67 protein-coding genes and 1 pseudogene (2 of these 68 only partly in view) are annotated in these 56836 nt (G+C 30.2%); 41 read left to right on the top strand and 27 right to left on the bottom strand.

The features are described from left to right. Both SM9_RS02975 and SM9_RS02980 read left to right on the top strand, forming a co-directional pair. Window positions 1-1609 carry the 3' end of a DUF11 domain-containing protein gene (locus tag SM9_RS02975; RefSeq protein WP_058738723.1) on the top strand. 4049 nt of this gene lie to the left of the window's left edge, so only the last 1609 of its 5658 coding nucleotides appear in the window; its start codon lies off the left edge, out of view; it ends in the stop codon at window positions 1607-1609. A 435-nt stretch (window positions 1610-2044) separates the two neighbouring features. Beyond that, window positions 2045-2479, top strand: coding sequence for a hypothetical protein (locus SM9_RS02980; RefSeq protein ID WP_058738724.1), 435 nt, complete (start codon window positions 2045-2047; stop codon window positions 2477-2479). A 22-nt stretch (window positions 2480-2501) separates the two neighbouring features. Here SM9_RS02980 and SM9_RS02985 read toward each other — a convergent pair whose 3' ends face one another. After that, window positions 2502-3092: a ZPR1 zinc finger domain-containing protein gene (locus tag SM9_RS02985; RefSeq protein WP_058738725.1), complete on the bottom strand. Its 591-nt coding sequence runs from the start codon at window positions 3090-3092 to the stop codon at window positions 2502-2504. Further along, a complete protein-coding gene (locus SM9_RS02990) occupies window positions 3085-4029 on the bottom strand; it encodes a 3H domain-containing protein (RefSeq protein ID WP_058738726.1) in 945 nt (314 codons plus the stop codon). Before SM9_RS02990 ends, SM9_RS02985 begins: the two co-directional genes overlap by 8 nt. A 202-nt stretch (window positions 4030-4231) precedes the next feature. Between SM9_RS02990 and SM9_RS02995 the strand changes: the two genes are divergently transcribed. Both SM9_RS02995 and SM9_RS03000 read left to right on the top strand, forming a co-directional pair. Further along, window positions 4232-5281: a DUF1611 domain-containing protein gene (locus SM9_RS02995; protein WP_058740297.1), complete on the top strand. Its 1050-nt coding sequence runs from the start codon at window positions 4232-4234 to the stop codon at window positions 5279-5281. Window positions 5282-5287: 6 nt separating this feature from the next. Then, window positions 5288-5743: a cell division protein SepF gene (locus tag SM9_RS03000; protein WP_058738727.1), complete on the top strand. Its 456-nt coding sequence runs from the start codon at window positions 5288-5290 to the stop codon at window positions 5741-5743. Window positions 5744-6055: 312 nt separating this feature from the next. On the opposite strand, the gene SM9_RS03005 is transcribed toward SM9_RS03000, so the two are convergent. Then, window positions 6056-6811: a TatD family hydrolase gene (locus SM9_RS03005; RefSeq protein WP_058738728.1), complete on the bottom strand. Its 756-nt coding sequence runs from the start codon at window positions 6809-6811 to the stop codon at window positions 6056-6058. Window positions 6812-7000: 189 nt separating this feature from the next. On the opposite strand from SM9_RS03005, the gene SM9_RS03010 reads away from it, so the two are divergent. Further along, complete coding sequence (locus SM9_RS03010; RefSeq protein WP_058738729.1) at window positions 7001-7807, top strand: helix-turn-helix transcriptional regulator; 807 nt, start codon at window positions 7001-7003, stop codon at window positions 7805-7807. 4 nt (window positions 7808-7811) lie between these two features. Here SM9_RS03010 and glyS read toward each other — a convergent pair whose 3' ends face one another. From glyS to tfrB, 5 genes are read right to left on the bottom strand one after another with little or no spacing between them, the layout of a single operon-like run. After that, window positions 7812-9506: a glycine--tRNA ligase gene (glyS, locus tag SM9_RS03015; protein WP_058738730.1), complete on the bottom strand. Its 1695-nt coding sequence runs from the start codon at window positions 9504-9506 to the stop codon at window positions 7812-7814. Between the two features lie 16 nt (window positions 9507-9522). Next, complete coding sequence (gene dcd, locus SM9_RS03020) at window positions 9523-10107, bottom strand: dCTP deaminase (RefSeq protein ID WP_058738731.1); 585 nt, start codon at window positions 10105-10107, stop codon at window positions 9523-9525. A gap of 18 nt (window positions 10108-10125) precedes the next feature. After that, a complete protein-coding gene (locus SM9_RS03025; protein WP_058738732.1) occupies window positions 10126-10950 on the bottom strand; it encodes a 4Fe-4S binding protein in 825 nt (274 codons plus the stop codon). Beyond that, a complete protein-coding gene (locus SM9_RS03030; protein WP_058738733.1) occupies window positions 10947-11849 on the bottom strand; it encodes a TrmJ/YjtD family RNA methyltransferase in 903 nt (300 codons plus the stop codon). The genes SM9_RS03025 and SM9_RS03030 overlap by 4 nt, the downstream gene beginning before the upstream one ends. Window positions 11850-11861: 12 nt before the next feature. Beyond that, complete coding sequence (gene tfrB, locus SM9_RS03035; RefSeq protein WP_058738734.1) at window positions 11862-13334, bottom strand: fumarate reductase (CoM/CoB) subunit TfrB; 1473 nt, start codon at window positions 13332-13334, stop codon at window positions 11862-11864. 128 nt (window positions 13335-13462) lie between these two features. Between tfrB and iorA the strand changes: the two genes are divergently transcribed. From iorA to SM9_RS03050, 3 genes are read left to right on the top strand one after another with little or no spacing between them, the layout of a single operon-like run. Beyond that, the gene (gene iorA, locus SM9_RS03040) at window positions 13463-15355 is read left to right on the top strand and encodes an indolepyruvate ferredoxin oxidoreductase subunit alpha (RefSeq protein ID WP_058738735.1); all 1893 of its coding nucleotides are present in this window, start codon (window positions 13463-13465) and stop codon (window positions 15353-15355) included. Then, the gene (locus tag SM9_RS03045; protein WP_058738736.1) at window positions 15352-15930 is read left to right on the top strand and encodes an indolepyruvate oxidoreductase subunit beta; all 579 of its coding nucleotides are present in this window, start codon (window positions 15352-15354) and stop codon (window positions 15928-15930) included. The genes iorA and SM9_RS03045 overlap by 4 nt, the downstream gene beginning before the upstream one ends. Window positions 15931-15984: 54 nt before the next feature. Next, window positions 15985-16263, top strand: coding sequence for a hypothetical protein (locus SM9_RS03050; RefSeq protein WP_058738737.1), 279 nt, complete (start codon window positions 15985-15987; stop codon window positions 16261-16263). 298 nt (window positions 16264-16561) lie between these two features. Here the strand turns inward: SM9_RS03050 and SM9_RS03055 are convergent, their stop codons facing one another. Together SM9_RS03055 and SM9_RS03060 are read right to left on the bottom strand one after the other, a co-directional pair. Beyond that, a complete protein-coding gene (locus SM9_RS03055; protein ID WP_058738738.1) occupies window positions 16562-16990 on the bottom strand; it encodes a hypothetical protein in 429 nt (142 codons plus the stop codon). A 12-nt stretch (window positions 16991-17002) separates the two neighbouring features. Beyond that, window positions 17003-18301 (bottom strand): phenylacetate--CoA ligase family protein, encoded by a 1299-nt coding sequence (locus SM9_RS03060; protein ID WP_058738739.1) that lies wholly within the window; start codon window positions 18299-18301, stop codon window positions 17003-17005. Between the two features lie 266 nt (window positions 18302-18567). Here SM9_RS03060 and SM9_RS03065 point away from each other — a divergent pair, with 266 nt between their 5' ends. The 3 genes from SM9_RS03065 (at window position 18568) to SM9_RS03070 (ending at window position 21639) form a co-directional block, all read left to right on the top strand. After that, window positions 18568-20178 (top strand): sodium:solute symporter family protein, encoded by a 1611-nt coding sequence (locus tag SM9_RS03065; protein ID WP_058738740.1) that lies wholly within the window; start codon window positions 18568-18570, stop codon window positions 20176-20178. Continuing rightward, entirely contained in the window at window positions 20178-20291 is a 114-nt protein-coding gene (locus SM9_RS12540) for a symporter small accessory protein (protein ID WP_332308766.1), read from the top strand. The genes SM9_RS03065 and SM9_RS12540 overlap by 1 nt, the downstream gene beginning before the upstream one ends. Window positions 20292-20952: 661 nt before the next feature. Beyond that, complete coding sequence (locus SM9_RS03070) at window positions 20953-21639, top strand: carboxymuconolactone decarboxylase family protein (RefSeq protein WP_198144422.1); 687 nt, start codon at window positions 20953-20955, stop codon at window positions 21637-21639. A gap of 11 nt (window positions 21640-21650) precedes the next feature. Here SM9_RS03070 and SM9_RS03075 read toward each other — a convergent pair whose 3' ends face one another. After that, complete coding sequence (locus tag SM9_RS03075) at window positions 21651-22064, bottom strand: pyridoxamine 5'-phosphate oxidase family protein (RefSeq protein ID WP_058738742.1); 414 nt, start codon at window positions 22062-22064, stop codon at window positions 21651-21653. 96 nt (window positions 22065-22160) lie between these two features. Beyond that, window positions 22161-22700, bottom strand: coding sequence for a DNA-3-methyladenine glycosylase I (locus SM9_RS03080; RefSeq protein WP_058738743.1), 540 nt, complete (start codon window positions 22698-22700; stop codon window positions 22161-22163). A gap of 56 nt (window positions 22701-22756) precedes the next feature. Between SM9_RS03080 and SM9_RS03085 the strand changes: the two genes are divergently transcribed. The 11 genes from SM9_RS03085 to SM9_RS03135 all read left to right on the top strand — a co-directional run bounded on the left by SM9_RS03085 (window position 22757) and on the right by SM9_RS03135 (window position 32984). After that, on the top strand, window positions 22757-23899 hold the full coding sequence (locus SM9_RS03085; protein WP_058738744.1) for an aldo/keto reductase: 1143 nt from the start codon (window positions 22757-22759) through the stop codon (window positions 23897-23899). 134 nt (window positions 23900-24033) lie between these two features. Beyond that, complete coding sequence (locus tag SM9_RS03090) at window positions 24034-25176, top strand: aldo/keto reductase (RefSeq protein WP_058738745.1); 1143 nt, start codon at window positions 24034-24036, stop codon at window positions 25174-25176. Window positions 25177-25277: 101 nt separating this feature from the next. Further along, window positions 25278-25628, top strand: a complete 351-nt coding sequence (locus tag SM9_RS03095; protein WP_058738746.1) for a nascent polypeptide-associated complex protein — start codon at window positions 25278-25280, stop codon at window positions 25626-25628. 5 nt (window positions 25629-25633) lie between these two features. Then, window positions 25634-26374: a metallophosphoesterase family protein gene (locus SM9_RS03100; protein ID WP_058738747.1), complete on the top strand. Its 741-nt coding sequence runs from the start codon at window positions 25634-25636 to the stop codon at window positions 26372-26374. A gap of 57 nt (window positions 26375-26431) precedes the next feature. Then, window positions 26432-27457, top strand: coding sequence for an NYN domain-containing protein (locus SM9_RS03105; RefSeq protein ID WP_058738748.1), 1026 nt, complete (start codon window positions 26432-26434; stop codon window positions 27455-27457). Beyond that, window positions 27450-28652, top strand: a complete 1203-nt coding sequence (locus SM9_RS03110; protein ID WP_058738749.1) for a hypothetical protein — start codon at window positions 27450-27452, stop codon at window positions 28650-28652. Before SM9_RS03105 ends, SM9_RS03110 begins: the two co-directional genes overlap by 8 nt. 28 nt (window positions 28653-28680) lie before the next feature. Next, entirely contained in the window at window positions 28681-28947 is a 267-nt protein-coding gene (locus SM9_RS03115; RefSeq protein ID WP_058738750.1) for a hypothetical protein, read from the top strand. Between the two features lie 12 nt (window positions 28948-28959). After that, window positions 28960-30183: a bifunctional ornithine acetyltransferase/N-acetylglutamate synthase gene (gene argJ, locus SM9_RS03120; RefSeq protein ID WP_083495819.1), complete on the top strand. Its 1224-nt coding sequence runs from the start codon at window positions 28960-28962 to the stop codon at window positions 30181-30183. Between the two features lie 470 nt (window positions 30184-30653). Then, window positions 30654-31256: a class I SAM-dependent methyltransferase gene (locus SM9_RS03125; RefSeq protein ID WP_058738751.1), complete on the top strand. Its 603-nt coding sequence runs from the start codon at window positions 30654-30656 to the stop codon at window positions 31254-31256. Between the two features lie 5 nt (window positions 31257-31261). Then, window positions 31262-31966: an IspD/TarI family cytidylyltransferase gene (locus SM9_RS03130; protein WP_058738752.1), complete on the top strand. Its 705-nt coding sequence runs from the start codon at window positions 31262-31264 to the stop codon at window positions 31964-31966. Window position 31967: 1 nt separating this feature from the next. Further along, the gene (locus SM9_RS03135; RefSeq protein ID WP_058738753.1) at window positions 31968-32984 is read left to right on the top strand and encodes an alcohol dehydrogenase catalytic domain-containing protein; all 1017 of its coding nucleotides are present in this window, start codon (window positions 31968-31970) and stop codon (window positions 32982-32984) included. Window position 32985: 1 nt separating this feature from the next. Here the strand turns inward: SM9_RS03135 and SM9_RS03140 are convergent, their stop codons facing one another. The 3 genes from SM9_RS03140 to SM9_RS03150 all read right to left on the bottom strand — a co-directional run bounded on the left by SM9_RS03140 (window position 32986) and on the right by SM9_RS03150 (window position 34935). Further along, window positions 32986-33513: a hypothetical protein gene (locus SM9_RS03140; RefSeq protein WP_058738754.1), complete on the bottom strand. Its 528-nt coding sequence runs from the start codon at window positions 33511-33513 to the stop codon at window positions 32986-32988. Between the two features lie 496 nt (window positions 33514-34009). Continuing rightward, window positions 34010-34396, bottom strand: coding sequence for a hypothetical protein (locus tag SM9_RS03145; RefSeq protein ID WP_058738755.1), 387 nt, complete (start codon window positions 34394-34396; stop codon window positions 34010-34012). After that, window positions 34393-34935, bottom strand: a complete 543-nt coding sequence (locus SM9_RS03150) for a hypothetical protein (protein WP_058738756.1) — start codon at window positions 34933-34935, stop codon at window positions 34393-34395. The genes SM9_RS03145 and SM9_RS03150 overlap by 4 nt, the downstream gene beginning before the upstream one ends. 310 nt (window positions 34936-35245) lie before the next feature. Here SM9_RS03150 and SM9_RS03155 point away from each other — a divergent pair, with 310 nt between their 5' ends. The 3 genes from SM9_RS03155 (at window position 35246) to SM9_RS03165 (ending at window position 37045) form a co-directional block, all read left to right on the top strand. Beyond that, complete coding sequence (locus SM9_RS03155; protein ID WP_058738757.1) at window positions 35246-36124, top strand: SAP domain-containing protein; 879 nt, start codon at window positions 35246-35248, stop codon at window positions 36122-36124. A gap of 3 nt (window positions 36125-36127) precedes the next feature. Further along, complete coding sequence (locus SM9_RS03160) at window positions 36128-36718, top strand: DUF998 domain-containing protein (protein ID WP_058738758.1); 591 nt, start codon at window positions 36128-36130, stop codon at window positions 36716-36718. A 78-nt stretch (window positions 36719-36796) separates the two neighbouring features. Next, the gene (locus SM9_RS03165; RefSeq protein WP_058738759.1) at window positions 36797-37045 is read left to right on the top strand and encodes a hypothetical protein; all 249 of its coding nucleotides are present in this window, start codon (window positions 36797-36799) and stop codon (window positions 37043-37045) included. Window positions 37046-37058: 13 nt separating this feature from the next. Here the strand turns inward: SM9_RS03165 and SM9_RS03170 are convergent, their stop codons facing one another. After that, entirely contained in the window at window positions 37059-37736 is a 678-nt protein-coding gene (locus tag SM9_RS03170) for a reductive dehalogenase domain-containing protein (RefSeq protein WP_058738760.1), read from the bottom strand. A gap of 165 nt (window positions 37737-37901) precedes the next feature. Between SM9_RS03170 and argB the strand changes: the two genes are divergently transcribed. Further along, entirely contained in the window at window positions 37902-38771 is an 870-nt protein-coding gene (gene argB, locus SM9_RS03175; protein WP_058738761.1) for an acetylglutamate kinase, read from the top strand. A 295-nt stretch (window positions 38772-39066) separates the two neighbouring features. Here the strand turns inward: argB and SM9_RS03180 are convergent, their stop codons facing one another. Together SM9_RS03180 and aksF are read right to left on the bottom strand one after the other, a co-directional pair. Beyond that, on the bottom strand, window positions 39067-40536 hold the full coding sequence (locus SM9_RS03180; protein WP_058738762.1) for a class I adenylate-forming enzyme family protein: 1470 nt from the start codon (window positions 40534-40536) through the stop codon (window positions 39067-39069). Beyond that, a complete protein-coding gene (gene aksF / locus SM9_RS03185) occupies window positions 40537-41529 on the bottom strand; it encodes a homoisocitrate dehydrogenase (RefSeq protein ID WP_058738763.1) in 993 nt (330 codons plus the stop codon). A 95-nt stretch (window positions 41530-41624) separates the two neighbouring features. On the opposite strand from aksF, the gene SM9_RS03190 reads away from it, so the two are divergent. Together SM9_RS03190 and SM9_RS03195 are read left to right on the top strand one after the other, a co-directional pair. Continuing rightward, the gene (locus tag SM9_RS03190) at window positions 41625-42092 is read left to right on the top strand and encodes a HEAT repeat domain-containing protein (protein WP_058738764.1); all 468 of its coding nucleotides are present in this window, start codon (window positions 41625-41627) and stop codon (window positions 42090-42092) included. Window positions 42093-42535: 443 nt separating this feature from the next. Continuing rightward, complete coding sequence (locus tag SM9_RS03195) at window positions 42536-42979, top strand: winged helix-turn-helix transcriptional regulator (protein WP_058738765.1); 444 nt, start codon at window positions 42536-42538, stop codon at window positions 42977-42979. 159 nt (window positions 42980-43138) lie between these two features. Here the strand turns inward: SM9_RS03195 and SM9_RS03200 are convergent, their stop codons facing one another. From SM9_RS03200 to SM9_RS03210, 3 genes are read right to left on the bottom strand one after another with little or no spacing between them, the layout of a single operon-like run. Further along, window positions 43139-43801 (bottom strand): radical SAM protein, encoded by a 663-nt coding sequence (locus tag SM9_RS03200; protein ID WP_058738766.1) that lies wholly within the window; start codon window positions 43799-43801, stop codon window positions 43139-43141. Then, window positions 43765-44277: a radical SAM protein gene (locus SM9_RS03205; protein ID WP_058738767.1), complete on the bottom strand. Its 513-nt coding sequence runs from the start codon at window positions 44275-44277 to the stop codon at window positions 43765-43767. Before SM9_RS03205 ends, SM9_RS03200 begins: the two co-directional genes overlap by 37 nt. A gap of 49 nt (window positions 44278-44326) precedes the next feature. Further along, on the bottom strand, window positions 44327-44521 hold the full coding sequence (locus SM9_RS03210) for a radical SAM protein (protein ID WP_058738768.1): 195 nt from the start codon (window positions 44519-44521) through the stop codon (window positions 44327-44329). A 335-nt stretch (window positions 44522-44856) separates the two neighbouring features. On the opposite strand from SM9_RS03210, the gene SM9_RS03215 reads away from it, so the two are divergent. Further along, window positions 44857-45822 carry an alpha/beta hydrolase family protein gene (locus SM9_RS03215; protein WP_058738769.1) on the top strand — a complete coding sequence of 322 codons (966 nt, stop codon included), beginning with the start codon at window positions 44857-44859 and terminating at the stop codon, window positions 45820-45822. A gap of 12 nt (window positions 45823-45834) precedes the next feature. Here the strand turns inward: SM9_RS03215 and SM9_RS03220 are convergent, their stop codons facing one another. Further along, window positions 45835-46302, bottom strand: a complete 468-nt coding sequence (locus SM9_RS03220; RefSeq protein WP_058738770.1) for a MarR family winged helix-turn-helix transcriptional regulator — start codon at window positions 46300-46302, stop codon at window positions 45835-45837. A 57-nt stretch (window positions 46303-46359) separates the two neighbouring features. Here SM9_RS03220 and SM9_RS03225 point away from each other — a divergent pair, with 57 nt between their 5' ends. After that, on the top strand, window positions 46360-46782 hold the full coding sequence (locus SM9_RS03225) for a YczE/YyaS/YitT family protein (protein WP_058738771.1): 423 nt from the start codon (window positions 46360-46362) through the stop codon (window positions 46780-46782). A gap of 14 nt (window positions 46783-46796) precedes the next feature. Then, a complete protein-coding gene (locus tag SM9_RS12470; RefSeq protein WP_058738772.1) occupies window positions 46797-46991 on the top strand; it encodes a hypothetical protein in 195 nt (64 codons plus the stop codon). Here SM9_RS12470 and SM9_RS03235 read toward each other — a convergent pair. Further along, window positions 46988-47365 carry a winged helix-turn-helix transcriptional regulator gene (locus SM9_RS03235; RefSeq protein ID WP_058738773.1) on the bottom strand — a complete coding sequence of 126 codons (378 nt, stop codon included), beginning with the start codon at window positions 47363-47365 and terminating at the stop codon, window positions 46988-46990. The genes SM9_RS12470 and SM9_RS03235 overlap by 4 nt on opposite strands. 90 nt (window positions 47366-47455) lie before the next feature. Here SM9_RS03235 and SM9_RS03240 point away from each other — a divergent pair, with 90 nt between their 5' ends. The 5 genes from SM9_RS03240 to SM9_RS03255 all read left to right on the top strand — a co-directional run bounded on the left by SM9_RS03240 (window position 47456) and on the right by SM9_RS03255 (window position 49917). After that, the gene (locus SM9_RS03240) at window positions 47456-47836 is read left to right on the top strand and encodes a nuclear transport factor 2 family protein (protein ID WP_058738774.1); all 381 of its coding nucleotides are present in this window, start codon (window positions 47456-47458) and stop codon (window positions 47834-47836) included. 216 nt (window positions 47837-48052) lie between these two features. After that, window positions 48053-48187, top strand: coding sequence for a winged helix-turn-helix transcriptional regulator (locus tag SM9_RS12570; protein WP_083495820.1), 135 nt, complete (start codon window positions 48053-48055; stop codon window positions 48185-48187). 95 nt (window positions 48188-48282) lie between these two features. Next, window positions 48283-49161, top strand: a complete 879-nt coding sequence (locus tag SM9_RS03245) for a radical SAM protein (RefSeq protein WP_058738775.1) — start codon at window positions 48283-48285, stop codon at window positions 49159-49161. Further along, window positions 49162-49695: a flavodoxin family protein gene (locus tag SM9_RS03250; protein ID WP_058738776.1), complete on the top strand. Its 534-nt coding sequence runs from the start codon at window positions 49162-49164 to the stop codon at window positions 49693-49695. A 9-nt stretch (window positions 49696-49704) separates the two neighbouring features. Next, window positions 49705-49917: a TMEM175 family protein gene (locus SM9_RS03255; RefSeq protein ID WP_058738777.1), complete on the top strand. Its 213-nt coding sequence runs from the start codon at window positions 49705-49707 to the stop codon at window positions 49915-49917. Window positions 49918-50390: 473 nt separating this feature from the next. Here SM9_RS03255 and mtrA read toward each other — a convergent pair. The 4 genes and pseudogenes from mtrA to SM9_RS03275 form a co-directional block, all read right to left on the bottom strand. Further along, window positions 50391-50894: pseudogene (gene mtrA, locus SM9_RS03260) on the bottom strand (tetrahydromethanopterin S-methyltransferase subunit A); the annotation flags it as partial. A 65-nt stretch (window positions 50895-50959) separates the two neighbouring features. After that, complete coding sequence (locus tag SM9_RS03265) at window positions 50960-52345, bottom strand: MATE family efflux transporter (protein ID WP_058738779.1); 1386 nt, start codon at window positions 52343-52345, stop codon at window positions 50960-50962. 404 nt (window positions 52346-52749) lie between these two features. Further along, entirely contained in the window at window positions 52750-53493 is a 744-nt protein-coding gene (locus SM9_RS11635) for a thermonuclease family protein (protein WP_157064650.1), read from the bottom strand. A 26-nt stretch (window positions 53494-53519) separates the two neighbouring features. Next, entirely contained in the window at window positions 53520-54071 is a 552-nt protein-coding gene (locus SM9_RS03275; RefSeq protein ID WP_058738780.1) for a DUF2115 domain-containing protein, read from the bottom strand. 77 nt (window positions 54072-54148) lie between these two features. Here SM9_RS03275 and SM9_RS03280 point away from each other — a divergent pair, with 77 nt between their 5' ends. The 5 genes from SM9_RS03280 to SM9_RS03300 all read left to right on the top strand — a co-directional run. Further along, window positions 54149-54625 (top strand): hypothetical protein, encoded by a 477-nt coding sequence (locus SM9_RS03280; RefSeq protein ID WP_058738781.1) that lies wholly within the window; start codon window positions 54149-54151, stop codon window positions 54623-54625. 118 nt (window positions 54626-54743) lie between these two features. Further along, window positions 54744-55193: a nickel-responsive transcriptional regulator NikR gene (gene nikR, locus SM9_RS03285; RefSeq protein WP_058738782.1), complete on the top strand. Its 450-nt coding sequence runs from the start codon at window positions 54744-54746 to the stop codon at window positions 55191-55193. Between the two features lie 16 nt (window positions 55194-55209). Continuing rightward, complete coding sequence (locus tag SM9_RS03290) at window positions 55210-55977, top strand: methyltransferase domain-containing protein (RefSeq protein WP_058740299.1); 768 nt, start codon at window positions 55210-55212, stop codon at window positions 55975-55977. 65 nt (window positions 55978-56042) lie between these two features. Then, window positions 56043-56501 (top strand): hydrogenase maturation peptidase HycI, encoded by a 459-nt coding sequence (hycI, locus tag SM9_RS03295; protein ID WP_083495821.1) that lies wholly within the window; start codon window positions 56043-56045, stop codon window positions 56499-56501. Beyond that, window positions 56498-56836, top strand: the beginning of a protein-coding gene (locus tag SM9_RS03300) for an ATP-grasp domain-containing protein (RefSeq protein WP_058738784.1). It continues 759 nt past the right edge of the window; the window shows 339 of its 1098 coding nt (coding positions 1-339); it begins with the start codon at window positions 56498-56500; its stop codon lies beyond the right edge, outside the window. Before hycI ends, SM9_RS03300 begins: the two co-directional genes overlap by 4 nt.

Consider the following 56836-nt stretch of genomic DNA (forward strand, 5'->3'; position numbering starts at 1 on the left):
AATTCAAAAAATTGTCAGCAATGAAAATCCATTATATAATGATACCGTTAAATGGATAATTATTGTAAAAAATAATGGTCCAGACAAAGCTACTGGTGTTAAAGTCAATGAAACATTGGATGATTCTTTTGAATTGGTAAAATCAAAATTGAGTAAAGGATTTTACATAAATGGAATTTGGACTATCGGCGATTTAAATGCTGGTGAGAATGTTTACCTTGAAATAATAACAAAAATTCTCAAAACAGGTAATTTCACAAATGTTGTTAATGTCATAGGTAATGAATATGATCATAATACTTCCAATAATTTGGCAAATAAATCCATAAACGTTTATCCTGCTATAGATTTACAAATTACTAAAAATGTAAATAATTCCTCTCCAAATTACAATGATTTGGTTAAATGGACTGTGACTGTTAGGAATAATGGTCCTGATAAAGCAAATGTAATTGAAATTGCAGATATTTTACCTAAAGGATTAGAATTTGTTGGATATAATTCAACTAAAGGATATTATGCTGATGGATTTTGGAAATTCTGCTGTCTTGAAGTTGGTGAAACTCAAAGTTTAGATATTGTTACTAGGGTAAAATCCATAGGAAATATTAAAAATATTGTTTCAGCAAATGCAAAAGAATATGACTATAATCCAGATAACAATAAAGATGAATCTGAAATAACAGTACCTCCTGCTGCTGATTTAGAAATAACCAAATTGGTTAATCAAAGTGTAGTCAATTATACAAATTTAGTTAAATGGACATTGATTGTTAAGAATAACGGTCCAAATGAAGCGACACGTGTTGTAGTAATGGATAAATTGCCTGAAGGTTTAACCTTCGTTAGTGCACAGGGTGATGGTACATATTCAACTACTGGAACATGGTATGTTGGAAACATTGCTTCTGGCCAATCAAAAGAATTAACAATCATTACACGTTGTGATAAAGTTGGTGAATTAACTAATGTTGCAGTTGTCAAAGGTGATCAATATGATTATAACTCAACAAATGATAAGGGAGAAAAAACTGTTGTAGTCCCTCCTGCTGCTGATTTGGCTATTACAAAAACAGTATCAAAAGCACAATATTTTGTCAATGATTTGATTAATTATACAATTGAAATTCTTAATAATGGTCCAAGTGTTGCCGAAAATATTTCAGTCAAAGAATTTATGGATGATTCATTAATACTAAAATCAGTTTTCGCTGCTTCAGGATATTATGATGATGTTAATCAAATTTGGCATATTAACTCATTGGCTAATGGAGAAAAAACATATCTGAATATTAATGCAATTGCTACTGGAGATGGTTTGGTCAATAATAAAGTTTCAGTAATTTCAGATACTTTTGACAATAATTTAAAAAATAATTATGCTGAATGTATTGTTGAAATTATTAAAAAGATTATTGATCCAAATTCTGTCTTTAATCCAGGTCTTTATTCAAGATTCAGTAATCATAATTCTTTAGAAAAAGATTTAAGTATGATTGCAAAAGCAGGAATTGAAATGAAAAGCACTGGTATGCCAATCGGTTTATTGTTTGCTATTGCATTGATTTCTATTGGAATTTGTACATCCAATATTTCAAGAAAAAGGTAATGAAGTAGCTTTTTATGCTACTTCTTTTATTTTTTATTTTATTTTTTAAAATTTATTATTTTTAATTGATTATTTCTAAAAATATGGATGTATACTAATTAAATTTTATTTTGGATACTTTTTTTGATTTTTCTTTGCCCCTTGTGATATTTCAAAGAAAAGGTAATTTAAAATAACTTTCATGTGTGTATTTTTAATTTTTGTTAATCGATTTTTACAAATTTTCAAAGTACTAAAATTATTGATTTTCCAATTAATTATTTTAATGGATGCATCGATTTCTATTATAATAATTATTCATGAATGTAAAATTATGCATATGTTTATATAAGAGTTTGAATAAAAATAATAATTGATATTGATGTAATGGTAAGTTTTTTGTAAACTTGATTATTTGCACAATATTTTTTTATAAAAAATATGAAGTGAATTATTATGTCAGAAGAAGAAATTCAACAACAAACTGAAGACTACATTGAAGAAGACGAAGAAAAATTACCTTTTGCTAAAGCTGAAGTTGTTCGTTTAATGAAAGAAAATCTTGATGACGACAAAATGATTAGGGAAAGAGTAAAAGTTGAAATGAATAAATTCTTAGGCGAAGTTTTAAAAAATGTATGTAAACAATTAAACGATTATCCATATACCACAATTGAATATGAAATGCTTAAGGAATCAACTTACCCATATACTAATATTGAAAGAATCAACCAAGAAAAAGAAAGAATTTTATTACACTTGGAAGCTATTAAAGCTGATTGTAATGCATTAGCAATGGATGTTCAAAAAACATTAAAATTAAAAGATGTTGTCGAAGAAGACACTTTCGCTACTTTTTCAGCTGATGTTGAAGAAGAGGAAGAAGAATAATTTTCTTCCATTACTTATTTTTTTACCTATCTTCAATATGGGAAAACCCTGTTTTTAATTCTTTTAGTTCATCTTCAGGAATTTCAGATATTACAACATCATCACTGACAATATTGCTTTGACCAAAAGGATCATCAATAATCAAAGTTGCAGTTCCATTACCTTTTATTAACTCCTGTATTTCAGCAAGTGTTTTTTTGGCATTTGCCTGTGATTGTTCATCTTCAAATAATTGCAATGCTTTTTTTACAGCACCTTCGAATCTTGTAAGCATCCCTTCAACATTTGTTACATATCCTTCGGATTTTGGGCCAGGTTCCACTTTAACCCCGATTTCAGGAATTGTAACGGTGGCAGATTGAGAACGTACAACTCTGATGGATAATGTTTCTTTAGAAATTTTTAATGTATATTTTGCAGGGTCATTGTGTTCCAGTGCTATGACATCGCTATGTTTAAATCCGCATTTTTTACATTGTATTGTTGTTTCAAGAACTTTTCCAAAATGAGGAATTTCAATTTCTTTCATTATTGATTTTGCTATTCCATCAACATTACATGCGGGGCATTTAATAACCATTTCATTAATTTCTGTTGTTTCTTCTTCACTCATTATAAACAAATCCTTTATCTGTCAATTCTTTTTTAATCTTTTCTATTATTTCATTATTGGCTGCACAAATTGTGAATTCCCTATATTTTGAAATATTATATAAATTGTTCAAATCATCTTTCACATTTGGATTCTTTTTGATATTGTCAATAAATCTTTTTGCGGAATCATAGTCTGAAACTTTAACGTCTCTTACAAGAGGATCTTTAAACCCTTTTAAACTATAGATGATTTTTTCTATGCTTCCGTTATTGTTGTTTATAATAATATCAATAACTTCCGGAAGTTCTTCAACATTATTTGTTAGTTTGATGTTGGTACATGACTTATTGATAATCGTTAAAATCTGTTCTACACTTTTATCAATGCTTTCCGTTTTTATTATTGAAACATTATTCTTTTCTGCTTCACTCAATAAGTGATTATGGATAATCCTATTTTCAGTAAAGAAATCAAGTTGCTTTCCGCCTCTGTGTATTTGAATTGCTCTTTTAACAAATCGCTCTTTATGAGATTCCTCATCAGAACTTAAAACAAAGAAATATATTTCAGCAAAGTCCTTAAACTGTTCAATGTCAATTAAGCCAGGAACCAAATGAACACCCTCAATAATTATGTCATCAAAATCAGTAATAGCACGTTGAATTATTTTTTCAAGCCCTGGAATTACATACGATGCATGCTCATCAAAGCCTGCTGAAACCAAATCATCATAACTTTTAAAATTAGCCTTGTTTCTTAAATTTTTATATGCATCATATGATGAGCTGTGTAATGCTGGTGCATATTCCTTTCCTATAATTCCTCTTACGACAGCTCTTATAAAATCACTTTCAATTAAATGTTTTATATTTAACTGTTTAGCTAGTTGTGAAGCAATTGTTGATTTTCCAATCCCTGATGCACTTCCAATTAATATAACATAAGGTTTTCTCATGTTCCATTCTCCATATTGTCTTTTTGTATAATTTATATATATTATATTAAAAAGTTTTTTCTATTCAAAACATATATTTTAATATTAGAAACTATAATAATTATAATTAATATATAATTTTTTTGAAACAATTTTTTGTAAAAAAATTTTCAAGATTATTTTTATTATTATGAGATATTATAAGTTATAAGGAGAGATGGTTTTGTATTCAGTAGATTCAGTTAAAGAAATTCAAGATTTAAATCCTTTCATCGTTGTTGGATGCGGTGGTGGAGGAGAAAAATTCTCTAATCTTGAGGGAATTGAAACAGTTGGATTCATTGATGATGATGAAAGAAAACAGGGTAAACAGTATTGCGGACATATTATTTCGAACAGTTTAGAAGGATGTTTGGAAGAAAATGATGCAAAATCTATTGTTATAATGTTGCCTATTGGTGCGGAAGGAACCGCTCTTAAATATGCTGTTCAAGCTATTGATGCTGGATTGAATGTGGTAACTTCATTCAGGTCATTGTCAATAGAAGATAATCCGTCATTAGCTAAATTTGCAGAATCAAAAAATGTTATTTTAAAAGAAATCAGTCCTAGATTGGATGTAGTTGAAAAATTTGCAGGTGTTGCTCCCGAAAAATCCTGTGAAGTTTTACCTAAAATTTCTTACACTCCAAAAGCACATGTTGTTTTTGTTGGAGGTACTTCCCAGGAATGTGGTAAAAGAACTACTTCAAAACAGTTAGGTATTGCTGCAACTGAACGTGGTTTAACTTCAGCTATAATTTCCACTGATGAAATGGGACTTGAAGAACCGACTGATTTTAATTTTAGAGCAGGTAGTTTATCTGCAATGGATGTTCCTGCAGCTATTTTATCTGCAATAAAATATGTTGAAGAAAAGAAAAACCCTGATATTATTTTTATTGAAGGTCAATCTAGTTTAACTGAAAAAGGAAACCCTCATCCAAGAGGTTTATCTGCAGCTATTTTAATCGGTGCTGCTCCTGATGCAGTTATTGTTGGACACAGACCTAATCATCCATACAGAGAACCTAGAGGAATTGAAGAAGAAATTAAAGCTATTGAATCTATTGAACCAACTAAAGTTGTTGGAATATCCATTAATTTAAAAAATGCAGAATTGGATATGGATGTCGACTTCTTCGAATCTAAATATGATTTACCTGTTGAGGATGTTTATAATAATGGAGCTTCAAAATTATTGGATGCTATTTTAGATTATTTGGAGGAGTAATTTTTTATGAATTTAATGGATACAATTAAAAAAAGTTTAGGTTTTGAAATCACTGAAGAATCTAGACAGCAATATAGAAGTAATCCAGGATATGGTTCTCCTAATCGTGGTCCAAGACAAAATCCTAATTATAATAATACCCGTACTAGTCCTAGACCGGATTTTGATGATATAGAACCTATTATTCCTGAACAGCCTTATTATGAAATTGTTCTAATCAGACCAAGAACAATAGATGATATTAACTATGTTGTTGATCAGGTAATAGAAGAGAAAAATCCTGTTATTTTAGATTTGTCTTTTCTTGAAAGTGAAAGTCCTGCTAATTTTAAACTTGCTGGAGATAAAATTAAGCAGATGAGAACTCGTTATGGTGCTCAGGCATTATTGCTTTCCCGTACCAGTGAAAAAAACTTGATTATTCTTTCTCCTAAGAAAGTTAAATTAGTTAAAAAAAGTTAATCGGATAATGCAGACGCATTATTCATAATCCTATTTTTTTAAAATTTAGTCATACCTAAAAAATACCAAAACATTTATATGCTACTTCTTACAACATTATAATTAGGTGATGTAAATTTAGGCAAACCTAAAACACATTGCTTTTAATTATCAGTCGATGATAATACAATCTCCAAAATTAAATTTCGTTTGAATTAGTTTTCTCACAATTTTCTAATTCAAAATTTAGAAAAAATTTATCTGTCAGGTTTTTTCTAAAAAATATGTCTGGTGTTTAAAAGCGGTATTAAACACCAATTATTATCTCTTTTTTTAAAAATTAAAAAACTTTTCTGCATTTTTAAAAGCTATTTTATTAATTTCCTTTTTATTAAATCCTAATCTTGTCAGTTCTCGAATAGTTTTTGGAACGGATAATGGATCTGAAGGTTTGTTGCTTATGTCGCTATTCAATAAAAATCTATCAAAGCCATAGTTATCTAAAATATCAATGGCTTCATATTTATCCATTTTTTGGGGCTGTACAGTCAGGCCTAAAGTGTAATCTGTATCAATTGCCTTTTCAATGACATTTTGGTTAATGTGATCGATTACCACATATTCTGGTGAAATATGTTGGGGCAGAATTTCCAATATTTCATCCAAAACAGCAGATTTATTTTTACGTGGTGTATGGATGATGACATTTGTTTTTGTTTCTTGTGCAATATCAAGTTGTTTTTTAAAAATTTCATATTCCTTTTCGGTCAGATTTTCAAGTCCTATTTCGCCGATGGCAACAATGTCTTTATTTTCAATCCATTTATATAAATTTTCATATATTAACCCACCATCAACATTTGTATTTGTCGGATGTATTCCTAATGCAACTTTTAGTTCAATACCATGTTCACCTGCTCTTTTTGTATCATAGTTTAAAATTCTCATTAAATGATTTAAAAGAATCGTATCATTATCTATCTTGTATGGGTAATATGCACATGTTACTGCAACATCTATTCCAGATAAATACATTTCATTAAAATCTTCACCAGTTCTTGCATCGGCATGTATATGTGTGTCTATCATTTCAATCACTTCAATAATTTCGATAACTTTATTTAATTAGTATATTGTTTTTCAATTAAAAGATTATCCTGAATAAATATATGCTTTATATATTTTTTGGAAGTGCAAAAATGTGTCCGGTCGCACTTACTTAGATTTTATATTCAAATTATTATAAACAATAAAATAAGTATTACTGGTGGTGATATAATGAAAAAAATTTCAAATACTATAGAAAACTATGAACCTATTTCAAGGGATATAAAATTTTTACCAAAGTCCCTAATCAGGTTAACAATTCTAAAAAAGTTATATGAATCTCCAATGAACATGAAAGAAATTAATCAGAAAACAAATATTAATTATAGTGCTATATCTAATACGATTCATATGTTGGAACTTTCAGGACATGTTTATAGAAATAAGAATAATTATATGTTATCTAATTCTATGAGGATTTATGTTGGTAATATCCTGAAATTGGCTGAATTAACTATATTACTGGATGAAATATCTGAAATTACACAAAACCATATTGTTAATTCATTACCTTTGGAATCTGTTTATGAGTTATATAAGTTAAATAGTATTGATTTGGTTGAATCAGATGGTTTAAGTGTATATAAGACATATGATATAATTGAAAAAGCTATTATGAAATCCAATCATGTTAATGCAATATTGCCGTTTTCATATGGTGAAATTAATGATAGTTTTAATAAGATATTAAAAAAGGATAAAAAAATTCATATTATATCTCCTTTGGAGATTAAAGACATTTTATTCAGAAGTTTAAATATCTCTGATGATAACCTGGAAATTAATTTTTTTGATTTTAAAGAAGATGATTATTTATTATTGATAAGTACCGATAAAAAAATGATGCTGGGTTTTTTTAAAGATGATGGGGCTTATGATCAAAATAGGTTGTTAACTTCGACTGATGATAACTGTATAAAATGGGCTAATGAGTTATTTGAAAATTTTAAAAAAGAGAATATTAAAATGAGTATTTGATTACTCATTTATAATAATTTTCTATATATTCTTTTAAATCACTTATTGGGATTCTTTCTTGAGCTTCGGTATCTCTGTCCCTTACAGTAACCATATTATCATCTTTTGATTCATAGTCTACAGTTACAGCAAGAGGGATACCTATTTCATCAGCTCTGGCATATCTTTTTCCGATAGTGTTACCTTCATCATATTCTACAGTAAATCCTGCTTCTCTTAAAGTATTTTTTAGTTCTGTAGCTATTTCTGGAAGTCCGTCTTTTTTAACAAGAGGATATACTCCAACTTGAACTGGTGCTACAGCTTTTGCAAATTTGAAGTAGTCTTTATCTTCACTTTCTTTGAATGAATGTAATAAAACAGAATAAACAATACGGTCAATACCGAAAGATGGTTCGATAACGTGAGGTATGATTTTTTCACCGGTCACATCCTCTTCCACTTCTTCAATAATAAGCAAATCTTTTGTTACTTCATAGGTATTATCTAATTCAATAACATATTTGTCTTCTTTTTCCAGTGCAGAAATGATTTCTTGAGGATCTGCTTCTTCAATAGCTTGTTTTACTTTAGGTGAATCTCCTTTAAATACAGGCCCAAATTTGGATAAATTAGGTTTTACTACAGTTTTTTGGACTTTTTTAGGTTCATCATATTCTTTAAATACGTATAATTCATCGTTACTGAATTTGGAGTGTGATGATAAATCATAGTCTCCTCTGTCAGCTATTCCGATTATTTCAACCCATCCATATTTGTCGGTTTTAACTTCAACATCCCAGCAGTCAAGTGCATAATGAGCCATTTCTCCTTTTAAGTGTTGGCGGAATCTTAAGGCATCATTTGGTATTCCAATTTCATTTAAAAATTTACGAGCCAAGTATAATTGATAAATTAGCATTTCATTAGCAACAATGCCTTTGTCAAGTGCTTCACGTGCAGTAATTTCTATCGGTTCTAAATCATTTTCCTGGACTTCCTGGGAGTTTAATCTTAATATTTCATTTTCAATTTGAGAAAAGTTTGGTGTTGTTTTGTCTTCCGGGTCTAAAAAGATTTCCGCTTCTGCTTGGGTGAATTCTCTAAGTCTTATGACACCTTGTCTTGGTGAAATCTCATTTCTATAAGCTTTTCCTAATTGTACAGCCCCAAATGGAAGTTTTCCTCTAAAAAATCTTTCAAGACGTTTAAATAAAATGAAAATTCCTTGTGCGGTTTCTGGCCTCATGTAACCTACTTTATTTCCTTTTGCACCGATTTCAGTTTTAAACATTAAATTGTAATCCCAGATGTTTGCCAAATCTCCACCACATTCAGGACATTTGATATTGTTTTCAGCTACAATCTTATCCATTTCGCTGTTTTCAAGGCTTTCCACATCTTGTCCGATTGCTTCTTCGATGATATGGTCTGCCCTGTAAACTTCTCCACAGCTTTCACATTTTGTCATAGGGTCTGTAAAATTATCAACATGACCTGATGCCTTGAGAACTTCTTTTGGCATTACTGTTGGACCTTCTATTTCATAGAATCCCTCACCGGAAACATATTGTTTCCTCCATTTTTGCATAATGTTATTTTTTAAACTTGCTCCTAGTGGCCCATAGTCAGTAAATCCTGAAACTCCAGAATATATTTCAAATGATGGCCATAAAAATCCTCTTTTTGCACTTATATTTGTCATTTTGTCATGATTCATAAATATTAACTTCCATTTATTTTTTTAATTCATAATCTAATTTAACTCTACTGCTTTCAGGACTAACTTGTCCCATGTATTTACTTTTCCTTGAAGGATGTCCATAAGGTATCTCTGACGGTGTTGTCATTGTTTCAAATACAATCTGACATACTCTTTGGCCAGGATATAAAGCAACAGGCATTGCTCCTATATTTGATATTTCTAAGGTTATTCTACCTTCAAATCCCGGATCAATAAAACCTGCGGTAACATGCATCGTCACACCAAGTCTTCCCATGCTGGAACGACCTTCAACACGGGCTACAAGGTTATCAGGAACTTTAACGTACTCTAATGTTGTTGCCAATGCGAATTCATTGGGGTGAATTATAAATGCTTCACCTTCCTTAACGGTGGTTGATTCCATATATGATGCAATGTCTTCCTCATCTTTTGGGTCAATATATGCTTTTCTAATCACTTTAAATACTTTAAATTCATCACCCAGCCTCATATCGACAGAAGATGGTTGTATCTGTTTTTCATCTAAAAGAGGGTCAATAACGATTTTTTCCTCCTTTAAATATTCTTTTATAGTTTTATCACTTAAAATAGCCATTTTATCACACAGTAAGTATTATCTAATTTCTAATAAGTCATCTATCCTATTAACTACATTATCAATAGCTTCATTTGTATATTCTATTGTAAGAGCTCCAAATTTGCATGAATTAACACAAAGACCGCAGCCTTTACAGATATCATAATCAATGGATATTTCATCGTCTTTTAAGCTTAGAGCATTAAACATGCACCTTTCTTTTAAACATTTTTTGCACATTTTGCATTTACTTTCATCAAATTTCAAACTGACTCCGTCAAGTTTTTCTAATTTGTCGGTTATGCTGTTATCTAAATTAGGATATACTTTCCATAAACAACAGCATGGGCAGCAGTGACATATTGTTAATAATCCTTTTCCTGGACGTATGTTCATCCAAACGGTATCAATTTTGTTCCTGCCTATGATATGGCTTAAACCAGCAGCATCTGCCCGGTCAACCTGTGCTAAAGCTTCTTCGACTGTTGCTTTTTTTCCAATATGCTCTGGAATTTTTTTGGATGTGGGACCTATAAAGATGCATCCTATATCTCGTGGGTAATCTTGACATTTGTTTGATGTTCTGCAAAGGCAGGAATTCATAATAACAATATCTTTGTTGCGTTTGATTACTTCTTTAATAACTTCCGTAGGTAAGAATTCTGAACCTTCTGATTCAATCTTTTTATTAACATTTATGGTATTTGGGACAACAACTATTTCATCATCTTCAAATAACATCTTATCTACTACTTTTTTATAAGTATTTGATTTTTTTGTAATCTCTGCAATCCAAAATCTCCAGTTAAATATGTATTTGAGAGTAAATCTGCTCAAATCAACGAATCTAGGACGTCTCATGTTTCCTCCAGTTTATTTTTTAATCTTCTTAAAATGCCTTTTAATGTATGTGCTTCTCGACCAGTTATGAATGCTCTATTTACAATATTTTTAAATGTTTTTAGTCCATTTTTTTTCTTATGCTCAGGTATGTCTAATTTTTCAATAAGTTCCGACATGTCTTTAATTAAATATTCTTTTTCAAGGGCAGTACTTTCTTCAAGCCCTTCAACTGCATATTCATGTTTATTTTTAAATAATTCATATAATATTATTGCAGCTGCATGTGAAATGTTTAAAATAGGATATGTCGGGTCTGTTGGGATAGAAACGCATATATCACAATCTTCTATCTCTTTATTTGTAAGACCATCACCTTCTCTTCCAAACAATATTGCTATTTTATTATTGATATTAATATTTTCAGCCAATTGTTCAGGTTTTAAAGGAATTCTTGATAAATTATAGCTTCCTCCCGCAACTCCTGTAGATGCAATCTTAAAGTCAATTCTTTTGGACTGGTAAAATTCATCCAATGTCGGATAAACTAAAGCATTTTCAACAATGTATTTTCCATGTGTTGCCTGATAATAAGCTTCAGGTGTCAATGTGGGCGGATTTATCAGAACTAAATTTTTCAATCCGAAGTTTGCCATGGTTCTTGCAAGAAATCCGATGTTTCCTGGAGTTTCACATTCAACAAAAACAATGTATATGTTGCTTTTAAATGAATCCAGTTCATTTTCTTCATCTTTGGGCTGCTGCTGTAGGTCTTTTATTGCTAAAGACTGACCTCTTGATTGGGCCTTTTTTGTAGAAGTTGATTTTTTCTCAGCTTTTTTTTCTTCTTCAGGTGAGTTTATAGGTGTTGTTTCAACAACTTTTTGTTCGCTTACAGCTGTATCTCCTATTTTAATCAACTCCCTTGTTAGTTATTCATAAGATTTTTCTAATAATTCTAAAATGTGCATTGTCTTTACATTTTCTTCATTAATATCATTTAATCCATCTTGAAGGTTGCGTTGGCAGAATGGACATATGGTTATTACAGCATCTGCACCAGTGTCCTTAATCATATCTGCTTTTGCCTTTGAAAGTTCCATTGCAATTTCAGGCCTTCCGGATTTTATTCCACCGCCTGCACCACAGCATTGGCATGGATAAAGCATCTCTTCAAATTCCACTCCGGGGATTTGCTCTATGATTTCCCTAGGTTGGTCTTTAATCCCTTGGCCTCTGCCTAGGTGACATGGGTCATGGTATGTAACCTTCATATTCACTTCTTTCATTTTGTCTGTATCAAGCTTATCTACTAAAAATTCACTTATATCCATCACATTGAGTTTGGATCCGAATTGAGGATGATTATTTTTTAATGTAGATCCGCAACCTGAACATAACGTAATGACAGTATCATAATCCTTGAATACTTCTTTATTCTTATCTACCAGGCTTTGAACTAACTCTGTCTGACCGGTTCTTAATAATGGAGAACCGCAACAGACCTGACCTTCAGGAATATCAATTTTAATGTTATTGGCTTCAAGAACTTTAAGCAGGCTGTGTCCTATTTTTTGCATTTTATTGTCCAGCATACATCCTGTAAATAATGCTACTTTTGAATCATTGTAGTTATCAACTTGACTAATAAAGCTTTCGCCGTCTAAACTGACTGATCTGCCGGTATCTTTTACATTGTTATTAAATGCAACATGCTGTGGCAATGGACCTAAGTTTTCAGAGCATGCGATGGCTCTCATTTTTTCTATCGCATCACCAAATGTATTGATGTTTTTAGGACAAACTGCTAAGCATTTTCCACAGCTGGTACAGTTATATAATCCTTCATCTAATCCTTCTTTCAACCTATTAAAATCTTCACGAGGGTCTGATTCAAATTTTGATATGTATCTCATTATGTATGGTCCGCCAAACTCTGCAGTTGCAAAATTAACTACAGGGCATGATGAAAGGCATGAATAACATTCAATACAGCTTCTAACCTTTCTGGTTTCAGCGGTATTTTCCTTTGTTAAATTATTGTCTAATTTATCATGATTTTGTGAATGCAAATTCAATTGTAAATCTTTTACCTTATTTTCTATTCCACTTTTATCAACAATCAAGTCCTTGATAACTGGAAAACGTAACGGTTCAATTCTTGCATTGTCTTTTATTTCTCTTTGGCATGCAAGTGCACCATTACCATTAAATAATATTCCACATGATCCGCATTGTCCTGCCCTACAGGAACTTCTGAAACTAATGTCTGCGCCATACTTATCGTTTATTTCCTGAAGAGCGTCCAAAACTTTCATATGTGGAGTCTTTTCAATTTCATAACACTCCATGTGCGGTTCACTATCTTTTTCTTTATTGAACCTGGAGACATATACTTTAATCATCATTTCTCCCTCATTATAAAATCTAGTCAAAATAACTATAAATTTATATTATATTTTGAACTTATTATTATAATATATTATCTATTATAATTATTTAATTTATAATTTATTTTTTGAGGAAAAATATAATGAATTTAAAAGAATTAGTTACTGGAAAATCTGGTGAAAAACAGTTTTTGCTTGGAAACGAAGCTGCTGTAAGAGGTGTAATTGAGGCAGGATTATCAATTGCAGCAACTTATCCTGGAACTCCTTCATCAGAAATAGGAAATATACTATCAGTGCTTGCAAAAGATGCAAATATTTATTTTGAATTTTCAACTAATGAAAAGGTCGCAATGGAAGTTGCAGCGACTGCAGCAGCATCCGGGCTTCGTTCATTTACTTTCATGAAACATGTAGGTATGAATGTGGCAAGTGATTCATTCATGACTACTGCATACACTGGTGTTAACGGCGGTATGGTTATTTTAACGGCTGATGATCCTTCATTGTTTTCATCCCAAAATGAACAAGATACTCGTAATTATGCTCGTTTATCCAATGTTCCTGTGTTGGAGCCTTCCAATTGTCAGGAAGTTAAGGATATGGTTAAGTATGCATTTGATTTATCTGAAGAATATAAATTGCCTGTAATTGTAAGAACCACTACTCGTGTATCTCATATGAGGGGTGTTGTCGAATTTGGTGACGTGAAAGATAATTCATCCAATAATGATGACCATTGGATGAGAGGCCATTTTGATAAGGATCCATCAAAATATGTACCGGTTCCAGCTTTTGCAGGAAAAATGCATGAAGTATTGTGTGATAAAATAAGCAAAATTAACAATGAAACTAACAAATCCAAATTCAATAAAGATACTTCATTTTCTGAAAATAAAAAATATGGTGTAATATCTTCAGGAAGCGCATTTAATTATGCATTTGATGTAATTAAATACAATAATTTGGACATGGATATATTAAAGATTGGATTTTCTTATCCATTTCCTGATAAAAAAGTTTCTGAATTTATCAAAGATTTGGATGAAATATTCATAGTTGAAGAGGTAGATCCTATAATGGAAAAAGAAGTTTTAGCTATTATTGGTCGTGAAAATCTTGATATTACTGTTCATGGTAAACTGGATGGTACTTTCCCTGAATGCTATGAATTCAATTCAGATATTGTAAGTGAAGGATTTGACAAAGTTTTAAGTTTCTTAAATAAAGAAAATATTTCTTTTTCAAGCAGTTTAACTGATTTGAGTGAAAATATTCCTTCAAGAGCTCCTGTTTTATGTGCAGGTTGTCCTCACAGAGCAATGTATTATGGTATTAACATTGCAATTGAAGAATTGGGATTAAAAACTTCCGATGTTATTTTCGCATCAGATATTGGATGTTATACATTGGGAATAAATCCTCCGTATAATGCTGCCGATTACTTGCTGTCTATGGGTTCAAGTGTCGGTGACGGTTGCGGATTTTCAGTTTCAACAGACCAGAAAGTAGCAAGTTTCATTGGAGATTCTACATTCTTCCATAGCGGTATTTCTCCATTAATCAATGCTGTTCACAATAAACATAATTTTGTGTTGACTGTTCTGGACAATAGGATTACTGCAATGACTGGAGGTCAACCAAATCCAGGTATTCCTGTCGATGGGATGGGTGATGAAGCACCTGAAATATCAATCCGTAAACTTGCTGTTGCTTGTGGTGTTGATTATGTGCGTGTAATTAATCCATTTAATTTGGATCAAGTTGTTAAAACATATAAGGAAGCATTTGAAAGAGATGATACTGCAGTAATCATTTCAAAAGCACCATGTACCTTAATCAAAGGATTAACTAAAAAACCTCCTGTTAAATTGATAGAATCAAATTGTAATCACTGTGATAAATGTGTAAATGAACTAGCATGTCCTGCAATTTCTAAATTGGATGGAAAAATAGAAATAGACAAATCATCTTGTGATGGATGTGGAGTTTGTATTCAGGTTTGTAAATATGGTGCATTGGAGGTGGAAAAATGAGTTACAATATTTACATTTGTGGTGTTGGGGGTCAAGGAATTATTAAAACCTCAGTTATCATAGGTGAAGCGGCAATGAATCAAGGATTGAATGTTGTAATGAGTGAAATTCATGGAATGTCACAAAGAGGTGGATCAGTATCTACTGAACTCAAAATAGGTGATTTTAATAGTTCAATTATTCCTGAAGGAAATGCGGATATGTTACTTTCTTTTGAACCTATTGAAACAATAAGGGGACTTCATAAAGTAAATAAGGACAGTAAAATTGTATATAATACTCATCCAATAGTTCCGTCCTCAACTAATGTTGCTTATCCTAGTGTGGATAGCATCACAAATTCTTTAAAAGAGAATTTTAATCATGTACTTCCTATTGACGCTACTAAGTTGGCAATGGAAGCAGGAAATATATTGTCTTTAAATATGGTTCTTTTAGGTGCGGTTACTGCAGACGATAAATTTCCATTGTCCAAGGACACTGTTATTGATGCAATGAAAAATAATTTGCATAAAAAGTTCCACGATTTAAATTTAAAAGCAATTGAAAGTGGATATAAATCCATTAAAGGTTAATATTTATATATTATTATAATTAAATCTTTAATTAGATAAAACTGTGGGGATATTATGGCTTACAAAATAGATAATGCTATCGTTAAAAAAGATAGAACAGGAAAATTAACATTAATCGACCCTGAAGGTCATTTTCAAGATGAAGATGCTTTTATTGCTATTAAAAGTGATGATTTGATTACAATTCAACTTTTAATCAATAGTATTTTAAATAATGATTTCAAAAGCTGGAGGGAACTTGGTGTCATTCCAGATTCAGAACCAGTAAAAACTTTACTTCCTCGTTTAGGATATTCGCGGGAAGATATTGCTAAATTATTAAAAGGATTTTAATTCTTTTACTATTTTTTTTATTGATAGATGTCCGCCAAAATTAGTTTTTGGCAGACTTGTTGATTTTTTTTTAATTAGTGTTACATCAAGTTTTAATTGGTGTATTACTGATTCCCATTCATAGAAATTTTTTAAATCTTCTTGTATATTTTCTATTTCTTGTTTGATATAAAATATTATTATGTATAAAAGAATCTATAGAAATTAAAAAGAATTAGAAAAAACTAATAAAAAATAAGTCAAGAAATTAAATTTGGCAGACACAGGATGATGATAAAAAATAATAAAGAAAAGAGTTTTAAATCTTTTCTAAATCTTCTTCGCTAAGAATTTTTGCGTTGCTTTTTTCAAATACGCCTATAGCTTTTTTCGTGTCTTCTACTTTCATAGCTACAATTGCTTCATCAGGGTTGCTACTTACAAAAGCATAAATGTATTCTAAATTAATGTTTGCATCGTCTAATATTGCTAATGTTGAGTTTAATCCGTTTGGTTTGTCTGGAACTGCAATTACAATAACTTCACTTTCTTTTACAATAAATCCATCATCTTCAAGTGATTTTATTGCTTTCTCGTTGTCGGATACAATTAATCTTAAAATACCATATTTTGTTGTATCTCCAACAGATAATGCTCGAATATTGACTCCAGCATTTGCTAATGTATCAATAGCTTTTTTTATTCTCCCTTCTTTGTTTTCAATAAAAACTGAAATTTGAATTGCCATTTTATCACCTTTTTATAAGTTCCTTTCATCGATTACACGAATAGCTTTACCTTCACTTCTAGGAAGTGATTCTGGTTCACATAATGTTACATCTACTCTCAAACCAGTTTCTGATCTAATAGATGCTTGTATTTGTTTTTCTAATTTTTCCATTGCTCGGATTTCATCTGAGAATAATTCTTTTGAAGCTTCTACTTTAACTTCAACTTCATCTAATATGTCTGGTCTTGTCACATGGATTAAGTAGTTTGGACTGGCGCCTTCAATTTTAAGCAATGCTTTTTCAATTTGTGATGGGAATACCATAACACCTTTGATTTTTAACATGTCGTCACTTCTTCCAGTAATTCTTGTCATTCTAATGGTGGTTCTGCCACATTCACATTTGTCGGCATTTAATGAAGTCAAATCTTTAGTTCTAAATCTTAAAATAGGCATTCCAGTTTTTGTAAGGGATGTTAATACTAATTCTCCACTTTCGCCGTAATCTAGGGTTTCTCCAGTATCTGGATTAATAATTTCTGGATAGAAATGATCATCTTGAATGTGCATACCGTTTTGCTCATCACATTCCTGTGCAACTCCAGGACCCATTACTTCGGTCAATCCGTAAATATTATGGGTTTTTATTCCAAGAGATTCTTCAATTCTTTTTCTCATTTCATTTGTCCACATTTCAGCTCCATGAATTCCTATTTTTAAGTTAATGTCTTCTAATGGGATTCCTGCTTTTTGACGGGATTCTCCTAAATACATTGCATATGATGGTGTACAGGTTAAAATCTCACTTTGAAAATCAATCATTGTGTCTAATTGTCTTTGTGTGTTTCCTGCGGAAATTGGGATGGTTATTGCACCCATTTTATTTCCACCATGGTGTATTCCAAATCCTCCGGTAAATAATCCATATCCGTATGCATTTTGGATAATGTAATCTTTTTCAGCTCCAGCCATTTTTAAACCACGGGCAATACATTCTCCCCAAATTTCTAAATCATTTTGGGTATATGCAGTTACTGTTGGTTTTCCTGTTGTTCCTGATGATGCATGGATTTCTACGATTTCATCACGTGGAACTGCAAGTAAACCTAGAGGATATGCCTGTCTCAAATCACTTTTTGTTGTGAATGGAATTTTTTCAATATCCTTTAATGTTTTTATGTCTTCTGGTTTTAATCCTATTTCATCAAATCTTTTTTTATAAAATTCTACATTCTCATATGCAAGTTGCACTGTCTTCTGCAGTCTTTCAAGCTGAATTTTTTCTTTATCTTCTTTATTCATGCATTCTGCTTTTTCATCCCAAAACATTTTATCCCTATTTAAAATTATTTTTTATACGTTTTATTATTGGTTTTTTATAGAATATAAAGATTTTTTTTAATTGTGTATTTGTTTAGTAAACTTTACCTATCCTTTTAGTCATTTTAAATATTTTTTTAATTATTTAGGTATTTTATATACTTTAATATATTGTACAAAAATGTACTTTAATGTATATTTGAAGGTAATATTTAAATAAATTTAATTATATATAATACGTGTGTCTAATAGTTATATGTAAATGAGGTTAAATTATGGACGTAATGATTTTAGCTATTGTTTTTATAATCTATATTTTTGCATTAGTTTTTGTAGGTTATTATGCATACAAAAAAACTAATTCCTCAGAAGATTTTATGATAGCTGGTAAGGATACTCATCCATTTATTATGGCGATGAGTTATGGAGCTACTTTTATATCGACGGCAGCTATTGTAGGTTTTGGGGGTGTTGCTGGTGAATATGGGATGAGTGTTTTATGGTTGGCATTCTTAAATATTGTTGTCGGCGTGCTCATAGCATTTATATTTTTAGGAAAAAGAACTCGTAGAATGGGTCATGCATTAGGCTCTTTAACATTTCCTGAATTTTTGGGAAAACGTTTTGATTCAAAGTTTATTCATTACTTTTCAGGATTAATTATTTTTTGTGCAATGCCTCTTTATGCGGCTGTAGTTTTAATTGGAGCTGCAAGGTTTTTAGAATCTTCTCTTTTAATTGATTTCAGTATTGCACTTCTTATTCTATCAATAATTATCACATTCTATGTATTATTTGGTGGAATTAAGGGTGTAATGTATACTGATGCATTGCAGGGTTCTATCATGGTAGTTGCAATGATATTTTTGCTTGTGTTTATATATTGGCTTCTTGGAGGGGTCACCCATGCAAACACCGCCCTTACAAATATGGTAAACTTGTATCCTGCTGATGCCATAGCAACCGGTGGTACGGGATGGACGAGTTTTCCAACGTTGGGAACTCCATTCTGGTGGTCATTGGTATCATCCACTCTTATTGGTGTAGGTATTGGTGTACTTGCTCAGCCATCCTTAATCGTAAGATTCATGACTGTTAAATCAGATAAGGAATTGAACAGATCTGTTTTAATTGGAGGAATATTCATTGCAATCATGCCAACAACTGCATATATCGTAGGAGCATTGTCTAATGTTTATTTCCATCAGAATTTAGGTAAAATTGCTGTTGATGTGGTGGGAGGAAATATTGATAAAATTATACCAACATTCATTACTTCAGCATTACCTGAATGGTTTGTATATGTCTTCTTATTGTCATTAATTGCGGCGGCTATGTCAACAATATCTTCTCAATTACATACTCAGGGAACTGCATTTGGTGTGGATATTTATGGTACAATAAGAGATAAATCCAAACAGAAATTGGATCAGGTTAGCATTTCAAGGGTAGGTATTTTAATAGCTATTATTTTGGCTTTAGTAATGGCATTTTCACTTCCAGGAAGTGTAGTTGCTTTAGGTACAAGTTTGTTCTTTGAAATTTGTGCTGCAGCATTCTTGCCAGTATTTTTAGGTGCACTTTACTGGAAAGGAATTACAAGACTCGGAGCTATTGCAGGTATTGTTTCAGGAACAATTGTAAGTTTATTCTGGTTGATATTTGTATTTGCAAAAACCGCAAAAGGTCTTGGAATTTGTATGGCGTTATTTGGTGTAGAAACATTACTGCCTACAGCACCATGGCCATTCATTGATGTGATGTTGATTGCTGTACCTGTCTCAGCAATATTTACTATTGTTGTAAGTTTGCTTACAAAGCCTCCTGCTCAGGAAGTTATTGATGGAGCATTTAAAAACATAGATGATAAAGGAAGTGAAGCATAATGATGATTTTAGGAATTGAAGACCCATGGATTTGGGGAGTATATGTTGGAATTATATTATCTACACTTTTATGTATTATTTATGGTATAGTAAACTGGAATAAGGGTGATTAAAACCTTTTTCCATTCTTTTTTTAATTAATGTTTTTGGATTCTTCATTCACATAAACTTATAATTTTCAGTTTTAAAAACTTTTTTTAGATATAATTAAATATTATTGGTATTTTTAGATAAATTAAATTATTTTTACTTAATTTTAAATATTACTTTTTTAATTAGCCCTATTTGTTAAATAAATATTTTTGGTTATTTTAACTAATGAAAAAGAAATTGGTGTTAAAAACAGTAATAATTAATGGTGATGGAATGCATGTTAAACAAAATGAGATATTTGGCTAATGGTGTGGAATCAATCGGTATGAATGTATGAAAAGTATTATTTGTGAATTTATGATGGGGATTTTTATATGTTAATGATAAAAAAGATGGTTGAAAATAGTATTGTTTTCCATATTTTTAGGTTAAACTAAATATAAATTATTATTTTTTCTTTATTTAAGTTTAACTAAATTAAAAATAGTTAATTTTAAATATAACTTATTATTAATTATTAATTAAGTTATGTGGGTGATAAATGAGGTTTTATATTTTATCATCAAATTGGAAAAAGAAAATATAACTTTTCTTTTTCACCATTTTTGGTTACTTTTTTCTAAAAATATAATATTCATGTTAAATATATTTATTATTAAATTTTTGTTAGGAGGAATTATTTTGAAGTTAAAGAAAAATGATCCTGATTTTTTTGAAATATTCAATAACTTTAATAACAATGAAATTCTAGAATATGTCTCTATATCTAAAAGAACCCGATTTATAGTTACTTTGGCTACTTTAATTACTAATACTTCAAAAGAAAAATATTCAATTGCTGTTCGTGATGCTTTGGAAGTATTGGGTCCTATTGAAATAAAAGAAGTATTATATCAGTCTGTTGCATATGTTGGCCTTGGAAAAATATTTGAGTTGTTTGAAATAACGAATAATGTTTTAACTGAAAATGGAATTGATCTTCCATTAAAATCAATTTCAACAGTTAATTCTGAAAATAGGCATGAAAAAGGTTTGGAAATTCAAAAAAGATATTTTGGTTCTGAAATGATTGAATCAATGATTGAAAATGCTCCTGAAGGTCAAGAAAGATTCAATGACTTTTTAGCAGGATTTTGTTTCGGCGACTTTTATACAAGAGATGCATTATCTGACCAAGACCGTGAATTAATTACTTTTTCCATACTTGCAACTTTAGGTGGTTGTGAAAATCAGCTCAGGGGTCATGTATTGGGTAATTTGAATGTTGGTAATGATAAAGATATTTTAATCGATGCATTAACTATTCTTTTACCATATATCGGATTTCCAAGAACATTGAATGCATTGGCCATAATAAATGAATATTAATGCATTAAGCATTAATATTTAAATTCATATTTCTCTTCAATGGCCATCATGTTTCTGAATTCCGCAGTTGCATCATCCAAATAGAACATTGCCATTTCCCATCCGTTTTCTTTGTAGATTTCACCAATTTCAGGCATGAGTTCAAATGTTTTTTCAACAAGTTCTGGATTTGGGTCTGCTTTTGCAGTACCGTAATATCTTAAGAATTTGTCTTTTGTTTCATTCAATGCAACAATTTCTATTTTAGGGTTTTCTTCGATTTGTTTCCATACTTCTTTGAAACTTCCAACTCCAAAGTAGATTTTATCGTCTTCGAGCATTTGAAAACCTAATGGTCTGCATTTGGCTTGATCACCATCTATAGTTGCAAGGAAGAATACTCCAGCTTCAGCTAAAAAATCACTTACTTTTTTTATATCTGACATTTTATCACCAATACAAAGTGTTTATATTTTTATATTATTTAATATTTCTTTAATTTAAGGTAAGATTATAACAGTTTAAGTTAATTAACTAGTTTTTTAGTATTTGTAGCAATCTTTTGTATGATTGTCTATAATGCCAATTGATTCTAAATAAGAATATATTGTAGTTGACCCTACAAACTTCATGCCCCTTTTCTTCAAATCTTTAGCTATTTTATCGGATAATTCTGATTTTGTCTTGTATTCGGCTTTTATAATTTTACCATCAGTAAATCCCCAGATATAATTTGAAAAACTGCCATATTCTTTTTGTATTTTTTTAAATACTCCAGCATTCGCTATTGTAGCATTGATTTTCCCTTTATGGCGAATTATTTTTTCGTTTTCAAGCAATTCATTCACTTTGTTTTCATCATAATCAATAATTTTTTCAATATCAAAATCATCAAAGGCTTCTCTAAATGCATCTCGCTTTTTTAATATGGTAATCCATGACAGTCCTGCCTGAAATGATTCTAAAATTAACATTTCGAATAGAATATTGTCATCATATTTTGGTACGCACCATTCTTCATCATGATATTTTAGATAAATCTTTTCCTTTCCCTCAACCCAAGAGCATCGTTTTTTTATCATAATTATTAATATTAATTAAATCCATAAATAGTATTAACATTTTTTTTGGAGATAATATGAAATATAGAACGTTAGGTAATACGGGGATTAAAGTTAGTGAAATAGCTTTTGGTGCAGAATGGTATGTTGAAAGACCGTATGAAGAAGTTGAAGAGATAGTAAGGCATTGTGAGAATAATGGAATAAATTTTCTGGATTGTTGGATGAGTGAACCAACTGTCAGAACAAATTTGGGTAAGGCAATAAAAGATACTCGAGATAAATGGGTTATCCAAGGTCATATCGGTGCAACCTGGCAAAACAATCAATATGTAAGAACACGTGAAATGGATAAGGTAAAAGAAGCTTTTGAAGATTTCATGGAAAGATTTCAAATGGATACACTTGATTTTGGTATGGTTCACTATGTTGATGAGCTAAAAGACTATGATGAAATAATGTCTGGAGAATTTATTGAGTATGTTCGCCAATTAAAAGAAAAAGGCATCATCAAGCATATTGGTTTAAGTACACATAACACCGACATTGCTCTTTTGGCAGCTGAAAATCCTGAAATTGAGTTGTTAATGTTCAGTATCAATCCTGCTTATGATATGTTTCCTCCAACGGAAGTAATTGAAGATTATTCTGATGATGATAAATACACAGATTTGGCGGGTCTGGATCCAAGACGGGCTGAACTTTATCAGTTGTGTGAAGATAATGGAATGCCTATTACAGTAATGAAAGGATATGCAAGCGGAAGATTGTTTAATGACAATGATTCTCCATTTGGAGTAGCTTTAACTCCAATTCAATGTATTCATTATGCATTAGAACAAAAGGGTGTAGCCAGTATTTTTGTCGGGGTGAATAATGTAGAAGAATTGGATGCCGCAATTGAATATGAAACTGCAGAGGAGAGTCAAAAAGAGTATAAGGATATTTTAGCTAATGCACCAAAGCATTCATTTGAAGGAAAATGTATGTACTGTGGGCATTGTGCACCATGTACCGCAGGAATTGATATTGGTGGATTGATTAAGTTATATGATTTGGCTGTAATTCATGATGAAGTTCCCCAAAGTGTTCAGGAACACTATAATAATTTGACTTATGATGCAACTGAATGTATTGCATGTGGAGAATGTGAAGATAGATGTCCGTTTAATGTTAAAATTGTAGATATAATGTTGGATGCTCAAGATTTATTGAATTAATAATGTAAAATGAAGAAAATTCTATTAATTATAGATGATAATTTAAATAATTAATGAATATCGGATAATTTCATATTTACAATTTATAATGAATTTAATTAAAAAAGAAGAAAAATTAATTTAAGAGGGATTATATGAAAAAATTAGCTTTTGGAATGATGAGATTACCAAAATTTGATGAAAATGATGATTCAACTGTAGATTTTGAACAGGTAAATGAAATGGCAGATCTATTTTTAGATAAAGGGTTTACTTTTTTTGATACTGCATATCCTTATCATATGGGAAATAGTGAAATTGCATTTAGAAAAGCAGTAGTTGAAAAATATCCGAGGGATTCTTATGTTGTGGCAGATAAATTACCATTATTTTTAATAACCTCTGAAGATCAGCTTGAACCAATATTTTCCGAACAGCTTGAACGCACAGGTTTGGATTACTTTGACTATTATTTGTTGCATAATGTAAGTGGCTTTTCAGAACAGGGATTTCTGAATGTTGATTCTTTTGCATTTGCAAACAAGAAAAAGCAAGAAGGTAAAATAAAGCATTTGGGATTATCTACTCATGCAAATGCAGAGTATTTGGATAATATTTTAACAATACATCCAGAAATGGAATTTGTCCTGCTCCAAATTAATTATCTTGATTGGGAAAATGAAGGGGTGGAATCAAGAAAATGTTATGAGGTTGCATGCAAACATAATAAGCCTGTTTTGGTAATGGAACCTTTAAAAGGAGGTTTTTTGGCAGACATTCCTCCTGAAGCCGAAAAATTAATGAAAGACTATAATCCTGATGCCAGTGTTATTTCATGGGCATTAAGATTTGTTGCAAGTCTGGATAATGTTTGTATGGTTTTGACTGGAGCAAGCAGTTTAAAACAATTGGAAGAAAATATTGATGATTTTGAAAATTTCACACCTTTAAATGATGAAGAATATGAAATACTTGATAAAGTAAGGGAAATTATTAACTCAAACATTACCGTAGAATGCACTAAATGTAAATATTGTTTGGATGCATGTCCTGAAGAAATTAACATTCCAAAACTCTTTGATTTATATAATAACGAAAAAATACAGGATTTGGGTGATTGGACGCCTGTCGGTAATGCTTATGTGAACTACTCAAAGCTTCCTGGTGTTGGTTTGGCATCTGATTGCAGTGAATGTGGTGCATGTGTTGAAGAGTGTCCTCAGCATATTGATATTCCAGAAGTCATGAAAGACGTTGCCAAAACATTTGAAACGGATTATTATGGATTTGTCGATTAACTGATTTTCAAATCCAATTTTTTTATTAATTTTTATGAGCAAATTTTAATACTATTAATAATATATTTATAAATAATTAAATTAATTTTGAGGATATTATTATGATACCTGGTATGAATAAAAAACAAATGAAACAAATGGAAAGACAAATGAAAAAAATGGGCATGAAAATGGAAGACCTAAATGGGGTTACTGAAGTCATTATCCGTTTTGAAGACAAAGAATTAATTATTGAAAATCCTAGTGTTAGTTTAATGAATGTTATGGGTCAGGAAACATACCAAGTTGAAGGTAACGCCCGTGAAGTAGAACTTGAATATGAAGTTGAAATTCCTGATGAAGATGTTGAAATGGTAGCTAATCAGGCTAATGTTTCTGAAGATGTTGCCAGACAAGCTTTGGAAGAATGTAAAGGGGATCTTGCTGAAGCTATCATGAAATTAGCCCAATAGATATTATGACAGTTATTGCACATATTTCTGATTTACACGTGAGTAGCACTGCTTTTGATGAAGCAGTTTTTATGAAAGCGGTAAATGAAATAAACAATTTGCAACCTGACATGATTATTTTAACTGGGGATATAACTGATAATGGTTATTATAGAGAATATCAGCAAGCTATTAAATATCTTGACATGTTTGAATCACCATTATTTGCTGTTCCAGGTAATCATGATTCACGTAATCTAGGTCATCAGACTTTCGAAGAGTTGATTGGTGAAAGCAGTTGGAAATTAACTAAAGAAAATGATTTTACAGTAATTGGTCTTGATAGCAGTTCTCCTGATGAAAATAGGGGACATATTGGAAAGCCTCAGCGTATGTGGATGGAGCACCAGTTGGATGAATGTGTTGTCAATGATTTATCGTCTATCATAGCTCTTCACCACCATGTTGTTCCAATACCGGACACTGGTCGTGAACGCAACGTTTTATCTGATGCTGGAGATATTTTAAAGGTTTTAACCACTCATGAGGTTGATTTAATATTGTCAGGACATAAGCATGTTCCAAACATCTGGAAATTAAATGAAACTATTATTGTCAATGCAGGTTCTATCAGTTCTAATAAATTAAGAGGCAAGATAAAAAACTCCTACAATGTATATATCATAGATGATGAAACGATTGAAATATTTTTAAATATTGTTGGCGGAGAAAAATTTTTATTCGGTAAATATCGAAGAAAACATTAAATATATAATTAAGTTAATATAATAAATGATTGAATAGATTAGTTTTATGGTGGTATTATGAAAGTCGTTGTAGATGCTTCTAATGTTGCACATCATGTAAAAAATGAAAACTCACAGCCTCAAATGGTTAATATTTTAGCTGCTGTTAAGGCGTTAGAGGAAAGTGAAGATGAATTTGTTATTATAGCTGATGCATCACTTCGTCATGAAATTGATAACAAAGATGCTTTTTTAAAACTGTTGGAAAGTGATAATGTGGAAGAAGTTCCGGCAGGAAATGATGCTGATCATTTTATTTTAGAAATTGCATATAGTGAAAAAGCAAAAATTTTATCAAATGATAAATTCAGGGATTATGCTGCTGAATTTAAAAACATCAATTCATTTAGAATTCCATTTGTTATAAAAGACAATAGGTTGACTTTTGGAAGGCCGAAAAAACCTAAACATGATAAGAATATTTTGCAGAATATTTCCGATGAAATTATTAAGCAATTAAACTTCAGAAAATGGGAAGTTTATACTGGTAAGGAAGGGCTGGAAATTTCTCCATTGAATATTGCTAAACAAGCTATTATTAGAATAGATGATGAGAACAATATTAATTCAAAAGTTGAAAATATTTTCTCAAAAATTCCTATGTTCAATAAAATTGTTGACATGGTTGATGATGTTGAAATAGCAGCACCTTATGTTATTTTTGTGCTCGTGCATCCGAAAGACTATAAATTGGCTGTAAAGAATGCAGGTAATATTTCTGTTACTGTGGCTGATAGATTAGGTCTTGAGAAAAAACCATTGATTGCTGTTAGGAATGATTTATTTACTAAACCGGGTACTTTTGAATTAAATATTCTGTTGGCTGATGAAGTAACAGAAACTGCTCCATATAATGTATTGGTTCGTGTAAGTACTCATGATGAAGTGTTCATTAAGAAAAATTCCAGAAATATCGCAAGTACTATTGCTGGCAGATTAGGATCATGGAAGTTTCCATTTGTTTCTGTTAAACCTGACATGTTATTGCAACGTCCGGGGGAATTTGAGATTGAATTAGAAAAAGGAGGAAAATTAGATGGTTAATAGCTTATCTAAAGCAGTAATTAAGCTAACCACTGGTCTCACACCAATTAGTGTAGGGACTAAATTTTTTCCAACTGATTCAATGCAAAATGAGTATGTTGAATTATTCAATTACACTCAAACGATATTATTTGAATTAGAAAAAGCGGATATTAATTCTGAGAGTATTCAAAGTAATCTTATAAGGGATATTGGTGCTGAAAATATTCCTGCGGAGTTTAATTTTTATGAGATTAAACCTGCTGAAAATAAAATTGAAGAATATGCGCTTGTAAGTAATATCGTTATGGGTAGTGACCGTTATTTTTATGTTGAACTTCCAAATCCGTCAAATTTAATTAATATTTTTGTTAAGATTATTGAGAATGAAAAAGGGGAAATTGTTGAAAAAAGCTCTACTGAACTTGTTGCAAAAATGTTGAGTAAAAACGATGCAATTAGGGTGGCAATTGAATTAATTGGAATAGGGCTTGAAAGAGGTGTTGAAGTGATTTCTGCCGTTGGAATGACTGGTGCAGCTTCAATTGAAAGATCAATTAATTACAGACAAAATTTAGGTAATTTCCCAGGTGTTGCTTTTACAAAACTTGGTGGTGAATATGCTTTGGTCTTTGAAGGTCCGTTTAAATTATCCAAATCTAAACCATCCGAATTTCAGAATTATTTATTTGTTGATTTGATTGACTCCACAGGTTATACTAGTAAACATGGTAAAACTCAGCTAGTTGATTTAATGACAAATATTAAATATTTCATTGAAAGTGAATGCGGTGGAGAACTTGAGGGATATAGAGAAGGTGGGGATGATTTTATTGCACGTTTCCCATCTAAAGATTTAGCTATTCGTGCAGGTTTGGACGCTGCATGGTTTGCATTGGACAATGATGCTAAAATCAGAGCAGGTGTTGGTAGAAGCCGAAGAGAAGCTGGTGAAAGAGCTCAGCTGGTTGATAATTTAGGTTCATCATCTCCATTATCATTAGTGGTTTTTGAACTTGCTAATGGTTTATACGCATATAATGTTCCATCAGAATTTACAAGGACATTAATCAATTTATTTGAAAATGAAAAACAAAAGTTAATTGGTGTATTTGCTTTTGTATTTATAATTACGTATTTATTGAGTGTATTGGGCTTAGGTGCTTTTAGTTTCATAACAATCATTATAGCATTAGTCTATGCTTTGGTAGCTTGATTTTAAAAAAATATAAAAAGGTAGTAATGTGACTAGGAAAAATGAAGGAAAAATAGCTTTAATTATGATATTGGCATTAATCGCTTTTGTCATTGGATCGGCCATAGGTATTTCAGTAAGTATTGGTGAACATGAAAATCAGACTGCTGAAAATAATACTACTCATTATGAAAATGTAACTGTTGAAATGACTTCAAATCTTAATAAGAATAAGACTGTTGTGTTTGATCAAGTGCAAGATTCGGTGGATTACAATAATAATCAAACATTACAAAATAATACTGCATATAATTGATTAGGTGATTAAATGGATTTCATTAGGGATGTTGATGGTGGTTTTTCCATTATTGAGAATGTCAAAGTTTCAGGAGCACGTGAAGGTAAATATGGGGTCACGGTGATTTTAGCACCAAACAGCACTGCTTCAGCAGTTTTCACTACAAATAAAGTCGTTGCAGCACCAGTGACATATACAAAAAATGTTGTAAAGAATGGAATTGTTTCTGCTGTTGTAGTAAATAGTGGGAATGCAAATTGTTTTACTGGTAAAAAAGGAATTGAAGACTGCGAAGAATTGGTGAATATTGTTTCAAAAGATTTGAAAGTTCCTGCGGGTGAAATTGCAATTTGTTCAACGGGTGTTATTGGTCGTGAAATGCCGATGGACATTATATCTAAGGTAGCTTATGAATCTATTTCTAAATTGGACAATAAACCTGAAAACTCTTTGGCAGCTGCAAAAGCTATCATGACAACAGATACTTTTCCAAAAGAAGAAGCTGTTGAAGTTACTTTATCTGATGGTGAAGTTATTAAAATTGCAGGTATCACTAAAGGTAGTGGTATGATTGCTCCAAATATGGCAACAATGTTGTCTTTTATTGTGACTGATGCAGTAATCTCTCAAAAAGCTATTAAGAAAGCATTGACTAAGGCTACTGATTTAAGCTTTAATATGATTGTTGTTGATGGTGATGAAAGTACCAATGATACTTGCATGATGTTGGCGAATGGATCTTCTGGTGTTGATGTTGAAACAGACAGTGGAATAGACCCGAATTTCCAAGAAGGTCTTAATCATATCTGTATTAATTTGGCTAAAAAAATGGCTCGTGATGGTGAGGGCGCATCCAAATTCATTGAAGCAAATGTTAAAGGTGCAGAATCATTTGATGATGCGAAACTCGCTGCTAAAGCAATTGTAACATCTCCATTATTCAAGTCTGCAGTATTTGGTGGTGATCCTAACTGGGGTAGGATTGTTTCAGCCATAGGTTATTCTGGCAGTGAATTAAATCCAGATATTGTAACTATTGCAATCGCTGATGATGAAGATGAGGTTGACCTTGTTCGCAAAGGTGAAATTCTGGCTTTTGATGGAACCACTTATTTGGAACGTGCAGAAAAGATAATGCAGTCTAAAAATGTCACTGTTAAAATTAACATGTTTTTAGGTGATGGTGAGGCTACTGCATGGGGTTGTGATTTAACATATGATTATGTTAAAATCAATGCAGAATACACTACATAAGAAAAGTTTATATATACTTTAAGAACAAATATTTTTATGTTCTATAATAATTCTGATATTATAATTATAAAATTTTAAGGAGGGTAGATTATGGCAAAAGTTAAAGGTACTAACAGAAGAACAAGACAAAAAAGAAGTTATACTAAACCTGGTAGTAAAAGAGGAAGAGGAGTTAAACAAACTTGGAAAAAATAAATCCTCTTAAAACTACTTTTTTTTATTTAACCATTAACCAATCATAAATTTCTTATATTTTAATTGATTTTATATGTTATTATTTTATCTATTATTTATTCAACTATTGTTTTAATTTAGGGGTCATGTCATTTAATAAATTTTAGTCATTGATTTTGTGGTCTGTTATTGTCTGATGTAGATGTGATGTTATAAAAATATCTTTTCAATCGAAGTGAAAACTATTTCACTAAAAATATATACTATCTTTAAAAGATTTATTATTAGGTGAAAATATGAAGATGCCAGCAAATGGACATAGAGCACATGGATTTTCAAGTGAATTCTTTTTAGATTCAAATGAAATAATTGATGAATTGAATCTTAACGGTTCAGAAATTATAATGGACGCAGGATGTGGTGACGGACATATTGCAATTAAGCTATTGGATGAATATATTGATTCCGGTAAAGTTTATGCAGTAGATATTTATGATGCTTCAATTGAAGATATGGAAAAATATAAATTAGAAAACAATGTAGATAATTTAATTAATATTGAAGCAGATATTACCAAAGGTATTGAAGAAATTGACGATAAAACATTGGATGTAATTTTGATGGTAAATGTTTTTCATGGATTCACTGCTTCAAGAACAGTCGATGAAGCAATAAGTGAATTTTCCCGTTTGATTAAGGATGATGGTAAGATAGCCATCATGGATTATAAAAAATGGGATGTTCCTAAAGGGCCTCCAACTCAAGTAAGAAGTTCTCCTGATGAACTTGAAGAGATATTTGCAAAGCATAATCTAAAAATGACTTACTTAAATGAAGAGATTGGAGAAGATATTCCTCAGGGAAAATCACATTTCTTCATTGTCTTTGAAAAGGAGTAATTTAAATGATTTTTGCAGCTATATTGGCAGGCGGAATTGGATCAAGAATGGGTGAAACAGACACTCCAAAGCAATTTTTGACATTGGGTGATAAGCCGGTCATTGTTCATACAATCGAAAAGTTCGCAATTAATTCTAAATTTGATAAGATTATTGTTTTGTCTCCAAAAAACTTTATCAACTACACAAATGATTTAATAAAAGAGTATTTTGGTGATAATAATAACCTTGTTGTTTTGGAAGGTGGAAAAACAAGGAATGATACATTGATAAATGCAATTGAGTATATTAATGATAATTTTGATATCGATGATGATTCAATAATTGTTACTCATGATTCTGTACGTCCATTTGTCACTCACCGCATAATTGAGGATAATATAAAAGCTGCAAAAGAATTTGGTGCATGCGATACTGTTGTTCCAGCTACAGACACTATTGTGGAAAGTGTTGATTCTAAATTGATTAAAAATATTCCTATTAGAGATAACTATTATCAGGGTCAGACTCCACAAAGCTTCAAAATAAATAAGTTGTCTGAATTAGTAAATAGTTTATCTGAAAGCGAAAGCAATATTTTAACTGATGCATGTAAAATATTTGTTCTTAAAAATGAAGATGTATATCTGGTTGATGGTGAAATAACAAATATTAAAATTACATATCCTTATGATTTGAAATTAGCTAATACAATTTTAAAGGAAATCTAGCATGATTAATATTATTTATAGATTGAAATATCCAAAATTCTTTGAAGAATCAATTGATAATATTGAATTGGATGGTGTGGTTGTGCGACCGACTTATCTGTCAATATGTAAGGCAGACCAAAGGTATTATCAAGGTTCAAGACCTCCCGAAGTCCTCTCACAGAAACTGCCTATGGCTTTAATTCATGAGGCTGTCGGTGAAGTGGTTCATGACAGTAAATCTGTATTCGATTCTGGAGATAATGTTGTCATGATTCCCAATACTCCAATGGGCAGTGATTGTTATCGTGCTAATTATTCTACTTTATCTAAATTTAGAGGAAGTGGATTTGATGGTTTTACAAGTGATTTGGTTAGTTTAAATCATGACAGGGTAGTTAGGCTTCCGGATAATTTTGATTTAAGGGTTTCATCATTCATTGAATTAATGACTGTTGCTTATCAGGGAATAATGAAGTTTAAAGAATTTAAAAAGGCATCCTGTGGTGTGCTGGGTGTTTGGGGAGATGGAAATCTAGGTTATATCACTGCATTATTTTTAAAAGAGATTTGTCATGATAGTGAAATTGTTGTTTTTGGAAAGCATATGGAAAATTTAAACCTGTTTTCATTTGCAGATAAGGTTTACATGATTAATGATGTTCCTGAAGGTTTTAAAATAGACCATGGATTTGAATGTGTTGGTTCTGCTGCTTCACAATCTGCGATTGAACAAATTATTAATCTGATTAATCCTCAAGGAACAATAAACTTGTTTGGTGTAAGTGAATATCCAATACCAATAAATACACGTATGGTGTTGGAAAAGGGATTGACATTGCAGGGAAATAGCCGATCTGAAAGGGAAGATTTCGAAGGTGTTGTCAGCATCCTTCAAAATAATCCTAATCTTTTTGATTACTTGTCTAAATTAATTACAAATGTCTGTGAAATTAAATCCATTGATGACTTGAAAAAATCATTTGACAGGGATTATATTTCAGACTTTGGAAAAACCATATTGAAATGGGAAATTTAGATTATTTTAATGCTCTGTTTAAAAGTCTCAAACATTCGATTCTTAAATTTTTCCTGTCTTTTTCAGGACAGTATAATGGAATCATGAATAATGTATGTATATCTTCATTGCTAATACAGATATTTTTGTCAATTTTTTCTTTTATGTGATATAATATGTCATATATGGGACTTCCTGCAAAACAGGCCAGTTTAATATTAAATGATGCTTCTGATGGGATAGTGCATTCTGGAGTCAATATTTTGACTGTATCTGGACATAATACGTAAATTGATATTGAAACATTATTTATGTTATATAGTTCTTCTGCCAATTCAATGTATTTTGCTAATTCATTTTCATCAAAGTCATTTATTTGATATTCCAAATCGATAAGTTCTCCATTTTCTGTTATGAATATGTCTCCTCCTTTATAACAGTTCTTTTTAATGTCAGTCATTTCTGGGGGAGCAAAGCCCAATATTTTTCGTTCTTCATCGAATACTTCTTTTATTATTATGATTTCTTTTTGCATATTTTCTTCGTTCATTTAAATCTAACCTCTATTTAAATAATTTGTATTATTTAATATGGTTTTTAATACTTTATAAATTGTTAAGTTTCTTATTAAAGCAATTTTAATCAGTTATATGAAAATTTAATAGATAATATAATATTAATTTTTTGAGGTATTTTTTAATGTTCTGGTTCTGTTATTCCAAAAATTTATATACTACTTAAACACAACATATTATTACACAATGTGTTTATGGTGTGGTTAAGACACATTTGTGATAATTGGGGGTGAGGCAAAAATAGTTTAAAAGCATATTCAATACTCATATTACACCTTTTAGAAAAAACACTAAAATATTGTACATAGTATCACTTATAACTTGTTTGACTTCGAACACGTAAAAACACGAAAATCATGTTAGAAGAAAATAGTTGTTTTGTTTTTTGTATCATTTTTATTTTAACTCCTTTTTGGCTTGGATAAACACGCACCAACACTAACCATTTCCATTTCTAACATGATTTTAAATTTATTTAATTATTTTTGATTTTATTCTCTCTATTCTTGAAGAATTTTTTAATTGTGCTAATCTGATTTTGAAATCGGCTTCAGATGGTATTTCATAGAGCCGTATATTTATTTTAATTGATGGTGCACAGTAGACATACACATTAACCTTCTTTTTGGTTTTTTCATATAATGCCTCTGCAAATTCGATATAATTAATATGATCTTCCACGTCATAGTCTCTTTCCTGAATTTCCAAATCAATGAATTCTCCATCAGACAATGTGTAAACCGATCCTCCTTGATAATATTTGCTATCTACTTTTCTTATCTCTTCGGGTGTTTTTTCAACAATTGTTCGATTATCCTTAAATGCTTTTCTAATTAATTCTATTTCAGGTTCATTCATTTTATCAGTCCTTTATTTATAATTTTTTTCCATAAGTTTAGGCATTCGACTCTTAAGTTTCGTTTGTCTTCAGGAGGCCCCATATATGGTATCATTTTCAATGCATTCAAATCTTCATTGTCCAATTTCTCATGATTTTCAACTAGACTCTGGATATGTCTTAGGGTATCGTATGCACTTGAATACTCAATTAGTGATAAATTTATTGTTATTGGGGCAGTTGATTCTATTTCTTTTGTTACTTTTAATTTAACATGGGGTGAGCCTAAGATATAAATGCTGATTTCTTTTTTGCTTTTTTTATATAATTCCTCTCCATATCTTTGATATTGATCCAATTCTTTATTTCCAAAGTCATTTTTTGTCATCGATAATGAAATGAATTCATTATTTCTTGTCTTGTATATCGTACCGGGAATTTCATGTTTTTTCGCGATTTTTTGTATTTCATCAGATGCTTTTCCAACAATTTCTCTGTAGTCCCCAAAGACATTTTCTATCAGAGTATATGCTGTTTCATCATAATTTATTTCACACATTATTTTTCACCTTTTTTGATTAAATTATTTTATAGTTAGTTATATTAAATTTTAAAGTTTATAAATTAGTATAGTATGATTTTATACAATATTCTATCGTAATACAATAAAATAAGTTCATATGAATATTATTTTGTGGAGGTAAATTTTTTTATTTAATAATTAAAAAATTATCATACCTCTTTAAAATTCATATTTTTGGAGGGTGTTGATTTTTCTATGATTCATTAAATTCCATGATATAAAAGAAAGTATTAAAGTAACTTAGAATATAATATAGTATTATACTTAAAAGTAAAAAGGTGTTTAAGTGAGTGAACAAAAACTAGAGATATTTAATGTTTTGAATTTTTTGAATAGTGGTTATGAACTTGAAGATATTTTAAAAGAGGGAAATTTTGGAACTTTTCCATCAGCTGAAGATTGCATCAATTATTTAGTTGAAAATGGCTATCTTTCTGGTGAAGGGGAAACTATTAGTGCTGAAAGCATTTCTAAAAAATATACTGTAGCTCAATTAAAAGAATTATTAAAGGAAAATGGTTTAAAAGTTTCAGGTAAAAAACAAGAGCTTGTTGAAAGATTATTGCCTGTTTTAGGTGAAAGTTCCGGAGATTATGAGTTAACTGAAAAGGCAAAGGAATTCATTGAAGAAAATCAATGGATAGATTTATACATGTTTGCACTTGTTGCATTCAGATTTGATGACTATGAAACCTATGTTAAGGCATCAGCTGAAGATGATGTTCAGACTGCTTTAAAATTCTGTGATGAAATCATCTCAAGAGCATTAATGTCAAATCAATTTTTAGTATTTATTGATGCATTGTCTGCAAAAGCTCATGTTTATGCATATGATGGCGATTATGAATCATTCCTTGACTATGACTTGCAAAGATTTATCTTAGGATTGAATCCGATTATGGATTTGGATGCACAAACTTATGCGTCATATGATATTATTAATGCAGCAAATGTAATCAATTTAAAAAATGTTACTGAACGATTTAATTTTGGCAGTTTGAAGAAAAGGTTTGATCAAATCTGGGCAAAATCACACATCAAATCTATTACTGTGCCTAAAAAGACTTCTTATAAATTTTTACAAAAAGCGCTTTCTGGTGCAGACATTGAAGAGTTAAACTTCGATTTAAGAGAAAAATACTTTAATAAAAAATATGGAATTTAGATTATGAAAACTAAAGTTGCCGGAATTTTATTTATCATTGGTAGTTTATACTATTTAATTGCTGAAGCTATTTCTGCAACTTTTTTTAAAGCTTCATTAATCAATACTTATGTGTTCCATACCATTTCTGAGTTGGGGATTCCAAATGCAAATTCCCCTTTATTCTGGCTGATGAACTCTGCATTTATTTTAATCGGCTTGACTTTAATATTTGGAAATTTTTATAGATTGAAGGATTATATTATTAAAAACAAGACTATTTTTTATATTTTTACTTTGATAACATCAATTGGAGTTATTATTGTTGGTTTCATTCATGGTGGAAATCCTTTAACTTCTGGATATCACACATTGGGTGCGGTAATGGCAATCTTGGGTGGAAATATCTTGCTTGTTTTTATTTCTAAATCAATGGGTGAATTTCAATATTATCAAAAAATTACCTTTACTTTAGGTATGATTGGTATTATTGTATTTTGGATAATGTTTTTTATTATGGGTAATGATTATATGCCTATATTTGAAAGATTATCCGTTTATACATTGATTGTTTGGTCTTTTATTACAGGTATTTATTTAATTAGGGAAAATTAAGCAATTTTGGAATTATACTGATTCAAAATATAAAACTTTATATACTACTTAATTTAACTAAAACTTAAAGGTGATATTATGGTAAACCTTGATAAAGCTATCGAAGAAGAAATTTTAGCAATTGTAGAAAAATATCAAAAGGAAAATACAAAACTTTTAAACTACCTTATAACAGATGATGAAATCACATTTTTCTCATCAATAGCTAACGGTAGTCAAATAACTGCTGAAGACTTACAAAAAGTTGCAGACATTTTAAAAGGATCCTTTGAAGGAATGGAAATTGTAAATCAGGAATACAGATTCAAATTTAAAATGGGTATTTAACTGCTCATTTTAATTATTCTTTTTTTAAATATTCTTGTGTGAGCTTACATTCACTCATGCATTTTGTACAGCCTAACCCCGCCTTGTATTGATCAATAATGTAGTCTTTGCAGGTTTCAATATCAATAATGTCTTCCCTATTTAAACGGTCATTCCATTTTTGGGGATTTATTGCATTAACGGGGCATGCATCTTGACAGTTAGTGCAGTCATCACATTCTGAATCGGTAATGGGGTTTCCAAATTCAACAGGCATATCAGTCAATATTGCTCCAAGTGCAACTGCTGAACCGTATTCTGGGGTAACGAATAATGCAGACCTTCCAATCCATCCAAGTCCTGATTTTGTAGCTATTGTTTTATATGGCAAAATGCTTAGTAATTTTTCCATATCACATTCATTTCGTGTCATTGTCAATGCAAATGCATCATAACCAAGATTTTTAATGTATTCTTCTCCGTTCATGGCGATTTTGGTCAATTTTCCAATTTGGTCGTGAAAACATTTCCAATATGATTTATAATCTTCTTCGTTTAAGAAATACATTGCTTGCTTTGGGAGTTTTAAAACAAGGCTAATTCCATTGGGTAGACTTGTGAATTCACTTGCAAGACCTTCAACATTCGCGAATCCAACTTTACTTGTTCCCAACTTGATAAGGTAATCTTTAAGATTATTCATTTCAGACATAATATCTTTTTATATTTGAGTAATCATATAAACTTATCACTTTTATTGCACATTTTTAGGAAGGATATAATATGTTGTTCATTTTTTTAATTTAATCACTTTGAAAATGTATGGTGATGTAAACGCTTATAAATAATTAAATTTAATATTTAATGTAGTGATAATATGAATGAAATTGATGTATTGATTGAAGCTTTACCTTACATTAAAAAGTTTCATAATAAAAAGATTTTAATCAAATATGGTGGACATGCTATGATTGATGATGAGGCAATGACTTCCACCGCCCGTGATACAGTATTGCTTAAGTATGTTGGGATGAAACCGCTCATTGTTCATGGTGGAGGTCCGGAAATCTCCCGTTCTATGGATAAGTTAGGAAAAGAACCAAAATTTATCCAAGGTTTAAGAGTAACTGATGAAGAAACAATGGAAATTATTGAAATGGTGCTTGCGGGTAAAATAAGTACTGAAATTGTTTCAGAATTAATCAAGCATGATGGTGATGCAATAAGTTTATCAGGTAAGGATTCCAGTTTGATTTATGCTCATAAAAAAGGATCAAGTAAAATCGAGGGTATTGAAGAAGAGGTTGATTTAGGTTTGGTTGGTGAAGTTGACCAAATTAACTCTGATTTGCTTGAAATGTTAGTAGATAATAATTATATTCCTGTTATATCTCCAATTGGTATTGCAGAAGATGGAACTAGCCTTAACTTAAATGCAGATACTGCTGCAGGTGAAGTTGCAAGTTCTGTGGGTGCTGAAAAGTTAATTATTTTAACTGATGTTCCTGGTGTCTTAAGAGACCCTTCAGATCCTAGCACATTAATTCAAAAAATCAGAATCAGTGAAATACCTCAATTAATTGAAGAGGGCATTATTTCCGGTGGAATGATTCCTAAAATCGAAACCTGTGTCAAAGCTATTGAAAATGGTGTAAAATCTTGCCATATCATTGACGGACGTAAGGAGCATGCAATGTTGTATGAAATCTTTACTACAAATGGTATCGGTACAATGATTTTTGAATAGAATTTTTGTTGATTGGGATAATTTTCCCTTTTAATCTTTTTTTTACTGTATTGATTTCTATCTAATTTAAATATATGGTAATTTAACATTTAATTTGAAGGTTTTATTATCTATATAAAATCATATTGAATGTTGTATTACTTTCAAAATATAAAAAAATAAGTTTTTCTAGATTTTACTTGGATAATTTTTGCCTTTAGGTCATGGCTGATGTATTTGGTGGTTGAAATTTTAATGATATATACTAAGTGTAATACAACAAAATATTTAAAGTTAGATTAATTTCTAACTTTATTTATTTCTGAAATTGTTTTCTTAATTCTCTTCTGAGTAATTTCCAACCATTTACTCTTGGAAGCTCATCTAAATCGTAAATTTTACGAGGTACTTTATATCGAGATAAATTTTCACGGGCATAATTGATTAAACCTTCATGGTCAGGTTTATCTTTCCATACTACTGCAGCTACTGGCATTTCTCCCCTGTGAATATCATCAATACTGAAAATAGCTATTTCCTTTAGTTTAGGATATTTTATTAATACTTCTTCAACTTCTGTTGGATAAATTTTCCATCCGCTCATCACTATCATGTCTTTTTTACGGTCAGTAATGAATAAACGGTTATCTTCATCCAAATACCCTATATCTCCTGTTAAAAACCAACCATCATCTAAAAATGATTCAATAGTTTGTTTTTCTCTTCTCCAATATCCTTTTGCAATTGCAGGACCTCTTAATGCAATTTCGCCTTGTTCATATTTTTCTAAAGTTTTTGTCGGGTCAATTTCATCAACAATTTTCACTTCAGAAAAACAAACTGGATGGCCTACACTTTCAAATCTATCTGCTTCACGATAATCTTCCGGCCTTATTACAGTTCCTGTTCCGATAACGATACTTTCTGACAATCCGTAAGCATTGATGATTGGGATTTGGTATGTTTCATGGAATTCTTTCCATATTTTTTTGTGCAAAGGTCCGCCTCCGCTTATGATTTCACGGACACTTGTTAATTCTTTTGATTTATCCATTGTTGTAAGTGAATGGATTACTGGAGGCATTCCTGTTAAAACAGTTACTTTTTCTTTTTCACATAACTCTATGTATTCATCAAAATTAAACTGTTCTATTAGTATATAATACGCTGCTGCTCTTAATGCGGCTATTGCCCATGAAAGACCAACGTGGGCCATAGGATAAATTCCTAAAAATACATCGTCCTGTTTTAAGGTTAAAACATCACATTCATTGTGTATTGCAGTAAAATAGTTTCCATGAGTTAACATTGCACCTTTTGGCTTTCCTGTTGTGCCTGAAGTATATTGTAATTGGCATAAATCATCCCAATCAGTATCGCGGGCATCCAATACTTCACAATCTTTAAAATCATTCAGATTTTGTGGAATATATGTATTGATATCAATTAAATCTTTTGCATCATCGTCTGTAATCATTAATTTTGCCTGTGAATCAGTAATTATATATTCTAATTCGGATGCAGTAAATACTCTGTTTGTTGGAATGGCTATTGCACCAATTCTCCATACTGCAAAAAGTGAAAATAGATATTCACATGAATTATTTAAATAAATAATTATTCTATCTCCTTTATGAATCTCCAGCGCTTTTAGATTACGCCCAATTTCAGACACTATTGATAATATTTCTCTAGAAGTATATTTTTCTCCAGTTTTAGGATTGAATAAGACTTTTTTATCTAATCTTTGTGAATTTGCATCTAAAAATGTGGTAATGTTTAACAACTAAATCACCTCTTTTAAAATAGCTTCAGTCATTTCAATGGTTTTGGCTTTACCACCTAAATCGGGGGTCAATACTTTCCCTTTGGCAACTATGTTCTCAACAGCTTTATTTATTTTTAATGCAGTTTCTTTTTCCCCCAAATAATCCAACATCATTGCAGTTGATAATATCATTGAACAGGGGTTTGCAATTCCTTTTCCTGCAATATCTGGTGCTGAGCCATGCACTGGTTCAAATAAAGCATTTTCATCACCAAGGTTTCCTGAAGGCGCAAGACCTAATCCTCCAACTAATCCTGCACTTTCATCAGACAATATGTCTCCAAATAAGTTGGTGGATACAATAACATCAAAGTTTTGAGGATTCGTGATGAGATACATTGCAGTTGCATCAACATAAAAGTCTTCTGTTTTTACTTCAGGATACTTTTTTGCAATATTGTAAAATGATTCTTTAAATACACCATCAGTCTTTTTCAATACATTGCTTTTATGAACACATGTAACTTTTTTTTGTTTGTTTCGCCTTTTGGCTAATTTAAAAGCAATATCGGATATTTTTTCACTTGCTTTTCTGGTTATGACTCTTTCAGCTATTACTTGGCTGTCATCACCATATTCGATTTGGCTATATAATCCTTCAGTATTTTCACGTACAATTATAAAGTCAATATTGTCTTTGATGGATTTAACGCCTTTGTATGATTTTATTGGTCTTAAATTAGCATATGCATTAAGTTTTTTTCTTAGATTTATTATTGGGCTTGGTTGACCTGGTGTTGAAGTTGATGCACCGAATAATGTAGCATCACAGGATTTTGCTATTTTAACTGTTTCTTCAGGTAATGTGGTTCCATTTTTATTAAAACATTCAAAACCTGCTTCACCATATTTAAAATTAAAATTTAAATCTAGTTTGTCCAGTAAAAATTCCGCAGATTCCATAACTTCTTTACCAATTCCATCTCCACTTATTATTGCAATATCATACATGATTTCACTTTTTTTGTTCGCATATTATCAAAATACTTTTATACATATAATTATAAAGATATATTTATTTAATAATTGTTATTTTGAGGGATAATATGTCTGAAATAGATGAATTAATTGAAAAGTTAAATGACAAAGATGATTTTGTTGTTGAAGATGCAATTGGTGCATTAGAGCTTAAAGGTGATGAAGCCGTCGATCCATTAATTTCTGCTTTATCAAACAGAAAGAAAAACATTCGTTTACATGCTGCTAATTTATTAGGGGCTATTGGGGATGAAAAAGCTATCAAGCCATTAATCTTAACTTTAAGTGATAATAATAAATTGGTCAGAAGAGAGGCTTCTACTGCTTTAAGTCGTATGGGTCCTGCAGCAGTTGATCCTTTGATTGAAGTATTGGATAATCCTGATTGGAGAGTTAGAGGAGCAGCAGCTTGGGCTTTAGGTAACTTAAATGATGAAAAAGCTATTCCAGCACTTGAAAAATTACTTGACGATGAAAGCGGTTATGTAAAATCTGGTGCTCAAAGTGCAATAGCTACCATTCAAAGAAAAGCTTAAATCTTTTCTTTTTTCTATTTTTTTATAAATATTTTTATTAATGTATATTTTTTAAAAATAAGTTTTAATAGTCTTTTAATTTTATTTAAATGCTTATATATGTTGTTTTGGTTAGTTTGAAGTTACTTAAAATGATAATATTATATAATATGATGTTATATATTATTTATTATAGTTATTTACTTAATTTTTTTGATAAATGATTTTTATTGAAATTGATTTCATATTGAAAAATTGCTCTGAAAAAAACAAAATATATAAAGTAATATGATTTATATTAATCATAAAATTACTTATATTTATATTACTTAAGTATAATTGTTAATTAAATTAACAAACCGGAAAGTAATCCGGGGATAGCTTGGTAATCCTTATACTACTAGAAGTGTAACAGCCCAAGAATTTTTACCAAATCCAACATAATAATTTGGTAAAGTACTATAATGACTAATAGTGTAATTTATAATTATGATGCATGTCCTATCAATAGTGTCAATGATTTGTTAAGTAGGAAATGGATTTTTGGCATTATGAAAGATTTGTTTGCAGGTAAAAAGCATTTTAATGAATTTAAACAAGACAAACCTGAATTGAGTAATGTTGTATTATCAGATAACTTGAAATATCTTGAAAGTAAGGGTTTGATTTACAAAAAAGTCATTGAAGATGATGGCAAAAGAAATACTGAATATTATCTTACAGATAAAGGAAAGAAAATGAATAAAATTTTATATGAAATGGTTGTTTTCGGATTATATGAATTGGAATCTGATTTAAGAACTGATGATTATAAAAATGAAATAAAAAAAGGATATAAGGATATTTTGGATTTATATGTATTCTCTTTTAATTTTACTTTCCAATACATTTTGAGGTATTTCCCTTAGTTTATATTCAAAATCACTAATCAATTCCTCTTTGTCGGAAAAATAACCACTCACGGGTGCTAGATTGTTATTGTGATGTCCAAAGAAATAGGTATTGTATGGCAGATTTAACTTTTCAATCAATTCCATTTCTTCTAAAATCACATCTTTTTCACAAAGCTACTTAAATTCTCCATTTTTAGCCATTTCATCCAGTTTTGTTCCACTAACAATTCCAGTTGTTATTATGGACACCATTTTTGGAGGATATGTATTCAATAATTTTGCGGTTTCGATAACATGCTCATTTGAATAGTCATAGCCTCCAACTCCACCCATTAAAAGTGCAATATATCTTATTCCAGCATTTTTCAGTTTTTTGAGAGTTTCATATTCCTGTTCCTGTGTATCTCCTTTATTCATTTGTTTTAAAACAGGTGGTAATCCGGATTCAAGCCCTATGTATATATCATTGTATTTTGCTTCGGCAAGCTGGTCAATTTCATCCTGTGACTTGTGTATTAAGTTTCTAATTGAGCTTTGACAGCTTATAGTATTTATTTCTGGAAAATATTTCTGTATTAATTCGCTTACTTTTAGCAGTCTCTTTGTTGATAATGCTAGTGGATCGCCATTTGCAACTATTATTCTGGATAGTGTTTTTGGATAATAACTTGATAACTCCTCTAAATCTTCTACAATGTGCTCTTCAGGTGAGGCTCCAAATTTAACTTTATACATATTGCAGAAATTGCATTTGTTCCATGAGCACCCGTAACTGATTTCAACAATAGGAGTATCTGCTTCTAGTGGATGTCTGTAAATTGGTCCTGTATAATGCATATTATCACATATAAATGTCCTCTTGTAAGTTTGCTGTCTAATAATTCAGGCATTTTTTCATCAAGTTCTATAATTTGTTTTTTAATTTCTTTTATCATTTCATCCTTGAATTGGAAATAGTATCCTATTTTGATTAAATTGTGAACATGTCCTCCAAAGAAGTAACAGTCATCATACATTTCTAAATTTTCAATTAATGTTAATTCTTCTTCAACTAATTCTCTTTCGATAGGCTGAATAAACTCCCCATTTAAACTCATTTTATATAATGGAGTATCCTTTTCAATGGAAGTGGAAGTTGTAATAATCATTACAGGTTTATATTTATTTAATAATTTGGATGTTTCAACTGCACTTTCGATACAATTTCCTTTTCCCGCAATTCCTAACATTAGAAGTGCAACATAATCCATATTTGCTTCTTTTAATTTTTTCAATTGATTGTATTCATCTTTTACTGTGTATCCTTTATGCATTTGCTCTAACGTATTTTCATAAGCTGATTCTAAACCAATATATAATCTGTTAAATTTCCTTTGGGTAGTATCTTGTTAGTTCTTCTAAATCTTGCTTAATATCTTCAATTGGAGATATTCCAAATTTTTGAGTATGATACATACTACAAAATGAACATTTCTCCCAAGAGCAACCATATGTAATCTCCAATAAAGGTGTATCCGCTTCTGGCGGAGGTCTGTAAACTGGTCCTGTATAATGCATTTTTTCTCACTCCTATTTCATTATTTAATAAGTAGATATAAAAATTAAAAGGTTATAATTAACTTACTGGTTAGTTTAAACTTACTTCACTTTAAATTTGGAGAATGTTAAATCAAGAATTAAGGTTAGAGTATCATTAATTGCATAATTATTTTAAATCAGGTTATAATATTTCTATTATTTTTATACTTTTCTATCGTTTTTCTATAGTAATTATTGATTTAAAATTATTTTTTTTGAATATTTTTTATTTTTTGGTGATACTTTTTAAACTTAGTATATTTCTTGTTATAAATATTTAAATAATTTAAGTAATATATCTATTTTTTGATACTATGGATTTATTAAAGCATGATAATTGCATTCTAGAAAATTTTAAATTTCAAAATGGTGCAGTTCTTGAAAATGTGAATGTGGCTTACTCTACAATGGGAAAACCGAAATATGATGATGAAGGTAAAATTACTAATTTGATACTGCTTTCACATAGTTATGAAGAAAGTTTTGAATCATATTGGGGTAAAGATATTATTTTGAGTGAAGATTTTCTTTTTGATAGAAAAGACTATTTTTTTGTCATTATTATTCCTTTAGGAATTCCAGATTCTTGTTCTCCATCACTAACTAAATTAAATCATAATTTTCCAAAATATACGTTTGAAGACAGAGTAAATTTTAAAAGACAATTTTTAAAAGAGAAGTTTGACTTTACTAAGATTCATGCTATATTAGCAAATAGTGTCGGTGGTTATGAATCATTAGTTTGGGCATATATGTATCCTGATGACATGGAGTTATTGATAGTGCTATCTGTTACTTATAGAATACGTGGTGATAATTATATTGTTGCATTAAGTATTAAGGAGATTATTGAATCTAATGAAAATTTCTATGATGAAATTTATGATAACTCACTGATTAAGATGATGCTTCCTTTATTTAAATTATGTTATATTAATTCTATTCCTAAAAATAAATTATTCTATTCAGATCATGATGAGATTGATATGTTTTTAGCAGATTTTGAGGATAGGTCTCTTTTTAGGGATATCTATGATTTTTATTATGTAAATGAATTATTGATTAATTATGATATTGAGGATAAATTGTCTAATGTCAAAGCCAAAACTCTTGTAATAGGAGATACTAATCATATATATTATGATTTTGAAACAGATATTTTACCTTTCAAAGAATTAATAAAGGATTCAACTGTTGTTTCTGTGTGTTTAGAACGTAATGTTGATGAAAATGGGGATTTTTCTGATTATTTAAATAGTTTAAAAAACTTTTTAAATTAAACTGTGATTTTCTCATGGATTCAATTCATAATACTTTTTTGATAACTCTCGGAGTGTAACTTTTAGTTTTTCTTTTTCTTCATTTGTATATTCACTAAATATTTCATCTTCGATTTGATTAATGATTTTTACAAATTCCTTTGTTACTTCTTTTCCTTTTTCAGTAATTTTCACGATGTTTTTACTTTTATTTTTAGGGTCTGGGAAAATTTCAACCAAATTCTTATTTTCAAGTCTTTTTAAAGCTTTAGTGACACTTCCCCCATGAATATTTAGCAGTTGTGAAATGTATGATTGGGGTATGCTTTTTTCTGTGTTAATCACGATTAAAAAATTTGCCTGATTTAGTGTAATGTCTAAATCTTTGAACTGTTTATTTAGGGCAACTATACAAATGTCAGATAATTTTAAGATTATAAATTCAAAGGGAGTATTTTTCAGCTCTTTATTAGGCAATTCAGTTATGCTTTTAAATTTCATATTTAAAAGTATTTCCTAGGAAACATTTAAATATTTTCACCAATTAAAAAAAATTATATGAAAAGATATTCTCGTTATATTGTTTATTTAATTTCTTTGTTTATCATATCTCTTGGCGCATCCTTGTCTATCAAGGCTAATTTAGGCACATCTCCTTTAATTTGCATTCCATATGTCTGCAGTCTAATTTCTAATTTGAGTGTTGGCACAACAAGCTTTTTATTTAGTGTTCTACTTATTTTAATTCAGGTTATTCTTCTTAAAGGAGGCTTTGAGAAAAGGCAATACTTGCAATTGGTTATCGGAACTATTTTTTCTGTCTTCATTGATTTTACATTATTTTTAGTTGATTTCTTAAATCCCACGGATTATTTTTCACAATTGGCTTTATTAATTGTAAGTTGTGTTGTCATGGCTTTTGGTGTTTTACTTGAAATTAAAACGGAAGTTGTTTATATTCCGGGGATGGATTCATTGTAGCTATTTCTAAAGTATTGAAAAAGGAATTCGGAAAAGTCAAACCCTACTGTGATGTTTCATTTGTAGTTGTAGCCACAATATTATCTGTTGTCTTTTTAGGATATTTGGCGGGTGTTCGTGAAGGAACAGTGATTTCAGCAGTTATAATAGGACCCATTGTTAGAGTATTTAAAAAATATTTGGATGGTTATGTTGATTTGCTAATTTAAATATTCAAGCTTTCAGTGTAGTTTTCTAAAATTTCATTTTTTATATCTTTCTTTAATTTGCTGCATTCTAATTCATTTAAAGAAAATACGCTCAGTTCATATAAAATCTTGTTTGTTTTAAGGCCCTTTTCCAATAAAATATATGATGTTTTGTTTCGTGTTTTCAGTTCGGATTTTTCTTTTTTTATCAGTTCCATTTCTTCCATATATTTCAATGTTTGTGATAATACATGATTGCTTAATGTAGGATTTGATTCCTGAAATTCTGTAAAATGTTTTTTTCCTCTAAACATATCCATTAAAATGCATAGAACCCATTTTCTTGAGAAAAAATCTAGGGATTCACTTACTGGACAGATATCTTCTATATTCATATTAATTTTTTTGTTAATATTATTATAAATTAATTTAGTAATTTTAAAATTACAGATTCTTTTTAAGCAAGGACTTCAATTATTAATATCATGAGATTTAATATTGATGAATATCGTGCTGTTGAAAAAGCGGCAGAAAAGTTTGTAAAAAGTGTAGCTGAAGGCAATAGTGAATATGCAAAAGAATTATTCATTGATGAAGCAGTATTGTTCGGTTATTTGGATGGTGATTTGGAACATGGATCCATACAACAGTTCTATGATAATGTGGATAGTGTAGCTGCTGGAGATGAATTCAATGCAAGAATTGATGTGCTTCTTTTAGAAGAAACCTTGGCTGTTGTAAGAGTTCTTGAAGAAAGTTGGGGTGGGCGTATTGATTTTACGGATGTATTGTTGATGTTAAAAATGGATGGTGAATGGAAAGCGGTTGCAAAAGCTTATAACCAAAATTCAAACACAATCCAATAACTTTTTTCTTTTTTTATTGTCTGCAGGTATCTATTAATTATATATTTAATTGATTAGATAAATTAATGTATAATTAATTAATGCTGAGGATATGAATAATAATCTAACAATTTATGATTTAAACTTTATTTTACATAAAAAAATTGACTTTTTCGATTTGGTGGATTTGCATTCTAGAAACTGGTATTTTCAGGATTTCATGAATAATCTGCGGAAATTTCAACAAAAGTCCTGCATCAAACATTAACTGAATTGGAATCTGTCGGATTGATTGATAAAAAAATTATCCAAGAAAAACCTAAATTAACTGAATGTTCCTTAACTGAAAAAGGAAACTTTCCAAAAAGTTAATAAAAGAATATTATTCTTATATTGATATGATTTCTTCAGATTCTAACGAAAAAAAGAAAATATTCAATAAAATAAAAGATTTATAGGTGTTTAAAATGCATTATACTGGAACAGTTTATAGGAACCCGTATGAACCTCCTTCACCATTGCTTGAAATAACTCAAGGATGCAGCCATAATAAATGTAAATTCTGCAATATGTATTCAGCAGTAAAATTCAAGCCTTCTCCTATTGAATGGATTGAAGAGGATTTAGCAGAAATTGCATCAATGTATCCTAATACTCATAGATTGCAACTGTTGAGTGCTGATCCTTTTGTATTGAGCTTTGAGCAGCTTGATGAAATTTGTGATTTGGTCCATAATTATTTGTCTGATATTGAAATCATGACAATGGCCGCACGTGTTGACAATATTAAGGATAAAACTGTTGAAGAGCTTGAAATTCTTAAGAGCAAAGGAATTGTTGAGTTAAATCTTGGAGCTGAAAGCGGTGATGATTGGACACTTAAACGAGTTAATAAAGGTTATGAAAGTAAAGATATTTTAAAACAGTGTTCTAAGCTTGATGAGGCTGGAATTGATTACTGGTTAACTTTTTTAAATGGTCTTGCAGGTAAAGAACATTCAAAAGATCATGCCATTAATTCTGCTAAAATATTTAGCCAGTGCAATCCTACGGTTGTTGGAACTGGAGGTTTGGTTTTGTTTGAAGGAACTGGATTGCTTGCTCAATATAGGCAGGGCAAATTCAACCCATTATCTGAAAAGGGTTTGATGGAAGAGTTAAAATTGTTCATTGAAAATTTGGATTTTGATGGAAGGTTCATCACTCACCATACATTTTCAATGAATTTAAATAATTCAAACTTTAAAGAAAATAAACAGAGAATATTGGATTCGCTTCAACATGGAATTGATAATTTGGATATGGATAGATTAACTCAAATAAGAAATAATAAAAGGAGTTTATAAATGAATATTGTAGCATTGATGGGTTCTCCTAGAAAACATGGAAATACTGACAGATTATTGGATGAGATGATTAATGGAGCTATTGATAACGGTCATGATGTTGTAAAATACTGTGTTGGAGATTTGGATGTTCATCCCTGCAAAGGATGTGGTGCTTGCACTTTAGGAAATGACTGTGTATTTAAAGATGATGGATTTGAAATCACACACCAAATTGCAGATGCAGAAGGATTAATTGTATCCACACCAATATATTTTGGTCAAATGACTGGTGATTTGAAAGTTCTGCTGGATAGGATGTTTGGAATAACCAATAATCCATTAATTCATACTTCAGGTAATGTTGCATTAATCTTTACTCATTTGGGTCCTGAAGGATATTATGACCCATATATTGAACTTACAAAAATACAGCCATTTCAAATGAATATGCACTACAAAATTGTTGATGTTTTGGATGTCGGCGATTTGGGAGATGTGCAAATGCAACCAGATAAGTTAAAAGAAGCTTATGAAATAGGAAAAAAATTTTAGGGGATTATTATGGATGATTCAAATTTCATGACAACAAACCGTTTGGAAGCATTTTATGATGCAATCATAGCTATTATTGTAACAGTTTTGGTATTGGAATTGCCTCAGCCAGCTTCCCCCGCGATAGAATCAATATGGGCTATTAAAAATTCTTATTTTGCATACTTTATAAGTTTCTTAATGTGTACAAATCTTTGGCAATACCATCATGTAATAATATAATCATGTCGATAAAATTGATTCAAGAATCATTTGGCAAAATATTGTATTATTGCTGTTTGTTTCATTAATACCTTATCTTACGGTATTTGTCTCACAAAATCCATTTTCATTACTTGCTCAGGTTTTATATGGTTTGGATTTTATCATAATTAATATAATTTTATTCATAATGGCTAAATCATTGGTGAGTATTAATGAAAGTAAATATTTAAAAGAAGTATTGGATTTAAAAAATGCAGTTTTAATCCCATCAATTTTATTTATAATTGGCTTTGTCATTGCATTTTTAGGTTATCCCGTTGCTATTAGCATATGTTGTTTGTTTACAATTATCCGGTCAATATATTATTCATTAAAAAATTAATTTTTAAATTTTTCATGTGTTGACATATAAAAAATAATAATTTAGGGTGAGTATCACCCTAAGCTTCAGCTTCTTCTTTTTTATTTACAATAACTAATTTTTTGTTTTCTTCATCGATTTCCATTACTATTGGTTCAGCTTCGTATGCGCCAGTGTCTTTTTCTACACATTCATTGATTTTAGATTGTATTGTTCCAATGTCTTCAGTATCGATTAAGTCAACGATTTCTAGTTGTTGTTGGAATCTTTCAACACCTTCAAGGGGAACATTTTCTACGAATGGAATAGCACCTGTTGCACCAATAATTTTCTTTTTATCAGGATCAGCACCATTTTCGTGCAATGCTTTGAAACTTTGACCGGTAATATGTCCTTGCACTTCAGCACCTGCTAATATTAAGAAACGAATATTTGGGTTGGAAATAATGTTTGCTACAACTTTTTCAATTCCTAAGTTTTCTGTTTTACATGGGCCTGCAATAGCTGCTCCGGATAATTCCGCTTCAATGTGTGAAGCTAATGTGGTTACTGCAACAGGACTTTCCGGATCGCCTACAACATAATCTCCACTGATTACTGGCCAGCCATCTGCAGGAGATTTCTTATCAGCCATTTTATTAATCCTCCATATAATTTGATATTTTATTATATGATAATTTAATTAATTTAAATCTTTTGTCACTTATGTGGTGTGATTTGAAGATTTTCAACTTCTTTTTTAAATTTTTTATTAAATAATAATATAAACATGAATCCAATAGCTGATCCAATGTTCATTCCAATTATTGATCCTAAATAAACTCCAAATACTCCCATATTGAGGATTATTCCAAGTAAATATGCAAAAAACATACTTAAAATCAGTTCTCTTAAAACGGTCAATCCTAAAGATTTGAATCCTGAACCTATGCCCTGATAGGTATATGCTGCAGTTGCACCGAATGGTATTAGAACATTATAGAAAACGAGTAGTTGCAATATTTGTGATGACCTTGTAACTAATTCAATATTTCCTGATTGAAAACTAAACAGTTCACATAATGGGTATGCAAAAATAAAGAAAATGGCAGATATTATCAGTGTAATAATAAAACTTAGTATTGTCGAATATTTTATAGTTATATCGAAGTTTTTTACATTTTTTGCACCGTAAGCTATTCCAGATACGGTTATTGTAGCTATTCCTATTGCCATACAGGGTAAAAATATGATTGAGATATATCTCCAGGCTATTGTAAAGGATGCTACTTCATTAACTCCGGCTGTCATTATGATTAAATAGTTAAAAACTATTGCAACAATGGAAAAGATTATCTCTTCAAAACTGGCTGGAAGTGAAACTATGAGTATTTTTTTGTATATTTCGAGATTTCTTTTGTAATATTGAATTTTAAATTTAAAATATGTGTCATTTTTGATGTATATCCAGTATAGCATCCATATAAATCCAATTAATGATGCAAGTATTGTTGCCACTGAAGCTCCAAATATTCCTAAATTGAAAAAATATATAAAAATTGGATCTAGTATCATGTTTAAAATTGCAGTAAGCATTAATGGTTTTGTTGCTCTTTTCACATCTCCTTCGGCTCTAAAAATACTTGAAGTAGTATTGGGCAGTAAAAATACGATATTTAATAAAAATAGTATTTTTCCATAATCAATGCAATATGACATAACATCTTTAGCACCAACTAAGATAATTATATCGTCAAAAAAGAAAATGCCTATCATTAAAATGATAATTGAAACTAGGAATGTTAAGATTATTGTATGTAAAACTGCATTATTTGCATCTTCAAACTTGGATGCTCCAACATATCTTGAGATTAATGAATTTCCTCCGGCTCCGATACCGCTTCCGATGCCAATTAAAACCAAATATAATGGTGATATAAATCCTAATGCAGCTAATGCATCAATATTAATTCCTGAAACCCAAAAGCTATCAATTAAATTATTTAAAAACATTAAAAGCAATGAAAAGATTGTAGGCATGGCTAATTTGTTTATTGCTTTTTTCGGGTCTCCCGTAATAGTTTCTATATTTTCATTTATTTCCATTATTGATATTATATATTATAGTTATTTACTTAATTTTTTTGATAAATGATTTTTATTGAAATTGATTTCATATTGAAAAATTGCTCTGAAAAAAACAAAATATATAAAGTAATATGATTTATATTAATCATAAAATTACTTATATTTATATTACTTAAGTATAATTGTTAATAAAATTAACAAACCGGAAAGTAATCCGGGGATAGCTTGGTAATCCTTATACTACTAAAAGTGTAACAGCCCAAGAATTTTTACCAAATCCAACACAATAATTTGGTAAAGTACTATAAATTGTATTTAATCATTGAATGTTTCGAAAATAAAAAAGAAAAATTGATGATGTGAAACTGGTATTAATAAGGAAAAGGATTTCACTAAATTAAAATCCTTTTTTATTCTTATTTTTAAGGGTTACAATTATTGCAAGGACTGTAGCCTTGATTGATTGCCTCATTTCTTGATGAAAAAGTCACTTTATTTTTTTCAGACATTTTTCCCACAGATTTGCAGGTTGGATAATGGAATTTGTGGCTGTTTAAATTTCCAATATATGTTCCTGCGGCACTTGATGAAGTATCCTTTGATGCACTGGATGTGGTGTCTGTGCTTGATGATGTGTGGCTTGCAACATGGGTGTTGTCTCCAGCCCAATCATATGGATAGAATTCACTTGGTGGCATGTACATTATTTCAGCAAGACCTTCTTTTAGAAGCATTTCATTTAAATTCTTACCGTCTACAATTACCACAGCCAATGTCCTTCCGTATTTGTCAGTGTTTTTTGAATTGTCTATATCAATACTAACTTCTTTGTTCAAACATAATTTTTTAACAAAATATGTTGAAGCATCTGCACCTTTAACTCCTTTTTCTGGGGTGTTTACTCCAACTAAACGAACTTTCCCAACACCTTCAACAGTAATAGTATCGCCGTCCGATACTTTTGTGCATAACCCAGTTTTTTCTGCATGGCAATTAGTGTCACTGTATTTGCTTAAAATGTCATTTAATGATAATGGTGTATAATCAGACACGCTCTTGTCATGTGAAAATCCGGTTCCAGTATATGCCGTAGCAGTGCTCATTACACCAGCAATCATTAATACAACAAACATGATAAATAAAATGTTTTTATCTAGCGTTTTCATAATTTATTGTTAGTATGTTGTTGTTATTAAATATTTGGTGTCTGCTCGGCAAGGCATAAATGGCATATTGCATTGGGGTTGTCTTTTTGATTGTCTTTTACAGGACAGTAATATTTTCCTTTCTCTTCGCTCACTTTTAAATTTCCTGGAAACTCACTGCCTACAGGGTGTATTGGTTCTTCTAAAATAAATGTGGTGTAAAGTGATGTTATCACATAAATCAATGGAAATTTGTCATATTTATCATTGGCTGATTTTTCTTTTTCAAATGTTAATTCAAGCAGGTGGAATGAATTTTTCAATGAGGTTATATCTATTTCACTTTCCATATCATCATTATTTTCCCGCACTTCTTTCATGCGCATAATGAAATGCTTTATATAGATTTTCAAGTATTTTTCTCTATATTGTGATTGGATATATTCTCCATCTTTTCTCATTCTCGCTGTAGCCATCATTAAATCATAAGCGGATATGATTCCAGCATATTTTTTTAAGATTACCATGAGGTCATTTTTTGATATTCTTCTATTTCTCATGATGTCTTGTAGTTCAGTTAATATGTCTTCGGCTACCATGATTATGTATTTTTTAATTTCTACTTATTTAATCTTAACAATATTTAAGTAATATTATTTTCAAATATTATATTAATATGATAACTATTACAAGAAAGGAAGAAGTTGTTTTAAATCAAATTAAAATATTTGATGTTGAATTTGAAGGTGATATTCATATGGATGCTCTTAAAAAAGAGCTTTGTGTTGGAAGTTTTCATGAATATGATTTGGTTCAGGTTCTTAATTCTCTTTCAAATAAAAAAGCAATATCATTTGATGGTTCTAATATTAAGTTATTGGTTTCAGATAAGGAAATTAATACTGTAAATTCCAAAAAAGATTTGGAAGAATTGGAATTAAATTTAAAGGAAAAAGAATCTTTTGAATTAATAAAAACATTGGTGAATGATAAAAATTTAGTTTCAAAATATATTTTGGAAGGAAACTTGCTTTATGGTGATTTAAAATTGACTAATTTTAGAATGTATCATATTATTTTATCTCTTGAAAATAAAGGATTATTGAAACATATTCATAAGTCTGACGGAGAATACTATCTTTTGGTTGAATAATATTTTTTACTAAAATCTTATTATTCAAGTATTATTATTTTTACTTTTTTTCATAATATTTATATAATATTAAAATCGAATATATTAATTATAATAAGTCTGAATTAAGGTTATTTTTATGATGAGAATAAGTATGTCATTACCTAAAAAATTACTTGCTGATTTTGATGAAGTGTTAAAAGAAAGAGGTTATCAATCCCGTTCCAAAGGTATTCGTGATGCACTTCAAGATTATATTGTCCGTTATCAATGGATGAATTCAATGGAAGGGGAAAGAATCGGAATTATAACAATTATCTATGATCATCATTATACTGGAGTAATGGAAAATCTTGCTGAGATTCAACACAGTTTCAGAAATGAAATTAATACGAGCATGCATATCCATATGACAGATAAATATTGTATGGAAATTGTTGTAGTTAATGGTGATATTGCAGAGATACGTGAGTTGACTGAAAGGATAATGAGACTTAAGGGTGTCGAACACGTAAAACTAACAAGTACTGCTAATGGGGAAGAATTTAATGAACCTGATGGACATTCACATGCCCATCATCATCACTAAATACTTTTATTTTTTCATGAAATTTCAAACAACATCCTATCATTTTGATTTATTGAAAGATAATGATAGGGTATCTTCTTTTTTTGAAGCCATCAGTCAATATGATTCAAGCACTGATTTAGCTTATGATTTGGGTTGTGGATCAGGAGTATTGTCCTATTTTTTAAAGGATAAATTTGATGAAGTAATATCTATTGAAATAGATTCAGATGCAAGCAAATGCGCATCTAATAATCTGGAAAAATTTGAAAATGTAACTGTTATAAATGAAGATGTTTTAAATCATGATTTTACTAAAAAAGCAGATTTAATTGTTTGTGAAATGATGGATACTGCCTTGATTGATGAGGAAGAGGTTCAGGTATTGAATCATGCTCGAAATTTCCTTAAGGAGAATGGTGAAATCATTCCTAAGGCTATTGTCAATATTGCAGAATTGGTTCATATGCAAAGGCATTATATTCATTGGGATGAAAATGCTTCCTATGAAATATTGTCTGACTCTATAAATTACTCGAAAATTAATATGATGGAAGAAATCAATCCGAATTTTGAAAAAAACATTGAATTTAAAGTAAATAAAAATCATATAGCTAATGGGATTAAAATCACTACAGTTACCATTCTTAATGATGATGTGGTATGTGGACCAACGCCAATGTTCAATCCTCCATTATTGGTTCCAATTGATGAAATTAATGTTAAATGCAATGATTTAATTAATGTAAAATTGAAATATATTATGGGACAAGGTATTGAAACTATTGAAACTAAAATATTATAGGTGATTTTATTTCTTTTAAAAATGAATTAAAAAATTTTCTTGAGGATTATAATAAATTAATCATTTTGGGAATTGGTAATGAACTTAAATATGATGATGGTGTAGGTCCATTTATTATCTCTAAGTTAAATAAATTAAATTTAAATGAAAATGTATTGCTTATTAATGCTCAAACTGTTCCTGAAAATTTCACAGGAAAAATTAGGAAAGAAAATCCTAGCCACATCATTTTAATTGATGCATGTCTTATGGGTTTAAATCCTGGGGATTATAAAATAGTTAATAATGAAGATTTTTCAAATATCGGAATTTCAACTCATTCAATGTCTTTGTCATATTTTGTTAAATTTCTAAATAACGATAATATTTTATTTATAGGTATTGAACCCCTGCTGTTAGAATTGATTGACCAGGATTCATTGGGTGTGCTTGGAGCAGATGTGATGGATTTCAATGGTAAATTAACAGAAAATGTTGAATATAGTGCAAATGAAATCGTAGGTTTATTGGAGGAGTTATTATGAAAATTTTATTTATTGGGTCACGTTTATATGATGATGTTGATTTTTACGTAAAACAAAAGGGTATAGAGAGTATTTTAACAGAATCAAATGAAGAAGCTATTAATTTGGATTTACCTGACCAGGTTTTTATTGTTCCTAGAGGTATGGATGGTCCAAAACAAATAGCAGTAACTCAAAATGTCGATGCTGTAGTTCCATTGATTGGAATTGATCCTCCATTAATCCAGGTCGCAGAAATGAAAGAAGAATTAGAAAATGATTATGGAATTCCGGTAATTGCCGCTGATGTTCGTGCAGTTGAATTAACATCTAATAAAATCAATACTAAAAAATTC

Origin of the sequence: Methanobrevibacter millerae, assembly GCF_001477655.1 — an archaeon.
Classification (GTDB): Archaea; Methanobacteriota; Methanobacteria; order Methanobacteriales; family Methanobacteriaceae; genus Methanocatella; species Methanocatella millerae_A.

What these genes read in the sequence shown, in the direction of transcription:
- SM9_RS03165 (WP_058738759.1), top strand. Translation starts at nt 36,797, where the DNA reads ATGGTAAACCTTGATAAAGCTATCGAAGAAGAAATTTTAGCAATTGTA.
- SM9_RS03160 (WP_058738758.1), top strand. Translation starts at nt 36,128, where the DNA reads ATGAAAACTAAAGTTGCCGGAATTTTATTTATCATTGGTAGTTTATAC.
- SM9_RS03145 (WP_058738755.1), bottom strand. Translation starts at nt 34,396, where the DNA reads ATGAATGAACCTGAAATAGAATTAATTAGAAAAGCATTTAAGGATAAT.
- SM9_RS03005 (WP_058738728.1), bottom strand. Translation starts at nt 6,811, where the DNA reads ATGATAGACACACATATACATGCCGATGCAAGAACTGGTGAAGATTTT.
- SM9_RS03275 (WP_058738780.1), bottom strand. Translation starts at nt 54,071, where the DNA reads ATGGTAGCCGAAGACATATTAACTGAACTACAAGACATCATGAGAAAT.
- SM9_RS11635 (WP_157064650.1), bottom strand. Translation starts at nt 53,493, where the DNA reads ATGAAAACGCTAGATAAAAACATTTTATTTATCATGTTTGTTGTATTA.
- SM9_RS03215 (WP_058738769.1), top strand. Translation starts at nt 44,857, where the DNA reads ATGGATTTATTAAAGCATGATAATTGCATTCTAGAAAATTTTAAATTT.
- SM9_RS03135 (WP_058738753.1), top strand. Translation starts at nt 31,968, where the DNA reads ATGATTAATATTATTTATAGATTGAAATATCCAAAATTCTTTGAAGAA.
- SM9_RS03245 (WP_058738775.1), top strand. Translation starts at nt 48,283, where the DNA reads ATGCATTATACTGGAACAGTTTATAGGAACCCGTATGAACCTCCTTCA.
- SM9_RS03140 (WP_058738754.1), bottom strand. Translation starts at nt 33,513, where the DNA reads ATGAACGAAGAAAATATGCAAAAAGAAATCATAATAATAAAAGAAGTA.
- SM9_RS03225 (WP_058738771.1), top strand. Translation starts at nt 46,360, where the DNA reads ATGAAAAGATATTCTCGTTATATTGTTTATTTAATTTCTTTGTTTATC.
- SM9_RS03210 (WP_058738768.1), bottom strand. Translation starts at nt 44,521, where the DNA reads ATGCATTATACAGGACCAGTTTACAGACCTCCGCCAGAAGCGGATACA.
- argJ (WP_083495819.1), top strand. Translation starts at nt 28,960, where the DNA reads ATGGATTTCATTAGGGATGTTGATGGTGGTTTTTCCATTATTGAGAAT.
- SM9_RS02990 (WP_058738726.1), bottom strand. Translation starts at nt 4,029, where the DNA reads ATGAGAAAACCTTATGTTATATTAATTGGAAGTGCATCAGGGATTGGA.
- SM9_RS03080 (WP_058738743.1), bottom strand. Translation starts at nt 22,700, where the DNA reads ATGATAAAAAAACGATGCTCTTGGGTTGAGGGAAAGGAAAAGATTTAT.
- SM9_RS03065 (WP_058738740.1), top strand. Translation starts at nt 18,568, where the DNA reads ATGGACGTAATGATTTTAGCTATTGTTTTTATAATCTATATTTTTGCA.
- argB (WP_058738761.1), top strand. Translation starts at nt 37,902, where the DNA reads ATGAATGAAATTGATGTATTGATTGAAGCTTTACCTTACATTAAAAAG.
- nikR (WP_058738782.1), top strand. Translation starts at nt 54,744, where the DNA reads ATGATGAGAATAAGTATGTCATTACCTAAAAAATTACTTGCTGATTTT.
- tfrB (WP_058738734.1), bottom strand. Translation starts at nt 13,334, where the DNA reads ATGATTAAAGTATATGTCTCCAGGTTCAATAAAGAAAAAGATAGTGAA.
- SM9_RS03110 (WP_058738749.1), top strand. Translation starts at nt 27,450, where the DNA reads ATGGTTAATAGCTTATCTAAAGCAGTAATTAAGCTAACCACTGGTCTC.
- iorA (WP_058738735.1), top strand. Translation starts at nt 13,463, where the DNA reads ATGAATTTAAAAGAATTAGTTACTGGAAAATCTGGTGAAAAACAGTTT.
- SM9_RS03090 (WP_058738745.1), top strand. Translation starts at nt 24,034, where the DNA reads ATGAAAAAATTAGCTTTTGGAATGATGAGATTACCAAAATTTGATGAA.
- SM9_RS03265 (WP_058738779.1), bottom strand. Translation starts at nt 52,345, where the DNA reads ATGGAAATAAATGAAAATATAGAAACTATTACGGGAGACCCGAAAAAA.
- SM9_RS03060 (WP_058738739.1), bottom strand. Translation starts at nt 18,301, where the DNA reads ATGTTTTGGGATGAAAAAGCAGAATGCATGAATAAAGAAGATAAAGAA.
- SM9_RS03085 (WP_058738744.1), top strand. Translation starts at nt 22,757, where the DNA reads ATGAAATATAGAACGTTAGGTAATACGGGGATTAAAGTTAGTGAAATA.
- SM9_RS03130 (WP_058738752.1), top strand. Translation starts at nt 31,262, where the DNA reads ATGATTTTTGCAGCTATATTGGCAGGCGGAATTGGATCAAGAATGGGT.
- SM9_RS02985 (WP_058738725.1), bottom strand. Translation starts at nt 3,092, where the DNA reads ATGAGTGAAGAAGAAACAACAGAAATTAATGAAATGGTTATTAAATGC.
- SM9_RS03025 (WP_058738732.1), bottom strand. Translation starts at nt 10,950, where the DNA reads ATGAGACGTCCTAGATTCGTTGATTTGAGCAGATTTACTCTCAAATAC.
- SM9_RS12540 (WP_332308766.1), top strand. Translation starts at nt 20,178, where the DNA reads ATGATGATTTTAGGAATTGAAGACCCATGGATTTGGGGAGTATATGTT.
- SM9_RS03000 (WP_058738727.1), top strand. Translation starts at nt 5,288, where the DNA reads ATGAATTTAATGGATACAATTAAAAAAAGTTTAGGTTTTGAAATCACT.
- SM9_RS03055 (WP_058738738.1), bottom strand. Translation starts at nt 16,990, where the DNA reads ATGGCAATTCAAATTTCAGTTTTTATTGAAAACAAAGAAGGGAGAATA.
- SM9_RS03255 (WP_058738777.1), top strand. Translation starts at nt 49,705, where the DNA reads ATGGATGATTCAAATTTCATGACAACAAACCGTTTGGAAGCATTTTAT.
- SM9_RS03280 (WP_058738781.1), top strand. Translation starts at nt 54,149, where the DNA reads ATGATAACTATTACAAGAAAGGAAGAAGTTGTTTTAAATCAAATTAAA.
- SM9_RS03125 (WP_058738751.1), top strand. Translation starts at nt 30,654, where the DNA reads ATGAAGATGCCAGCAAATGGACATAGAGCACATGGATTTTCAAGTGAA.
- SM9_RS03195 (WP_058738765.1), top strand. Translation starts at nt 42,536, where the DNA reads ATGACTAATAGTGTAATTTATAATTATGATGCATGTCCTATCAATAGT.
- SM9_RS03045 (WP_058738736.1), top strand. Translation starts at nt 15,352, where the DNA reads ATGAGTTACAATATTTACATTTGTGGTGTTGGGGGTCAAGGAATTATT.
- SM9_RS03170 (WP_058738760.1), bottom strand. Translation starts at nt 37,736, where the DNA reads ATGTCTGAAATGAATAATCTTAAAGATTACCTTATCAAGTTGGGAACA.
- glyS (WP_058738730.1), bottom strand. Translation starts at nt 9,506, where the DNA reads ATGAATCATGACAAAATGACAAATATAAGTGCAAAAAGAGGATTTTTA.
- SM9_RS03050 (WP_058738737.1), top strand. Translation starts at nt 15,985, where the DNA reads ATGGCTTACAAAATAGATAATGCTATCGTTAAAAAAGATAGAACAGGA.
- SM9_RS03250 (WP_058738776.1), top strand. Translation starts at nt 49,162, where the DNA reads ATGAATATTGTAGCATTGATGGGTTCTCCTAGAAAACATGGAAATACT.
- SM9_RS03095 (WP_058738746.1), top strand. Translation starts at nt 25,278, where the DNA reads ATGATACCTGGTATGAATAAAAAACAAATGAAACAAATGGAAAGACAA.
- SM9_RS03010 (WP_058738729.1), top strand. Translation starts at nt 7,001, where the DNA reads ATGAAAAAAATTTCAAATACTATAGAAAACTATGAACCTATTTCAAGG.
- SM9_RS03150 (WP_058738756.1), bottom strand. Translation starts at nt 34,935, where the DNA reads ATGTGTGAAATAAATTATGATGAAACAGCATATACTCTGATAGAAAAT.
- SM9_RS03200 (WP_058738766.1), bottom strand. Translation starts at nt 43,801, where the DNA reads ATGCATTATACAGGACCAATTTACAGACATCCACTAGAAGCAGATACT.
- SM9_RS03235 (WP_058738773.1), bottom strand. Translation starts at nt 47,365, where the DNA reads ATGAATATAGAAGATATCTGTCCAGTAAGTGAATCCCTAGATTTTTTC.
- SM9_RS02980 (WP_058738724.1), top strand. Translation starts at nt 2,045, where the DNA reads ATGTCAGAAGAAGAAATTCAACAACAAACTGAAGACTACATTGAAGAA.
- SM9_RS03205 (WP_058738767.1), bottom strand. Translation starts at nt 44,277, where the DNA reads ATGCATAAAGGATACACAGTAAAAGATGAATACAATCAATTGAAAAAA.
- SM9_RS03190 (WP_058738764.1), top strand. Translation starts at nt 41,625, where the DNA reads ATGTCTGAAATAGATGAATTAATTGAAAAGTTAAATGACAAAGATGAT.
- SM9_RS03290 (WP_058740299.1), top strand. Translation starts at nt 55,210, where the DNA reads ATGAAATTTCAAACAACATCCTATCATTTTGATTTATTGAAAGATAAT.
- dcd (WP_058738731.1), bottom strand. Translation starts at nt 10,107, where the DNA reads ATGGCTATTTTAAGTGATAAAACTATAAAAGAATATTTAAAGGAGGAA.
- SM9_RS03220 (WP_058738770.1), bottom strand. Translation starts at nt 46,302, where the DNA reads ATGAAATTTAAAAGCATAACTGAATTGCCTAATAAAGAGCTGAAAAAT.
- aksF (WP_058738763.1), bottom strand. Translation starts at nt 41,529, where the DNA reads ATGTATGATATTGCAATAATAAGTGGAGATGGAATTGGTAAAGAAGTT.
- SM9_RS03240 (WP_058738774.1), top strand. Translation starts at nt 47,456, where the DNA reads ATGAGATTTAATATTGATGAATATCGTGCTGTTGAAAAAGCGGCAGAA.
- SM9_RS03105 (WP_058738748.1), top strand. Translation starts at nt 26,432, where the DNA reads ATGAAAGTCGTTGTAGATGCTTCTAATGTTGCACATCATGTAAAAAAT.
- SM9_RS03100 (WP_058738747.1), top strand. Translation starts at nt 25,634, where the DNA reads ATGACAGTTATTGCACATATTTCTGATTTACACGTGAGTAGCACTGCT.
- SM9_RS03075 (WP_058738742.1), bottom strand. Translation starts at nt 22,064, where the DNA reads ATGTCAGATATAAAAAAAGTAAGTGATTTTTTAGCTGAAGCTGGAGTA.